The sequence below is a fragment of the Methylobacterium sp. 1973 genome (assembly GCF_040545035.1).
In the GTDB taxonomy this organism is placed as follows: Bacteria; Pseudomonadota; Alphaproteobacteria; order Rhizobiales; family Beijerinckiaceae; genus Methylobacterium; species Methylobacterium fujisawaense.
In genome coordinates this window covers 56793-112718 of the sequence record NZ_JBEPLA010000017.1, presented here as the reverse complement: position 1 = coordinate 112718, position 55926 = coordinate 56793, and the positions used below count along the sequence as shown (strand labels likewise).

Sequence of the window (55926 nt, the reverse complement as noted above, 5' to 3'; positions counted from 1 at the left end):
CGGCCCGCACCTGCCCCGACATCGTCATCCGCGCCTCCTCGGATGCGGATGTCGAGGCGATGGTGGCGATCTACGAGCACCACATCAGCAGGGGCGTGAGCGATGTCGGCGTCGCCGAGGAGGACCGTCTGCTTCCCGACGACCTGAAGCGGCGGCGCAAGACCATGCGCAAGAAGCGCCTGCCCCACCTCGTGGCCGACCGGGACGGCGCGGTGGCGGGCTACGCCTACGCGGTGCCGTTCCGGAAACGCCCGGCCTACCGCTACACGCTGAAGCACTCGATCTACGTGCATCCCGACCACCTGCATGCCGGGATCGGCCGCCGGCTGCTGCCGGCCCTGATCGAAGCCTGCGCGGCCGGCGGCTACCGCCAGATGATCGGCTACATCGACGCCGAGAACGCGGCGTCCCTGCGGCTCCACGAGGCCTGCGGGTTCGAGCGGGTCGGCTACCTGCGGGCGGTGGGCTTCAAGTACGGCCACTGGTCGGACAGCGTCATGGTCCAGCGGGCGCTGGGCACCGGGTCGGAGGACCGGCCGGGGTAGCGGGCCGGGACGGGGCGGCGTCCGACGCCCGGCCGCCGTCGTTGCGAGCGCAGCGAAGCAATCCAGGAGCGCCACACTTACGGAGGGCGCGCTACCCTGGGTCGCTTCGCTGCGCTCGCGATGACGGAGCGCGTGACACCCGCCGAAGGAGTCGACCGGGGCCGGGATCAGTGGCCGGAGGCCGGCTGCGCCGTTGCGACGATGTCGACCTCGACGCCGACATCGAGCGCCACCCATTGGCCCGAGGCCCAGGCCCCCTGGCCGACGCCGAACTCGGTGCGGACGAGGCCGACGCGCCCCACGGCATGCGCCGCGCCGCCGTCGAAGGTCAGGTGGAACGGCAGCGTCACCGGCCGGCTCGTGCCGCGGATCGTCAGCGTCCCCACCGCCGCGTAGTCGCCCTGCCCCTTGTCGACGAAGCGGGTCGCCTCGAAGCGCGCCTGGCTCGCCGCCTTGACGTCGAACCAGTCCTTCTGCGGCATGGCCTCGTCGCGCTGGACGTCCCCGGTTCGCGCGCTGGCGAGGTCGACCAGCACGAGCGCGTGCCCCGCCTCGGGCTTGGCGGGGTCGAAATCCACGCTGGCCGTGAACCGCTCGAACCGCCCGGTGAACGGGACGCCGACCTGCACGCCCGAGAACCGGATCGCGCTCCGGGCCGGATCCACCGCCCACTCGGCGGCGGCGGCCGGCAGGGCTTCGCCCAGGAACACGCACAAGAACGCGCCCTGCAGCGCCGCAAGCAGGCAGAGGTGACGCGCGTTCATCGGGTGGGCTCCACGATCGGGGCGGTCGACGGCCGGCGCCCCGGCAGCATGCGGCGCAGCACGTCGTCGCGCAGGAGGAAATGGTGGCGCAAGGCGGCCGCCACGTGGACGGCGAGGAGGGCCGCCGGGAACCACGCCCCCAGGGCATGGACTTGCTTGAGGAGGCCCTCGGCGGCGGCGGGGTCGGGGACGTGGGCCGCCAGCGGCAGGTGCGGCCAGGGGACGAGGCCGTAGAGCACCGTCGGGATGTTGAACGGCGACAGCGAGACCACGGCCCAGCCGGTCAGGGGCAGCCCGACGAGGAGCAGATAGAGCAGGTGATGCGCCGCCGCGGCCGCCCGCCGCTCCCGCGCCGGCATCCCGGCCGGGTGCGGTGGCGGCCGGTGGGTCAGGCGCCAGAGGAGGCGCAGGACCGTCAGCGCCAGCACCGTGACGCCGACCGACTTGTGCCACTGGTAGAGCTGGAACTGGCGCAGCGGCGCCAGGGCCGCGTGCGTCATGGTCAGCCCGAGGCCGATCAGGACGAGCACGGAGAGCGCGCTCGCCCAGTGCAGCAGGATCGCCACGGCGGAGTACCGCCGCGCGGAAACCCCGTTCGCCATGGCCGATCCCCCGGTGTCAGTCCTGCTTCTCGAAGGCGCCCGCGATGGTGAGGTGCAGCTCGTCGCCGATCAGCGGCACGTAGGTCTTCACCCCGAACTCCGAGCGCTTGAGCGTGCCGGTGGCCTCGAAGCCGACCGTATACTTCTTGCTCAGCGGGTTCACGCCGGCGCCGACCAGGGTGACGTCCAGCGTCACCGGCTTGGTCACGCCGTGGAGCGTCAGGTCGCCCGTCACCTTCGCGTGGTCCTTGCCGGCCGGCGTGACCTTGGTGGACACGAAGGTCATGTCGGGGAACTTGGCGGCGTCGAGCCACTGGTCGCCCTTGAGCTCGTCGGTGAGCTTGGCGCTGGTGGTCGTCACCGAGGCGACCGGGATCTTCACCGAGAGCTTGGCCGCCGCCGGGTTCTTCGGCTGCAGCTCCAGCGTGCCGGACACGTCCGAGAAGCCGCCGGCATAGTTCGAGAAGCCCATATGGGACACGCGCCAGCCGACCTGGGTGTGGCCGGGATCGACCGCGTAGGTGCCGGCCTGGATCTGCGCCGGATCGCGGGTCGGCGGGGTCTGGGCCAGCGCCGAGGTGGCGACCGAGGTGGCGACCGGGGTGGCGACCAGCAGGGCCAGCAGGCCGGAGGCGAGAATCGACTTCAAGGGTGTCTCCTGCAGAGCAGACGGTCGAGCGCGATTCGCTGCGCCGCAGCAGCCCTGTAGACCCGTTCACGGCACCGGTTGAGCCTGCTATCCGGAACCCCATGGTTGCGAGAACGGAAACCTTCCGGGGCGGACTCGAGGATGTTCGGGCGTTCTGCGCCGTCGTCGATCTCGGCACGGTGACGGCCGCGGCCGCGAGCCTGCAGGAGACCAAGGGCAGCGTCAGCCGACGGATCTCCCGCCTGGAACAGGCGCTGGGCGCCCGGCTGATGGCGCGCACCTCACGGGCGGTCTCGCCGACGGCCGAGGGGCTGGCCTTCTACGCCAAGGCGCAGGAGAGCCTGACCCTCCTCGACGAGGCGGCCGAGACCGCCCGCGACGCCCGCACGGTGCCGACTGGGCATCTGCGGATCACGACCTCGATCGATTTCGGGATCGAGGTGATGCCCGAGATCGTCGCGAGCTTCCGGACCGCCTACCCGCAGATCACCGTGGAGATGCTGAACACCGACGCGCGCCTCGACCTCGCGGCCAACCGGATCGACCTCGCCCTGCGGCTCGGCGGCGCGGAGGAGACCGGCTACCGCGCGATGGTCCTCGCGACCCTGGCTCTCGGCCTCTACGCCGCCCCCGCCTATCTGCTGCGCCGCCCGGCCCCGACGGACCTCGCGGGCCTGCGCGACCACGACCTGATCCTCGCCCGGGAGCGGATCGGCACGGCGGGACTGGTGCTGACCGACGGGCAGGGCCGTACCGAGCCGCTGGCCTTGAGCCCGGCCATCCGGGTCAGCGACTTCGCCACCGCGCACCGGCTGACCCTGGCGGGCGCCGGGATCGGCCATCTCCCGAGCCTCGTCGCCGCCCGCGCCGTGGAGGCGGGGGAGATCCTGCGGGTGCTCAGCCCCTGGGCGACCCGCGGCGCGCATCTGCGCGCCGTCACCCTCGCGGGGCGCGAATTGCCCGCCCGCGTCCAGGTCTTCCGCGAGCATGTCCGCAGCGCCCTGGCGGCGCGCGACTGCCCCGGCGCCACCCTGGACGGCGACAACCCAAACAGATGACGCCCTCTCTTGCGCCGGAGATGACAGGGGCTGCGATCGGAATGGGCATCGCCCGGGCGACCGCCTAAGCCGAGCGACCCGCCGCCACCCGGTTCGTTCTGCCGTCGGCGGGCCGGTCCATCACGACCGACTTATATCTGCGCCGTGGCGACAGCATCGCTCTGCGCACCGGCGATGCGCACCTACCCCCGGACCAGCCGAAGGATCTCGCCATCCCGTGCGCGACGCACCCTTCCGCCGCGTCGGAGTCGGGGCATCGCGGCGCGGCTCAGCCGTCGCGACCGAGGCCGAGACCGCGGATGATGTCGCCGATCGGATCGATCTTCGGGGACGGGGCGGCCACCGGGGCCGTCTGGGGGGCCGCGGCGACGACGGCGGGCCGATCGGATTGCGCGGTGCGCTCGAGTGCCGCGTGGCGAAGCCGGGCAGCCCGGCGCGACCCGCGCTCCGCCCCCTTCGGCCGATGCGTCGCCACGGCCTTCCGCAGCGGTTCGGCCGGACGTGCCATCTCGGCCGGAAGCGGCGCGGTCGGCATCGCCGTGGAGGGAACCGCGGCGGCGATCCGCGGCGTCGGGCCAGCTGCCAGCGCCCCGGTGGTCTCCGGTGCGGACGCGTGGGCCGGGGGATTCACCCAGGCGGCCGGCGCGACCGGTGCCGCAGCCGTCACGACCGGACGTGCAGGGCGTGTCTGCACCTCGTAATTGCCTGGATGCAGAATATGCGCGGCCGCCACCAGCCCGAATACGGCAACGGCAGTGGTACCGAGGGTGGAGCGGTAGTGTTCCATGGCGGAAAAACGTACCGCCAAGCTCTCGGTTCCGCGCCAACGAACCGTGCGTCGGCGCAAACAAAAAAGGCCACTCCCGAAGGAGCGGCCCGAAGTCTAGGGAGGAAACGCCCAAGAAGGGCAGCGGGATCGCGACGCCATCGCCATCCCGCAATGCAAAGATAGGATACCGCAGTGCGGCATGCAACGGATCGGACGCCGGGGAGATATGCATATGCTCCCCTGTCGGGCCGCTCAGCCATGCACCTGAAGCATGTCACCGCGCGGGATCGCGGACGGACCGCGCGACGCGCAGAGCGCCCTGCACGCGGATCTGGCGGTGGCGGGTGGACGAGAACGGGATCTAGGCCCCCCCGGACCGACCATCCTGGCCGATGAGCCGCTCGATCTCCGCCTCCGCGACGGCACGTGCCGCGTGCTCGGAGGTGTACGGGCGGAACGACCCCCGGACCAGCTTGCCGCGGTCGCGGATCGCCCAGGTGAAGCGGCCGGGATCATGCCGGCTCGGCCTGACCTCGACCGTGTAGAGATGCCCGCCCGTCGCACCCATGGTGGGAATGTGCGGAAGCGTCCCGCATCGGGACAGGGGGTGCGACCCTGGGCGTCAGTCCCGGTCGCGACAGCCGTTCTCCCCGCGTTGCTATGGCGTGCTCCGGACCAGGGCCGTCCGACCCGCCCCCCCTCCTCCGGAGGGGCCGGAGCGCGGACCCCTCGGGCGGAGAGGGGTGGATCGGAACGCCGCGGAGGCCGCATCGGCGGTCCCGTCACCCCGCGGTGGGGAATCACAGAACCCGGTTGCACCCCGTGCGGGAACGGCCCTAGCGCGCCGGCCGCCGCCGGCCCTGGGCCGGTCCGCGCGGTCCGGCGCCGCCCGCCGGCCGGCCCTCGCTCCGGCCCTCACCCCGAGCCTCGCCCCGAGTCTCGCCCCGAGTCTCGGCCTGCCCCTCGGTCCGGGTCCCGAGCCAGACCACGTGCTTCGGGCCGCTGCCCCGGCCGCTCGCGTGGACGCGCTGCTCGTCGACCGCGAAGCCGGAGCGCTGCAGGCGGCTCTTGAACTTCCGGTCCGGCGCGCCCGACCAGACGCCCAGGATGCCGCCCGGCCGCAGGGCCCAGCGGGCGCGCTTCAGGCCCCAATTGTCGTAGAGCCGGTCGTTCGCCTTGCGCATCAGCCCCTCCGGGCCGTTGTCGACGTCGAGCAGGATCGCGTCGTAGCGCGCCGGGCCGGCCTGGATCAGGCGGTTGACGTCGGCCTCCTGCAGGTCGACCCGCGGATCGTCCAGGCAGCCGGCGAAGACGTGGGCGAGCGGCCCCCGGGCCCAGGCGACCACGGCGGGCACCAGCTCGGCCACCACCACCTGCGCCTCCGGCCCGAGGCCTTCGAGCGCCGCCCGCAGGGTGAAGCCCATGCCGAGGCCGCCGATCAGGATCCGGGCCCGGGGCCGGTCCTGGAGCCGCGCGCAGGTCATCGCGGCGAGCGCCACCTCGGAACCGCTGCGCCGGTTGTTCATGAGCTCGATCGTGTCGGCCATGATGGCGAATTCGTCGCCGCGCCGCATCAGGCGCAAGTCGGTGCCGCCCCCGGGCACGGATCCGGTATCGAGATGAACCCAGGGTATCACGCACACGTCCTCGGCTTGCCGGCGCCCGTCCCGTACGGGCGGCGGAGGGATCGCGGCAGGAGCAAGGCGGCGCCCGGACCCGGCAGTGCGCGTCGCGCAACCCCCTGCCCGGCGACGCACCTTGCCGCGACCGATTCCGGCGGCGTATCAGCACCTATGGCCAAACGCATCAAGTCGAGACCCCAGGAGCGGGGCTCCGTTCTGTTCGATATCGTCTTCACGGACGGTTCACGGGCCTCGAACCGGCGTGTGCCGGCCGAGATCCTCGGCGGCCTGGACGGCGACGAGCCGGCCCGGCAGCTCATCGCCGAGCAGGAGGAAGAGATCGCCCGCAAGGCCGGACGGCCGGGCCGCGCGATCGAGAGCCTGACGCGCTCGCCCGTCGTCAAGCCGAAGCCGGTCGTCTGACCGGAGCGGTCAGGCGCTCTCGGCCAGCCGGCGCAGGACCTCGTCGCGCAGGGCCTCGTTCATCGCCGCGAACCGGGCCTGCAGGCGCGTCCGCAGCCACGGGACCAGAGCGGGGGCGAGCAGGCCTGCGACGGCCACCGCCTGGACGAGGCAGACCCCGTCGGCGGTCTCGAGGATCCGGACCTCGTGCTCGCCGACGAGCAGGGGCGGCATCGTGAGGCCGCCGCGCCAGGCGAGGCGCCGGCCGGGTTCCCAGCCGGTCACCGTCACCTGGCGCGTCCGGTAGGCGCGGCCGTTCAGGGTCCGCTCCAGGCGCCAGCGCGCGCCCTCGCGCAGGCGGCCCGCCGCCTTGCGGATATACGGGTTCCACGCCGGGTAGGAATCCAGATCCGTCAGCACGGACCAGACCAGTCCGGCCCGCGCGGGGATCGCGATCTCCGTGCTGCTGATCCGAACGCCCGTCATGCCTTCCCTCCCGCCGCCCTCCCGCCGGCGCCCGTTCGCCCCGGCCGCTCCCGCTCTCCGAGACCGCGCGCCGCCCACCCGGCGGTTCAGACCGCGCCCTCGACCACTTCCAGCGCCCGCAGGATGGCGAACCCGATCCGCTCGGCCTCGGTCTCCGCGTCGGCGGGGAGCAGCGCCACGGTCTCGACCCCCCGCTCGTCCTCCGGACCGACCACGACCCGGATCACGTCGCCCTCGACCGCCGACGGGTCCCGGATCAGGCCGACCCGATGGCCGGCCCCCGTGCCGAAGACGCGCAGGGGCGCCTGGGCGGGATCGGGCTCCGGTTCCGGCGCGGGGGTGCGGGGGACGCCGAAGGCGGGGCGGATGACGTTGTCGTCGGACATGCGGAACCCAGTCTCCGTTCGTACGCGGGTGCCGGTGCGGGCGGGGCTCAGGCCGGCCCGGTCCGGGGGGCGGCGAGACCCGCCGTCGCGAGCACCGCGTCGGCCAGCACCTCCAGGCCGGCCCCGGCCCAGGCCGGCGTGATGCTCTCGGCCTCGTTGTGGCTGATCCCGCCGTGGCAGGGGCAGAACACCAGGGCCGCCGGCACCGCACGGGCGCAGTAGACGGCGTCGTGGTAGATCGCGGTCGGCATCCGCGTCCAGGCATGGCCCCGCGCCTCCGCCGCCGCCTGGACGCGATCCACCAGAACCGGATCGAACGGGGTCGGGGGCGCCCGCCAGAACTCCGAGACCTGGATCGTGACGCCGCGCCCGGCCGCCAGCGCGTCGGCCCGGGCGCAGATCCGCGTCCCCATCGCCTCCAGCTGCGCGGTGTCGCCGTGGCGGGTGTCGAGGCTGAACCAGACCCGGCCGGGCGTGATGTTGCGGCTCGCCGGCTCCGCCTTCAGCACGCCGACGGTGGCGCGGCCGCGCTCGCCCCCCTCGCCGACCGCCGTCTCGGCGATGTCCTCCAGCGAGGCGATCAGCGCCGCCGCGGCCATCATCGCGTCCCGCCGGCCCGCCATGGGGCTGCCGGCATGGGCCTCCTCGCCCAGCACGGTGATCTCGTACCAGATCTGGGCGAGCGCCCGGTCGACCACCCCGATGGTGAGGCCGGCCTCCTCCAGGCGCTTGCCCTGCTCGATGTGGAGCTCGAAATAGGCGCCGATCTCCCGCAGGGCGGCCGGATCCGCCGTGCCCTGCCAGCCGATGCGCCGCAGCGCGTCGCCGAAGACGTGGCCCGCGAGGTCGCGGGTCGCCAGGATGTCGGCCTCCGGGACGATGCCCATGGCGACGCCGCTGCCGCTCATCGGCGGGGCGAAGCGCGCGCCCTCCTCGTTGCACCAGTTGATCAGCAGGAGCGGCGCCTCGGTCTCGATCCCGGCCTCGTGCAGGGCGCGCATGATCTCGAGCCCGGCCAGCACGCCGAGGGGTCCGTCGAACTTGCCCCCGGTGGGCTGGGTGTCGAGATGGCTGCCGATGGCCACGGGCTTGCGGCTCGGATCGCGCCCGGGGCGGCGGAAGATCATGGTGCCGACCCGGTCCACGGTGAGCGTCAGCCCCGCCGCCTCGCCCCAGCGTTGGAACAGGGCGCGGCCCTCGGCGTCGCGGTCAGTCAGGGCCTGCCGGTCGTTGCCGCCGTTGGGGAGCGCGCCGATCCGGGCGAGGTCCATCAGGCTGTCCCAGAGCCGGACCTGCGAGAGCGGGAGGTTGATGCGGTCCACCGTGCGCTCCATGGTGCCTCTGCCGAATGCCGACCGGACGGTGCAGGTTACGGCGCACCGGCAACCCGCACCAGGGTCGGGCGACGCGCGTTCCGGCGGCCGGGCAGCGGCCGTCCCGGAGCCCGGGGCGGAGTGCGGAATTCTCTCCGATCGCGCGGTCTACCCATCATTTGTGATCGAACTTTCTCTGCCGCAGCGATGTGGATCCGGTCTTTGTGCCGTGATGGGACGACCGAGACCTGTCGAGGAACGCCGAGATTCGCCCTGCGCCGCATCGATGTCTTCCTCGGCCGCAATGCGACCCGAAACTCGGCGGCCGCGACGCCGCGTATGAAGCTGTCGACCGGGACGATACTGGACATCCGGCTTGCCGCGCGCATGTGGCGCGGATCAATCTGTCCATCATCGTACAATTATCGATACTAGCCAGTTCGGAGAGGATTCCATGATGCTGGCTTCTACGGCAGCCTCTGCCCTGCAGGCCGCCGGACTGATCGGACTCTGGGATACGGACGTCCGGGCCGGCCGGTCGGTGCTCGACACGGGCGCGGCGTCTCTTCTGGCGGGGGACCCGCGGCTCGCCGGGACGCCGCTGCCGCTGGACGCCGCCCTCGGCCGCATCCACCCGGCGGACCGGGACTGGGTGTTCGGCCGGATCCACCATGTCCGTCGGACCGGGGGCCCGGTTTCGCTGGAGTTCCGCATCCTGACCGGGGCGGGCGAGACCCGCTGGATCCTCAACCGCGGCTGCCTGACGCCCGACGCGGACGGCGCGCTGCGGGGGCGCGGCGCCTATATCGACGTGACGGATCTCCATCCGCCGTCGGTGCGGGACGCGGAGGGCAGCGGCGCCGCGCAGGGGGCCGACCTGAACGTCGCGGCCGACCACGGCATCGCGGTCCACGCGGCGCTGGAGCGCCACGGGGACCCTTATCTGAAGACGGTCTCGGAGATGCTGCTCCTCGGGATCGGCCGTGCGCTGGCGCGGCGCGAGCCCTGAGGAATCCGCAGGCTCAGGTGCGCCAGGGATGGGCCGGCAGTTCGGTCTGGCCGATGGCCTTGGCGCCGGCTTCCGCGACGGTGTGGTCGTTCTCCACCGTCGAGCCGCTGACCCCGATGGCGCCCGACATCACGCCGTCGGCGTCGACGATCGGGATCCCGCCCGGGAAGGTGATCAGCCCGTCGTTGGAGTGCTCGATCCCGTAAAGCGGACCACCCGGCTGGGACAGCTGGCCGATCTGGCCGGTCATCATGCCGAAGAACACCGACGTCTTGGCCTTCTTCTGGGCGATGTCGATGGACCCGACCCAGGCATCGTCCATGCGGTGGAACGCCTTGAGGTTGCCGCCGGAATCCACCACGGCGATGCACATCTGGGTGCCGAGCTCGACGGCCTTCGCCCGCGCGGCCGCGATCGCCGTCTCGGCCTGCTCGATCGTCACGTGCATGGGACACTCCCGTTCGCGTTGTCTGCGCGACAGGCTGTGACGGTTTGAAGCGCCCGGCGCAAGATCGACCGCAGATCGGCGGCGCGCTCAGCCGGCGCGCTCCCGGGCGGCGCGGATGCGCTCCAGGAGGTCGGCCGCCAACGCCGCGCACCCGGCGGAATCCGGGCAGGGCCGCTTCCACACCACCCGTCCCTCGCGCAGGATGACGTCCGCCTCGGCGGCCATCGCGGGTAGCGGCCGGTCCGGCCGCAGATCGGCCGCGACGCCCTGCGGGCCGCCCCGGAGCCGGGCGACGCCCAGCGCGCAGCAGGATGCGCGCAGCCGCGCTAGGTCGAACAGGGCGAGCACCGGCGCGGGGGCCGCGCCGAACCGGTCCTCGACCTCGCCGGCCAACGCTTCGATCGCCTCGGGATCCTGCAAGCGCAGGAGGCGCGTGTAGAGGCTGAGGCGGATCTCGGGCTCGGGGACGTAATCCTCGGGAATGCGGCTCGGCAGACCGAGTTCGATCTCGGGGCTCCAATCCTCGGCGCGCTCGCCCTTGGCGGCGGTGAGCGCCAGCTGCAGCAGGTGCTGGTAGAGCCCGAGCCCGACGAGCTTGGCGTGACCCGCCTGATCCTCGCCGACGAGGTCGCCGGCGCCGCGCAGATCGAGGTCCCGGGCGCTGACCGCGAAGCCGGCGCCGAGGCGGTCCAGGGCCTCCAGGGCCCGCAGGCGCTGGAGCGCCGCCGCCGGGGGCGGCGCCGCCGGGTCGCTCAGCAGATGGACGGTTCCGCGCCGCTGGCCGCGGCCGACGCGGCCCCGGAGCTGGTGGAGCTGCGCCAGCCCGAACCGGGCGGCCTCCCAGACCAGCATGGTGTTGGCCCGGGGCACGTCGAGACCGCTCTCCACGATGGCGGTGGCGAGCAGGACGTCGCCGTCGCCATCCGCGAAGCGGACCATGACCTCGTCCATGGCGGAGGGCTTGAGATCCCCGTGCGCCACCAGGATGTCGAGGCCCGGCACAAGGGCGCGCAGCCGCTCGGCCATGGGGCCGATATCCTCGATCCGCGGGCAGACCACGAAGCTCTGGCCGCCCCGGCGGTGCTCGCGGATCAGTGCCTCGCGGACCGCCTCGGCGTCGAAGGGCGCCACCACGGTCCGGACCGGCTGGCGCAACGCCGGCGGCGTGGCCAGCACGCTGAGGCTCTGGAGGCCGACGAGCGCCGCCTGGAGCGTGCGCGGGATCGGGGTCGCGGTGAGCGTCAGGACGTGGCCGCCATCCGCGAGGCGGCGCAGGTCGGCCTTCATCTTCGCGCCGAAGCGCTGCTCCTCGTCGATCACGGTCAGGCCGAGATCCGCGAAGGACACCCCGCTGCCGGCGAGCGCGTGGGTGCCGACCACGAGCCGGATCGTGCCGTCGGCGAGCCCCGCCTTGACGCGCTTGGCCTCGGCCGGCGCCACGAGGCGCGAGAGCTGCGCCACCTCCACGCCGAACCGCCCGAAGCGGCGGCGCAGGGTCTCGGCATGCTGGCGGGCCAGCACGGTGGTCGGGGCGATCAGCGCCGCCTGCCGGCCGGAGAAGATCGCGGCCGCGAGCGCCCGGAGCGCCACCTCGGTCTTGCCGAAGCCGACATCGCCGCAGACCAGCCGGTCCATCGGCCGGCCAGAGGCGAGGTCGGCCATCAGCGCATCGACCGCAGCCGCCTGATCGGGCGTCGGCGCGAAGCCGAAGCCCGCGGCGAACCGCTCCATGTCCCGGGCCGGGGGCGACAGGACCGGCGCCTCCGTCTCCCGGCGGGCGCGGGCGGCCTCCAGCATCAGGCGGGCGGTCCGCGCCATGGTGGCCTCGGCCTCCAGGCGGCGCCGGGGCCACGTGCCGCCGTCGAGCTTGTCGAGGGTGACGGCGTCGGGCTCCGGACCGTAGCGCCAGATCCGGTCGGCCTGGGTCACCGGCACCATCAGGATCGCGTCGCCGGAAAAGCGCAGGCGCAGGGCCTCGGAGGGCTCCTCGCCCCGGGTCGTCACCGCCTCCAGCCCCTCGAACACGCACAGGCCGTGATCCCGGTCGACGGCCACGTCGCCGGGGCGCAGGTCGACCTCGCCCATGGGCAGGATCGCCCGGGCGCCGCCCGTGACGGCGGCCTCCGGGCCGAACAGGTCGGCGGCGGCGATCACGGTCGCGCCCTGCTCGGGCACCCGGAAGCCGGCCGCCAGCGGCGCCTCCAGGGCGAGGACGTCGCCGGGTGCCGCCTCGGCGACGTCGGCCCAGGCGTCGATCAGCCGGATCGGGCGCTCGGCGATCTTGCCCGCCTGGCGCACGAGGCGCCGGAGTGGACGGACCGAGCCGGCGAGCACGACGACGTCGCCGGCCTTCAGCCGCTCGCGCAGGACCTTGGCGAAGGCCGTTCCCGGCCGGCGCTCGCCGGCGAAGGTCGGCATGGCCCGGGGCTCCCCGGCCGCCTCGGTGACGGCAAGCCGGCCGTGCGCCGCCACGATGGCGCGCCACGCCTCCGGCGTCAGATAGAGGGCGGCGCCGGGCTGCCCCTGCGCGTCGCGGGCGGTCAGCCGGCCCCGCGCCTCGTCCATCTGCTCGAAGAAGGCGTCGACCCGGGCCTGCGTGCCGTCCTCGACCGCGAGGCGCGCGCCGGGCACGTAGTCCAAGAGGGTGACGAGGCGGGGGTAATAGCGGTCCAGGCGATGCTCCTGGCCGGTGAAGGGCTCGAAGCTCTGGCCGGATCCGGGCTCCAGGATGATCTCGGTGGCGGGATCGATGACGAGTTCGTCCGCCTCGGCCACCGAGCGCTGCGAGATCGGGTCGTAGGAGCGGATCGCCGTGACGCGCCCCTCCGCGTGCTCGATCCGGCAGGGCCGCGGCGCGGCGGCGGGGAACACCTCGACGGTGCGGCCGCGGACGGCGATCTCGCCGGGCTCGTCGACCCGTTCGTCGAGGATGTAGCCGAGGCGCTTCAGGTCGGCGGTCGCGGCGGCGACGTCGAGGGGGTCGCCGACCCGCAGGGTCACGCGGGCCGAGGCCCAGGTCTCCGGCGGCGGCACGCGCTGCACGAGGGCGGGGGCGGTCGTCAGCACGAAATCCGGCAGCGCCTCCCGGTCGGTCAGCCAGCGCAGCACCGCGGCCCGGGCGCCCATCATGGCCCGCGACGGCGAGGCGTGGTCGAAGGGCAGGCAGTCCCATTCGGGATAGATCGCGACCTGCGCGTCGGGATCCAGCGCCCGGAGGGTCGCGGCGAGGTCCTCGAGGCGGCGGGCATCCCGGGCGACATGCACCACCGGACCGGGGCCCTCGGCATAGGCCAGGAGCGCCACCGCCAGGGCGCCGGTGGGCATCAGCGGCGCGTCCTCCAAGCCCTGATGGGCGCCCGCCTTCGTCCTGCGCTTGGCCATGCCTGATCCGAACCCGTCCCTCTTGAGCCGGCAACGCCGCACCGCCCCCGCGGGCTCCCGGCCGCGGCGATCCGATCCACAGCCGTGACCGCGCGGCCTCCGGTGCGGTCCGCGCCGGCACAGATCACGAAGACACCGCAGCGGGCGCCCGGACGGGATCGTCGGCCCGGACAAGACTTGGCCGGCGCCTGTGAAACCATGTTGTCGCCGACGATCCGATGCGAATGTCGACTAATGGACTGTCGCGGAATGCTTGGGCTGGTCGCGCCGCCGGGCCCGTGAGGCAGAGTTTCATTAGGGAGGCGCGGGCGCTTACGCTATGACGGTCCCGTGTCGCAGACCGAGACAATATCCCGCCCGTCGGGTTTCGAGCCCGAGCATCCCCAGCGGCTCGCCGCCTTGCGCGCCTACGCCATCCTCGACACGCCGCCGGAGCGCGCGTTCGACGAGATCGCCGAGATGGCCGCCCAGGCCTGCGGCACGCCGATGGCCCACATCAATTTCGTCGATGCCGACCGGCAGTGGATCAAGGCCGCGTTCGGCCACCCCGCGCGGGCGATGCCGCTCGATTTCGGCTTCTGCACCGAGGCCATGCGCGAGGACGGCGTCCTCGTGCTGCCCGATCTGGCCGCGCTGCCGGACCGCGCCGCCAATCCGCTCGTGGCCGGCGAGCCGCACCTGCGCTTCTACGCCGGCGTGCCCCTGGTGACGCCGGACGGCTGGGCCATCGGGACGCTCTGCGTCCTCGACCGCGTCCCGCGCACCCTGACCGACCAGCAGATCTTCATCCTCAAGGCGCTCGCCCGGACGGTGATGACGCAGCTGGACACCCGGAATGCCGAGGCCGCCCTGCGCCGGAACGAGGAGCGCTACCGCTCGCTGTTCACCTTCATCGAAGCCGGCTTCTGCCTGGTCGAGCTGACGTTCGAAGACGGCCGGGCGGTCGATTACCGCTTCCTGGAGGCCAATCCCGCCTTCGAGCGGCAGACCGGCCTGACGGACGTGGTGGGGCGGTGGATGCGGGACATCGCCCCCGATCACGAGCAATGCTGGTTCGACCTCTACGGCCGCGTCGCCCTGACCGGCGAGCCGGTCCGCGTCGAGCAGGCCGCCAAGGCCCTCGACCGCTGGTACGACGTGCACGCCTACCGGGTCGACGGGCCGGGCCGGAACCGCGTCGCGATCCTGTTCAACGACATCACCGAGCGCCGCCGGAGCGAGATCGCGCTCCGCGCCCGGGAGGCGGAACTCCGGCTGGTCGCGGACGCGATGCCGGTCCTGATCGCCTTCATCGACCGCACCCTCACCTATCGGTTCGCCAACGCCGCCTACGAGTCCTGGACCGGCTGCAGGCCCTCCGAGGTCGTCGGGCAGACCGTGCGGATGCTCATCGGTCCCGAGGCCTTCGCGATGCGGCAGGCCGCCTTCGAGCGGGTGCTGGCCGGGCAGGAGATCCGCCGGGAATGGACCTGGACGCTCCCGAACGGCGAGACCCGCATCGCCGACACCCGCTACCTGCCGCGCCGGGGAGCGGACGGAGGGGTCGACGGGTTCTACGTCTTCGCCCACGACGTCTCGGAGCGGAAGCGGATCGAGGCGCTGCTCCAGTCCCGGGCGGAGCGCCTCGAAGCGCAGGTCGCCGCCCAGACCCGCGACCGCGACCGAGTCTGGACGCTGTCGCCGGTGCTGAAGCTCGTCGCGGACCGGGACGGGCGGGTCCAGTCGGCGAACCCGTCCTGGAGCCGGGCGCTCGGCTGGTCGGAGGCCGAGACCCTGGGCCGGGCCGCCCTCGACTTCGTGGCCACCCCGGAGCGGGCGGCCGCGCAGGCGGCGCTGCGGCCCCTCTGCGACGAGAGCCGGGTCGAGGATGTCGAACTCTCCTGTCTGACCCGCGCCGGCGACCGGCGCCGGGTGCTCTGGACCGTCGTGCCGGAGGACGGGCTGTTCTACGGCTTCGGGCGCGACATCACCGAGCAGCGGCAGGCCGAGGAGGCCCTGCGGCAATCGCAGAAGCTGGAGGCCATCGGCCAGCTCACCGGCGGGGTGGCCCACGACTTCAACAACCTCCTGACCATCATCCGGTCCTCCATGGAATTCCTGCGCCGGCCCGACCTCGCCGAGGAGCGCCGCCGCCGCTACGTCGACGCGGTCTCCGACACCGTGGACCGCGCGGCCAAGCTCACCGGCCAGCTCCTCGCCTTCGCCCGGCGCCAGGCGCTGAAGCCCCAGGTCTTCGACATCGGCGCGCGCCTGCGCAGCATCGCCGACATGCTCGACTCGGTCACCGGCGCGCGCATCCGCGTCATCATCGAGCTGCCGGAGACGCCCCGCTTCGTGCGCGCCGACGAGAGCCAGTTCGAGACCGCGCTGATCAACATGGCGGTCAACGCCCGCGACGCCATGCGTGGGGAAGGCAGCCTGACCTTGCGCCTGGAGGGCGAGTGCCCGATGCCGCCGATCCGCGGGCATGCCGGCGCGCCGGGGCCGTTCGTGGCCGTGCGGGTTTCCGATACCGGCGGCGGCATCCCGGACGCCGATCTGGGGCGGATCTTCGAGCCGTTCTTCACCACCAAGGAGATCGGCAAGGGCACCGGCCTCGGCCTCAGCCAGGTCATCGGCTTCGCCAAGCAGTCGGGCGGCGACATCGACGTGGCGAGCGCGCTCGGGCGCGGCACGACCTTCTCGCTCTACCTGCCCCAGGTCGAGGCGCCCGCACAGGTCGCCGAGGCCGACCGCGACCGCCGCCGGGCGGCGGAACCGCGGCGGGGCCTGTGCATCCTCGTCGTGGAGGACAATCTCGGGGTCGGCCGGTTCTGCACCCAGATCCTGGAGGATCTGGGCCATGCCCCGGTCTGGGCGAAATCCGCCGAGGAGGCGCTGGGCGAACTCGGGCGGACGCCCGACCGCTTCGACGTGGTCTTCTCCGACGTGGTCATGCCGGGGATGGGCGGCTTCGCCCTCGCCCGGCAGCTCCAGGCCGACCGTCCCGACCTGCCGGTGGTGCTGACCTCGGGCTACAGCCACATCCTGGCCACGGACGACGCCCACGGCTTCACCCTCGTGCGCAAGCCCTACTCCGCCGAGCAGCTCGCCCAGGTCCTCTACGAGACGGCGAAGCGCGGCGGGCAGCCGGCCGCCCCGGCGCCGCAGCCGGGCGGCGCTGACGGGGCGCGCGATCCTTAACCGCCTTCGCCCGAATTCGTCCGCGTTCTAACCTAAGCATTTTGGGCCACACCGGACTGGATGTATTGTATTCGCCTCGACAATCGGGGCGCGAGACCGCCATGCCGCTGACCGGACGCTTCTGGTTCCGCCGGACCTGGACCGGCAAGCTGATCCTGCTCGTCGAGGAGGAGCGCGGGCGCTGGTTCCGTCGCCACCTCGGCCGCAAGCTGCGCTGGCGCGATGCGCGGCTCCTCGACCTCGCCGAAGCGCCCCTGCGGAACCTGATGACGCTGGAGCGGACCTACCGCGCCGAGTTTGGCCCCGGAGACCTGCGCCGGCCGGTCGGAATCGCTCCGGTGACGGGCGCATTGCCGTTGCGACGCGGCGTTCCGGATCCAGGAACAAGACCACCTGTGTCGAGTTGATGCCGGGCCAGACGGTGCCGACCGCATTGTCCGGCCGCCCCGCTCGGGCGTTTCCTCCCTAGACTTTCGGACCGTTCTCTTGAGGGCGGTCTTTTTTTATTGTCGGTCCCCTTCCCCAGCCTGACCCGGAGCGAAGAGTTCTCAAGTTTCTCTTAGAATATCATCCGGGTCGCCGTCCGGCCCCGCCTCCAGGGCCAGGACCGCGAAGGTCGCGAGCCAGTGCTCGCCCATGTAGTCGCCGGTGACGTGCGGGAGCCCCGCCGCGAGGTGATCCTCCGCGGCCGCGCCCAGGAGCGGCCGGCGGGGATCGTCCGCATCGAGGGCCGCGGCCAGCGCGCGGAAGCACCATGCGCGGCTGAGATTCAGCCCGTCGAGATGCGCGATCTTGCCGTCCGAGCGGTCGGTCACGCGGGCCGGGCGGAACAGGGTCGCGGGCCGGGACGTCGCGAGATTGGGCAGGAACCGGTCGAACCAGGGCGTGAAACGCGTGGGGGGCAGCAGCCGGCGCATGCATTCGGCCTCGATCAGCGCGGAGGACAGGAAGTCGTCGCCGCCGGGCTCGCCCCAGGCCGGGCAGTCCGTGTCCGCCCCGTACCAGCGCTCGGCGGTGTCGCGCAGCAGGGCGGTCAGCCCGGCATTCCCCGCGCCCTCCGCGTAATCGGCCGCCAGGCGCAGCGCGAAGGCGGTGTTGAAATGGGTCCCGACCCGTACCGGATAGACGGCGACCGGCAGGAAGTCCCGGAACCGCTGCGCGATCATCCCGGCCAGCGGCGCCAGGGCCTCGGACCAGCGGCGCTCGGGGAGCGCGGAGAGTTCGTCGGTGAGCTTCAGGAGCCAGCCCCAGCCGTAGGGCCGCTCGAAGCCCCGGGCGGTCGGGGCGGCGAAGTAGGCGCATTCCCCCGCCACCGTCTCGGGGGTCAGCTGCGCGTCGAGCCGGGCGCGGATCGCCGGGGCCTGGGGGCCGTCCGGGTACAGGCGCAGCACGCGCGCCAGGAGCCAGGTGCCGTGGACGCAGGAATGCCAGTCGTAGCTGCCGTGGAAGGCCGGGTGCAGGGCCGCGGGGGTGCGGGCATCCGCCGGACCGGCCAGGACGTGCCCGGGCTTGTTCGGATATTCGCGGGCGACGTGGCCCAGGGCGACCGCGGCGAAGCGCGCGGCGATGTCGGGGGTGAGCGCGGTCGTCATCGCGGGCATGGCGTCATCGCGGGCCTCCGGGGCGGCGGAGCGGCCGGCATAGCGGGTTTTCCGGTGCGGCGTCAGCGTCTCCGGATCCTTTGCCGGCAGGACCCCGGATCGGCTATTGCGGGACGGCCAAGCCGACGCGCCGCGCCGGCTCGATCGGGGAGCCCTCATGCGCCGCGCGCCGTTCGCCGCCCTCCTCGTGGCGCTCTCCGCGATGGCCGCGGTCCCGGCCGCGGCCGCCCCCGATCCGAGCCGCGACGTCCTGTGGGCGGCGCTGAAGACCTGCGTGCTCGCCAAGCGGCTCGCCAACCGGACCTTCCCGTGCCTCTCGGTCGACCTGGGCGACGCGGATCGTCCGGGCTCGGCGGTGCTGCGCGCCCCCGGCGAGCCGACCCACAGCGTCGTCATGCCCACCGACACCGTGGCGGGCCTGGAGGCACCGGTCCTGCGCGGGCCGCGGGGCGCCGCCTACTGGCGGGCGGCCCTGGCGGCGCGGCCGCTCGTGTCGGACGTGCTGAAAGGGAAGCTGTCCCCCGCGGAGGTCGGGCTCGCGGTCAACTCGGCCCGGGGCCGCAGCCAGGACCAGCTGCACATCCATCTCGACTGCCTGAAGCCGAGCGTGCTCAAGGCGGTCCGGGCGCACGGCCGGCAGGTGCGCCACACCTGGAGCCGCTTCCCGGTGCCACTGGCCGGCGACCGCTACTACGCCCTGCGCGTGCCGGAGGCGGAGGCCGCGCAGTTCAACCCGTTCGCGGCCCTGCACACCCTGCCGGGCGCCCGGCCGGACCTGCACCGGACGAGCTTCGCGGCGCTCGCCACGCCCCCGGGCGATCCCGAGCCGGGCTACATCCTGCTGGCCTACCGGGCGCCGAGTGCCAGCGCCGAGGACGTCATGGACCACAGCTGTCGGCTCGCGGCTGACCGGAGCGGCGCCTGAGCGGTCGCGGGCCGAGCGCGCCGAGGGTCACGGCGATCGCGGCGGCGGCAGCGCGTCGAGCAGCTGGCGCAGGAATGCCCGCACCGCCTTCGGCAGCCGCCGGTCGCGCATCGCCTGGATCTTCACGCCCCGGGCGAGGCTCGTCCGGGACTGGATCGGCAGGCTGACAAGCTCGTTGAGCCGCAGGGGCGTCTGCACCGACAGCGCCGACATCAGGGCGATGCCGCGGGAGCGCCGCACGAAGGGCAGCAGCGCCGAGAGATTGTTGGAGGTCAGCACCGGCTCCACCGCGATGCCCTCGTGCGCGCAGGCGGCGTCGAAGACCTGCCGCAGGGTCGTGTCCCGGGTCGGCAGGGCGACGGGATAGTCCAGCAGGTCGGCGAGGCGCAGGGCGGGCGCCCGCGCGAGGGGATGGTCGGGCGCGGCCAGCGCCAGCATGTCGACCTGCCCGTCGTAGAGCACCTCGACCTGCGCGGTGGGTGTCAGCGCGAAGGTGATCCCGAGATCGGCATCCCCCACTGCCACCGTCTGGGTGACCTGGGCCGGGGGCTGGACCGTGACCTCGAAGCGGATGCCGGGATGGGCCGCGTGGAAGGCCGCGATCGCGTTCGGCACGATGTCGAGGGAGAAGCCCTCGGAGCAGGCGACCCGGATCAGCCCGCGGGCGAGCCCTTCCAGCTCCCGGATCTCGGTGACCACCTGCTCGGAGCGGATCAGCACCTGATGAGCGTGCTGCGCCAGCAGCTCCCCGGCCGGGCTCGGCACCATGCCGCGCGGGCGCCGCTCGAACAGCACGCAGTCGAGCTCGGCTTCGAGGTTGGCGATCTGCCGGCTGATCGCCGAGGCCGCCACGTTGAGCTGGGCCGAGGCCGCAGCAATCGAGCCGGTGCGGGCCACGGCCAGGAAGTAGCGCAGGCCCGTCGTCTGCATTATCGTGCTCGATACGCTGTATGCTGCCATGCACATTGCCAATACGGCAACGCAGCACTCGCCAAATTCTACTTGTTGCGATCCCAGATGCACAACACCATGGCAGGGTGAAAAACGCGGCAGCCGCGGATCGATCCGCCGGACCTGTCCGCCGCGCCGTCGGAGACCGCATGCCGCTACGGATTCTCACCCGGGCCGCGACCCTCGCCGCCTCGTTCGCGACCCTGATCGCCGCGCATCCGGCACTGGCCGGGAAGGCCGACGACACCCTGGTCTACGCCTCGGACAGCGAGCCGGAGAACGTCAGCCCGTATCACAACAGCGCCCGCGAGGGCGTGATCCTGGCCCGGAACTGCTGGGACACCCTGCTGTACCGCGACCAGAAGGACGGCACCTACAAACCGATGCTGGCGACCGCCTGGACCTGGGCGGACGACACGACCCTCGATCTCACGATCCGCGAGGGCGTGGTCTTCCACAACGGCGACCCGCTCGGGCCGGAGGACGTGGCCTTCACGTTCAACTACGTGCTGACGCCCGAGGCGCGCACGGTCACCCGCCAGAACGTCGACTGGATGAAGTCGGTGGAGGTCACGGGCCCGCATACGGTCCGCATCCACCTCAAGGCGCCGTTCCCGGCGGCGCTGGAATACCTCGCCGGCCCGACCCCGATCTTCCCGGCCAATTACTTCAAGAAGGTCGGGCTCGACGGCTTCGCCAAGGCGCCGATCGGCAGCGGACCCTACCGGATCACCAAGGTCGATAGCGGCCGCGGCGTCTCCATGGAGCGGTTCGACAAGTACTGGGCCGGCAGTCCGCTGGGTAAGCCGAAGATCGGCAAGCTGCAGTTCCGCGTCATCCCGGACGGCGAGAGCCGGATGGCCGAGCTGATGACCGGCGGCGTCGACTGGATCTGGCGGGTGCCGAGCGACCAGGCCGAGCAGCTGCGCGCCGCGCCCAACATCACGGTCCTCAACTCCGAGACGATGCGGGTCGGCTTCCTGCAATTCGACACGCTGGGCCGCGCCAAGGAGAACTCGCCGCTCAAGGACGTGCGCGTCCGGCAGGCGATCTCCTACGCCATCGACCGCAAGGCGATGGTCGACAACCTCGTGCGCGGCGCCTCGCGGGTGATGAACGCGCTGTGCTTCGTCGACCAGTTCGGCTGCACCGACCAGGGCGTGCCGCGCTACGCCTACGACCCCGCCAAGGCCAAGGCGCTGCTCAAGGACGCCGGCTACCCGAACGGGTTCGAGATCGATCTCGGCGCCTATCGCGAGCGCGACTACGCCGAGGCGGTGATCGGCTATCTCGGCGCCGTCGGCATCAAGGCGCGGCTCAACTACCTGCGCTACGCCGCCTTCCGCGACGCGCTGCGGGCCGGAAAGACCTCGATCGGCTACCAGACCTGGGGGTCGTTCTCGGTCAACGACGTCTCGGCCTTCGACGGGGTGTATTTCCGCGGCGGCGAGGAGGATCTGACCAAGGATCCGCAGGTGATCGCCGATCTCCAGAAGGGCGACGGCTCCACCGATCCGGAGACCCGCAAGGCCGCCTACGCCAAGGCGCTGCAGCGGATCGCCGGAGAGGCCTATGCCCTGCCGATGTTCTCCTACTCGACCAACTACGCCTTCACGTCGGACCTGAACTTCACCGCCCAGCCCGACGAGGTGCCGCGCTTCTACGCGGCGTCGTGGAAGTGAGGATGGTGGTCGTGGCGCGACCGGCTCCCTCTCCCGTGCGGGAGAGGGTTGGGGTGAGGGATCAGGTCTTCCCGGAGAGGTCGCACCCCTCACCCTGTCCCTCTCCCGCACGGGAGAGGGGACCCGCGATCCGCCCCGGTTCCGACGGCGGGAGCCGATCCGGTCCGCATCGCCGAAAGGGAGCCTGAGCCCATGCTGGCCTTCACGTTCCGGCGCGTGCTGGTCGCCCTGGCGGTGGCCTTCACGGTCTCGGTGGCGAGCTTCCTGCTCCTCCACCTCTCGGGCGACCTCGCGACCGCCATCGCCGGCCCGGAGGCCACCGGGCCGCAGATCGCCCAGATCCGCCAGGATTACGGACTGGACCAGCCGCTGCTGACCCAGTTCCTCACCTGGGGCTGGCGGGCTTTGCACCTCGACTTCGGCAACTCCTTCTATTTCCGCGAGAGCGTGATCGACCTGCTGGCCGCCCGCCTGCCGATCACCCTCTATCTCGGCATCATCGCGCTCGGCGTGGCCCTGTTCGTGGCGATCCCGCTGGGCGTCGTCGCCGCCGTGAAGCGGGATACCTGGATCGACCGGACGGCGCTCGCCGTCTCGGTGCTCGGCCAGGCGATGCCGAGCTTCTGGTTCGGCCTGACGCTGATCCTGATCTTCTCCGTCAACCTCCGCTGGCTGCCGGTCTCGGGCAACGCCACGTGGAAGAACTTCGTCCTGCCGGCAATCGCGCTCGGCTACTACGCGATGCCCGCCGTGATGCGCCTCACCCGCAACGGCATGCTGGAGGTGCTGGCCTCCGACTACGTCCGCACCGCCCGCGCCAAGGGGCTGCCGCCCAGAAAAATCCTGGTGCGGCACGCGCTGCGCAACGCCGTGATCCCGGTGATCGCCCTGGCGGCGGTGCAGTTCGGTTTCATGCTCGGCGGCTCGATCGTGATCGAGGCGGTGTTCTCGCTCCAGGGCCTCGGCCAGCTCGCCTGGGAATCCATCGCCCGCAACGACTTCCCGGTCGTCCAGGCGATCGTGCTGGTTCTGGCCATGATCTACATCGGCCTGACGCTGGCCGCCGACCTCCTGAACGCCTTCCTCGATCCGCGCCTGCGCCAGGCCTGAGGACGGAGATCGCCATGAGCCTCCCCCCCGACGCGGCGGCGCTCGCCGCTCCCGCCCTGCCCCCGGACGCGCCGGTCGCGCTGGCGGCGGTGCCCTCCCCCACCCGCCTGATCCTGCGGCGGGGCCTGCGCCACACCGGCTTCCTGATCGGGGCCGGAATCCTCGGGCTGATCGTGCTGGCGGCGCTCGCCGCCCCGCTCATCGCGCCGCACGACCCCTACGCGCAGGACGTGTCCCGCCGCCTGATCCCGCCGGTCTGGCAGGCCAAGGGCTCCTGGGAGCACGTGCTCGGCACCGACAAGCTCGGCCGCGACTACCTGAGCCGCCTGCTCTACGGCGGCCAGATCTCCCTTCTGATCGGGATCTCGGCGGCGCTGATCTCGGGGCTGATCGGCACGGTGCTCGGCTTGTGCGCCGGCTATTTCGGCGGCTGGGTCGACTCCGTGGTCAGCTACGTGGTGACCACGCGGCTCGCCATGCCGGTGGTGCTGGTGGCGCTCGCCATGGCGGCCCTGGTCGGCGGCTCCCTGAAGGTGGTGGTGCTGGTGCTGGGCTTCCTGCTCTGGGACCGCTTCGCCGTTGTGACCCGGGCCGCGACACAGCAGATCCGCAACCAGGATTTCGTCTCGGCCGCCCGCGCCGCGGGGCTGACCGACCTGCGGATCCTCCGCCAGGAGATCCTGCCCAACATCATGAACGCCCTGATCGTCGTGGCGACCCTGGAGATGGCCCACGCGATCCTGCTGGAGGCCGCGCTGTCGTTCCTCGGCCTCGGCGTCCAGCCGCCCCTGCCCTCCTGGGGCCTGATGATCGCCGAGGGCAAGCAGTACATGTTCTTCCAGCCCTGGGTGATCACCATCCCGGGCGTGGCGCTCCTCCTCCTCGTGCTGGCGATCAACCTCCTGGGCGACGGCCTGCGCGACATCACCGCCCCCGAGGCGCGCAACTGACGGCTTCGCCGGGCCAGGGCCCGTCGACAGGTTACCAAAATGTTTCACGGGAAACACACCATGACGCGAGACGCCGCCATCGCGCGCGCCACGGAGGCTTTCGATTCGGGCGCGTTCCTCGCCCTGTTGCGGGAGGCGGTGGCGATGCCCACCGAGAGCCAAGCCCCCGGCCAGGAGGCGGCGCTCCGCGCCTATCTCGACGCCTTCATCGTGCCGCTCGTCGCCCGGCTCGGCTTCGAGACGCCAAAAATCTTCCCGAACCCCGACGGGGTGCACGGCCCGTTCCTGATCGCCGAGCGGCGCGAGGGCGCGGACCTGCCGACCGTGCTGATCTACGGCCACGGCGACACGGTGCGGGGCTATCCCGAGCAGTGGCGCGCGGGCCTCGGCCCCTGGGAGATCGTGGTCGAGGGTGACCGCTGGTACGGGCGCGGCACCGCCGACAACAAGGGCCAGCACGTCCTCAACCTCGCCGCCCTGGAGCAGGTGATCGCGGCCCGCGAGGGCCATCTCGGCTTCAACGTGAAGCTCCTGATCGAGATGGGCGAGGAATCGGGCTCCCCGGGCCTGCGGCCGTTCTGCCGGGAACAGGCCGATTCCCTCCGCTCGGACGTGCTGATCGCCTCGGACGGACCCCGCCTCAACGGCGAGCGCCCGACCCTCTTCCTGGGCTCCCGCGGCGCCTACAATTTCGAGCTGAGCCTCAACCTGCGCGAGGGCCCGCACCATTCCGGCAACTGGGGCGGCCTGCTGCGCAACCCCGGCACGGTGCTGGCCTCGGCGATCGCCTCGATGGTCGACGCGCGGGGCAGCATCCTGGTGGACGCCCTGCGGCCGCCGCCGATTCCCGAGGGCGTGCGCGCGGCGCTCGCCGACATCCGCGTCGGCGAGGACCCGACCGCGCCCACGATCGATGCCGACTGGGGCGAACCGGGCCTGAGTCCGGCCGAGCGGGTCTTCGCCTGGAACACCCTGGAGGTGCTGGCCTTCAAGACCGGCGATCCGGACGGCCCGCTCAACGCTGTCCCGCCCCACGCCAAGGCGACCCTGCAACTGCGCTTCGTGGTCGGCACCGACTGGCAGAACCTGATCCCGAACGTCCGCGCCCATCTCGACGCGCACGGCTTCCCGATGATCGAGGTCCGTCCGGCCCGCGCCGCGGAGGTGTTCCAGGCGACACGTCTCCCCGTCGAGGATCCCTGGGTCGAGTGGGCGCTCCAGTCGATCGAGGCGAGTTCGGGCCAAAAACCGGCGCTGCTGCCCAATCTCGGCGGCTCGTTGCCGAACGACGCCTTCTCGGAGATTTTGGGCCTGCCGACCCTCTGGGTGCCGCATTCCTATCCGGCCTGCCGCCAGCACGGGCCCGACGAGCACATGCTCGCCTCCGGCACCCGCGAGGGCCTGGCGATCATGGCCGGCCTGTTCTGGGATCTGGGCGAGGCCGGACCCGACATCCTCCGGCGCCGCAAAGCGAGGGCCTGAACCATGAGCGCGCCGGTCGTCCGCATCCGCGATCTGACGATCGCGCTCCCCAAGGGCGCCGACCGCCCGCACGCGGTCGAGGGCCTGAACCTCGACCTCGAGGCCGGGAAGATCCTGTGCGTGGTCGGGGAATCGGGCTCGGGCAAGTCGATGAGCGCCTACGCGCTCACCGGCCTCCTGCCCCGGGCCCTGAAGCCGACGGCCGGCACGATCCTGTTCGAGGGCCGGGACCTCCTGACCCTCGACGAGCCCGCGTGGCGCGGTTTGCGCGGCCGGCGCATCGCCATGGTGTTCCAGGAGCCGATGACGGCGCTGAACCCGGTGATGCGGGTCGGCGACCAGATCGCCGAGATGTTCGAGGCGCACAACCTGCTCAGCCGGAGCGAGCGCTGGGCCCGGGCGGTGGCGCTCGCCACCGAGGTCGGCCTGCCGAACCCCGAGGAGGCGGTGCGGGCCTACCCGCACCAGCTCTCCGGGGGCCAGCGGCAGCGGGCGATGATCGCCATGGCGCTGGCGCTGGAGCCCTCGGTGCTGGTGGCCGACGAGCCGACCACGGCCCTCGACGTCACCACCCAGGCCCAGATCCTCCGGCTGATCCGCGACCTGCAGCGGAAGCGCGGGATGAGCGTGCTGTTCATCACCCACGATTTCGGCGTGGTCGCGGAGATCGCCGACCACGTGGCGGTGCTCCAGCGCGGGCGGCTCGTGGAATCCGGCACGGCCGAGGCGGTGCTGCGCAATCCGCAGGCGCCCTACACCCGGGCGTTGCTCGCCGCCGTCCCGAGCCTCACGCCGCCGCCGCGCGCGCCCCTCGCGGCGGCCCCGGTCGCCCTCTCGGTGACCGGGCTGTCCAAGACCTATTCCGGGCGCTCCGGCCTGTTCGGCAAGCCGCGGGTCGTGGCCGCCGTGAAGGAGGTCTCGTTCGACGTTCGCCGCGGCGAGACCCTTGGGATCGTGGGCGAGTCGGGCTCGGGCAAGTCGACCACGGCGCGGCTCGCAATCCGGCTGATCGAGCCCGACGGCGGCACGGTCCGGCTGGGGGACCTCGACTACACGGCCCTCGGCAAGACGGCCCTGCGCGACAAGCGCAGCCGCATCCAGATGATCTTCCAGGACCCGTTCGCGTCGCTGAACCCGCGGCGCACCGTGGAGCAGATCATCACGGCGGGGCCGATCGCCCATGGGGTCCCGGCCGCCGAGGCCCGGGAGCGGGCCCGAAACCTCCTCGACCTCGTCGGCCTCGATCCGAAGGCCGCCGCCCGCTACCCGAACGCCTTCTCGGGCGGGCAGCGCCAGCGCATCGGCATCGCCCGGGCGCTCGCCATGGAGCCGGACGTGCTGGTGGCCGACGAGGCGGTCTCGGCGCTCGACGTCTCCGTCCAGCGGCAGGTGCTGGACCTGCTGGAGGATCTGAAGCAGCGCCTGTCCCTGGCGATGCTGTTCATCACCCACGATCTGCGGGTGGCCGCCACGATCTGCGACCGGATCGCCGTGATGCACCGCGGCGCCATCGTGGAGATGCGGGGCACCGCGGAGCTGTTCGCCGCGCCGGAGCACGCCTACACCCGCAGCCTCCTCGCGGCGGTGCCGGGCGCGCACGCCTCCTGAGCCCGCCGGGGCCGGGACCGGGCCAATCTGGGACGCAGAGACAAGTTTTTTGGACGGGACCGCCCTGTCCGGCCCCTGCAAGTTCAGTAGGATAGCGCCGTTGTCGCGGGTGGAGCACCCCGACGGATCCACGGCTGCACCCGCTATCCGTCCTCGCTCCCGCCCCGACTGCGGACGGGGTGATTCAGCGTGTCGATCTCAGACAGGACCGACGACAGGCAAGCGATCCGCCGGCGCAGCGCGCCGGATGGACCGCCGGCGCTGCGCCGCGGGCGCGAGCACCGGATCGTGCGCTGGATCAGCGCCGGCAACCGCAAGGCACCGCCCCCCGCGGAGGAGACCACGTCCGCGGCTCCGGATTGCCATGTGATCAAGCTGAGCTGGGCCGACACGTTCGGGCGTCCGGACCGCGCCGCGCTCGGCAGGTCCGTCCCGGGCCCCGCGCAGGTGCTTCCGTTCCAGAGCCGCAAGGCCGAGAGCGCGCCGCCACCGGGCTCCCGCCGCGCCGCCGATCAGCCGCCGGTGCCGGTCCTGCGCTGATCGCTGCGCCCGCCGGGCACGCCGAGGCCGATCGCCTTGGCGAGCGCGGAGCGCTGCGCGGCGTAGCCGGGCGCGGTCATCGGGTAATCCTCCGGCAGGCCGTAGCGCTCGCGATACCGCTCCGGCGTGAGGCCGTGGGCGGTGAGATGGCGCTTCAGGGTCTTGTAGGTCCGGCCGTCGATGAAGCTGACGATGCCGTCCTCCTGGACCGACTTCCGGATCTGTGCCGGCGTCGGCCGCTCCACGGCCGGTTCCGCCGGGGCAGCCGGTTGCCCGTCGAGGGCCGCCAGCGCTCCGTGCACGCTCGCCATCAGCTCCGGCAGCGCCGTCGGCGGAACGGAATTGTTCGAGACGTAGGCGGCGACGATCTCGCCGACCAACGTGACCAACCGGAGGCGGCTCTCGGGATTCTGTTCAGGCACTGCGCGAGTCCATCCGAAGCTTTCGACGACGATGGACGTGGTTCCAGAGCAAAAATCGCGGATGTGTCAAGACGGTCTTGAAAGACAGTCGATCACCGAAAGGGCTTTTCGATCCGAACGGGCGCGATCGCCCGCGAAAAGGATCCGTCACCTGCACAAAGATGCCGATCCTGCCCCGGTTACAGGCGCCGGACGCGCACAGGCCGGGAAATACCGCGCCACATCCGGCGGGAGCGCAGGACGGCGCGGCGTCAGCCGATCCCGAGGACGCGGATCAGCGTGAGGCTGAGGACGATCAGGACGGCGAGGGAGGCGATGACCGCGAGGGTGACCCGGCCGCCGACCCGGGCGAGAACCCGCACGTCGACCCCGAGCCCCAGGGCGGCCATGGACAGGACCGTGAGCACGCCGGCGAGCTGGGTCAGCGGCTTCACCGCGGCATCCGGGACGAGGCCCAGGGAGCGCAGGGTGGCCAGGGCCAGGAAGCCGACAATGAACCAGGGCACGAGCTTGGTGAGGCCGGGACGGGCCGGCGCGCCCGGCGCCCCCGCCGCCTGCGGCAGCCGGGGCGCGATCAGCGAGAACGCCACCACGACCGGGCCGAGCATCAGCACGCGGACGAGCTTCACCAGTGTTCCGACCTGGGTCGACAGCAGGCTCACCGGCACGGTCGCGGCCAGCACCTGCGGCACCGCGTAGACGGTGAGCCCCGCCAGCACGCCGTACTGGTTGTCGGTCATGCCGGCGAGCGGCACGAACAGCGGCAGGCCGAGCACCATCAGCACCCCGAGCACCGCCGTGAAGGCGATGGCGGCGGCGATGTCCTTCGGCTCCGCTCCGATCACCGGCGCCACCGCGGCGATGGCCGAGTTGCCGCAGATGGCGTTGCCGCAGGCGACGAGGATCGCCATCCGGGCCGGCAGGCCCAGCACCCGGCAGATCGCCACGCTGGCGGCGATGCCGAGGACCACGGTGCCGACGATGCCGGCCAGCAGCGCCGGGCCGGAGGCGAGGATCGCCCCGAGGCTCAGGGAGGCGCCGAGCAGCACGACGGCGACTTCGAGGAGCTGCTTGGCCGAGAAGGCGATGCCGGTTCGGAACCGGGCCGGGGGCGTCCAGGCGGTGCGCACCGCGATGCCGACCAGGATCGCCAGGACCAGGGCCTCGATATAGGGATGGCCGGCGACCCGCTCCTCCAGCGCCTGCGCGGCCATCGCCACCGCGGTGATCGCCGCGCACAGGCCGATGCCGGGCAGGACCGAGGCGGCCGTATCCGACCGGCCGCCCCGCTCGGGAAGCGCCGGCGTCGGGGCTGCCTGGGAAGAGGATTCGAGGCTCACAGGATCGGACTCCGCGGTCGTCGACGGAGCTTATAGGAAGAAAACGTTCGTCGCACCCACGCAAAAGAGAAGTTACTTCTCTATTCAGGCAGCGTTTAAGAAGATGCATCTAAGGACACGGTGGACCCGACCGCGCGCCGGGACGCTCCCGGTCGTCGGGCGCCGCGGCGCCTCAGGCCTGCATGCCCCAGCGCTGGACGGTGCGCCGCTCGATCGTCTGGAAGATCAGGTTCTCGACCACGAGGCCGATCAGGATGACGGTGAGCAGACCGGCGAACACGTTCGGGATGTCGAGCATGTTCTTGTTCTCGAAGATGAACCAGCCGAGCCCGCCCGCCCCGGACGACACGCCGAAGACCAGCTCGGCGGCGATCAGGGTGCGCCACGCGAAGGCCCAGCCGACCTTCAGCCCGGTGAGGATCGCGGGAAAGGCCGCCGGGATCAGGATCTTGCCGATCAGCCGCGGCCCCGACAGCCCGTAATTGCGCCCGACCATCTTCAGCGTCCGGCTCACCGACAGGAAGCCGGAATGGGTGTTCAGCGCGATCGCCCAGGTCACCGAGTGGACCAGCACGAAGATCAGGCTGCCGTTGCCCAGGCCGAACCAGATCAGCGCCAGGGGCAGCAGCGCGATGGCCGGCAGCGGGTTGAACATCGACGTCAGGGTCTCGAGCAGATCGGTCCCGATCCGCGACGCGATGGCGAGGCCCGTGAGCACGGTCGCCAGGGCGATGCCGGCGGCGTAGCCCATGAGCAGCACCTTGAGCGACGACCAGGCGCGGGCCGGCAGCGTGCCGTCCGCGATACCCCGAAAGAAGGCCTCCACGGTGGCCGAGAAGGTCGGGAACAGCAGGTCGTTGTCGAGGTAGCGCCCGTAGGCCTCCCAGATCCCGGCCAGGAGGACGAGGATCACGATCTTGCGCAGCCAGGCCTGGTTGTAGAGCCGCTCGGCGAGCGACAGGGGCTTCTCCACCACCGTGGCGCCATGGGCGTGGCCAGTCTCGCGCACGATCTCGGGGCGGCCGGATTCCACGGGCGTCAGGCGCGGCGCGACGCCGGTCAGCGGGGCGCCGGTCAGGGCTTGCGCGCTAGACATTCTCGGCCTCCTCGATCTCTTCCGAGAACAGCATGTGCTGGATCCGGCTCTCCAGCTGCAGCGCCGCCTCCGGGGATTCGGCGCTGTTGAGTTCGGCCTTCACCTCGCCGGGATGGGGCGAGAGCAGCAGGATGCGGGAGCCGACCTTGATCGCCTCCGGGATCGAGTGGGTGACGAACAGCACGGTGAAGCGCGTGCCCTCCCACAGCATCAGCAGCTCGTCCTGCATGCGCCGCCGGGTGAGCGCGTCGAGCGCCGCGAAGGGCTCGTCCATCAGCAGGATGTCGGGCTCCATGGCCATGCCGCGGGCGATGGCGACGCGCTGCTTCATCCCGCCCGACAGGGTGTGGGGATAGCTGTCGGCGAACTTCGTGAGGTTGACCTTGTCGATGTAGAGGTTGGCCCGGTCCAGGGCCTCCCGGCCCTTGAGCCGGCCCGAGGCTTCCAGCGCGAAGACCACGTTCTGCCGCACGGTCTTCCAGGGCAGGAGCTGGTCGAATTCCTGGAACACCATCATCCGGTCGGGGCCGGGCTCGGTGACCGGGCGGCCCTTCAGGCGGATCTCGCCCTCGGTGGGGGCCATGTAGCCGCCCACCGCCTTGAGCAGGGTCGACTTCCCGCAACCGGAGGGCCCGAGCAGGACGAACCGGTCCCCGGGCCAGACCCGGAAGCTCACCCGGTAGGTGGCGGTGACGAGGTGCTCGGGCGTCTTGTAGCGGAGTGTGACGCCGTCGACCTCCAGCAGAGGCTGACCCGTGTCCATCCATCCTCCCTGGCGCCGCAGCTTCGACCGCGTGTCGCAGAGGGCCGGCGATGGCCCGCCCCTCACGGGAAAGTGTATCGGGCCGCCGAAGAGGCTGTAAAGGTCGATATTCTGTATGCGATCGGACCGAGGACCTTCAGGTCCGGCCCCGGCGCGGTCAGGCCGGATGCCACCACCGGCCCTTCAGCACCACGCCCTCGGCGGTGATCCGCTGGGCGCCGGTCATGGTCTCCCCCCGCGTGTCGACATAGTCGAAGGCCCCGTCCCGCACCGCCAGCACGGTGGCGTCGCCCAGCGCCCCGACCTTCAGGGTCCCGTATTCCATGCGCTTCAGCGCCACGGCGGCGTTCACCGTGGAGGCGGCGATGACGTCGGTGAGGCTCATGCCGAGGCAGAGCATCTTCGACATGGTGGTGACCTGGTCGAAGGCCGGCCCCTCGATGCAGAGCTGGTGCACGTCCGACGAGATCGTGTCCGGCAGGAAGCCCCCCGCCAGCATGGCCCGCGCCGTCCGGAAGGCGAAGGAGCCCTTGCCGTGGCCGATGTCGAACAGCACCCCCCGCGCCCGGGCCTCGCGCAGCGCCGGCTTCACGGCCCCCTGCGCGGTCACGGGCGAGTTCGGGAAGGGCCGGAAGGCGTGGGTCAGCACGTCGCCGGGGCGGAGCATGGCGAGCACGGCCTCGTAGCTCGGCGGCGGCTCGTCGATATGGGCCATCAGCGGCAGGCCGGTCTCCTCGGCGACCTGCAGGGCGAGGTCCAGCGGCGCGGTCCCCTGGTCGCCCGAGGCGTGGCGCCCGACCCGGACCTTGATGCCCACGATCACGTCCCGGTTGGCTTCGGCGACCTCCACGGCCTCCCGGGGCGCCATCAGCCGCGGATCCTCGCTCTCGCCGACCATGATGGTCTTCGAGAACCCGAAGATGCCCGCGAAGGAGACGTGCAGGTAGGCGAGGATCCGCGCCTGCGACCGCTCGATCACGTGGCTGCGGAAGCCCGCGAAGTTGCCGGGTCCCGCGCTGCCGGTATCCACCGAGGTGGTCACGCCGGAGGTGCGGCAGAATTCGTCGGCGTCGATGCCCAGCGACGTGCCGCCCCAATAGACATGGGTGTGCAGGTCGATCAGGCCCGGCGTGACGATGGCGCCTTCCATGTCGCGGACCTGCGTGCCCGGGCCGGCCGGCAAGTCGCGGCCGAAGCCCGAGACCCGTCCGTCCGCGAAGGCGACGTCGCAGATCCCGTCGTGGTTCTGCGACGGGTCGATGACCCGCGCGCCCTTCAGGATGAGGTCGTGCTGCACGGTTGTCTCCAAAAGCCGTCTGCAGGGATCCGATCCGTCATCGCGCGCGCAGCGAAGCGACCCAGGATCCGCCACGCTCGGGGATCGCGCGCCGCACCGGGTTGCTTCGCTGCGCTCGCAAAGACGGCTCCGTCAGGCCGCCCGGGCCGGCGCGGCCGCGTCGTTGAGGTGGCAGGCGGCGAAATGGCCGGTGCCCACCGCGTCGAGGCCGGGCACCTCGGTCCGGCAGCGGTCGAAGGCGTGCGGGCAGCGGGTGTGGAAGCGGCAGCCGGAGGGCGGGTTGATCGGGCTCGGCACGTCGCCCTTGAGCACGATGCGGGTGCGCCCGGCCCCGGGCTCGGGGATCGGCACCGCCGAGAGCAGGGCCTGCGTGTAGGGGTGCTTCGGGGCCAGGAACAGATCGCGGCGGGGCCCGATCTCGACGATCTTGCCGAGATACATCACCGCCACCCGGTGGGTCATGTGCTCGACGATGGCGAGGTCGTGGGAGATGAACAGCATGGCGAGGTCGAGCTCGCGCTGAAGATCCCGCAGCAGGTTGACGATCTGCGCCTTCACGGAGACGTCGAGCGCCGAGACCGCCTCGTCGCAGATGATCAGGTCCGGCTCGGCGGCGAGCGCCCGGGCGATGCCGATGCGCTGGCGCTGCCCCCCCGAGAACTCGTGTGGGAACCGGCCCAGCGCCTCGCGGGGCAGGCCGACCCGCTCCATCAGGCTGGCGAGCTTCGCCTCGAGGTCGGCGGCATTGCGGGCGAGGCCGAAATTGCGGATCGGCTCGGCCAGGATCGCCCGCACCCGCATCCGCGGGTTGAGGGACGAGAACGGGTCCTGGAACACCATCTGGATGTGGCGCCGCAGGGGCCGGAGCGCTCCGGCCGAGAGGTCGTCGATGCGCCGCCCGTCGAGCACCACCTGTCCGGCGGTGGGCGCGTAGAGGCGCATCAGCGCCTTGGCGACGGTGGATTTGCCGCAGCCGGATTCGCCGACGAGGGAGAGGGTCTCGCCCCGGGCCACCGTGAAGGACAGGCCGTCCACGGCCTTCAGCACGCGGGTCGACCGGCCGAACAGGCCGCCGCCAAGGGAAAAGTGCTTCTTGAGGTCGTTGACCTCCAGCAGGGTGCGGGCGGAGGGTGCGGGCGTGGCGCTCATGCCGCGAGGGCGTCCTTCGGCGCGTAGTGGCAGGCGGCGAGGTGGCCCGGCGCCTTCGGCTCCAGGGCCGGCGCGTAGGCGCGGCACAGGTCGGTCACGTCCGGGCAGCGCCCGGCGAAGACGCAGCCCTCGATCCGGCCCTTCAGGCTCGGCACCATGCCGGGGATCTCGGCGAGCCGCGCGTCGGCCCCGTGCTCGACGGCGCCGAGCTTCGGCACCGCCCCCATCAGGCCCCGCGTGTAGGGATGGCGGGGCGCCCGGAACAGGTCGCGGACCGGCGCCTCCTCGACCTTGCGGCCGGCATACATCACCACCACCCGGTCGGCGACCTCGGCCACCACCCCGAGATCGTGCGTGATCAGCATGATCGCGGCCCCGACCCGGGCCTTCAGGTCGCGCATCAGGTCGAGGATCTGGGCCTGGATGGTCACGTCGAGCGCCGTGGTCGGCTCGTCGGCGATCAGGAGCTTGGGCGAGCAGGCGAGCGCGATGGCGATCATCACCCGCTGGCGCATGCCGCCGGAGAGCTGGTGCGGGTATTCCCGCACCCGGCGCCGGGGCTCGGGGATACCGACCAGCGTCAGCATCTCGATTGCCCGCTCCTCGGCCTCCCGGCGGCCGAGGCCCTGGTGCAGGCGCAGGGTCTCGCCGATCTGGCGGCCGACCGTCAGGACCGGGTTCAGCGAGGTCATCGGCTCCTGGAAGATCACGCTGATGTCGTTGCCGCGGATCTTGCGCATGGCACTGTTGGGCAGGTCGAGGAGGTTGGTCCCCTCGAACTTGATGGCGCCGGCGATGCGGGCCGGCGGCTCGGGCAGGAGCCGCAGGATCGACATGGACGTCACGGACTTGCCGCAGCCGGATTCGCCGACGATCGCCAGGGTCTCCCCCGACTGGATCGCGAACGAGACCCCGTCCACCGCCCGGTTCACCCCGTCGGGGGTGCGGAAATGGACCTGCAGGTTCTCGATCGACAGGAGGGGTGCGCCGCTCATGCTGCCGGTCCTCATCAGACGTCTTTCGCCATGCGGGGATCGAGGGCGTCGCGCAGGCCGTCGCCGACGAGGTTCACGGCGAGCACCGTCATCGAGAGGAAGATGGCCGGGAACAGGATGATGTAGAACTTCACCTGCCAGAGGGCCCGGCCCTCGGCCATGATGTTGCCCCAGGACGGCGTCGAGGGCGGCACGCCCGCGCCGATGAACGACAGGATCGCCTCGGTGATCATCGCGGAGGCGCAGATGTAGGTCGCCTGCACGGTCATGGGCGCCAGCGTGTTGGGCAGGATGTGGCGCCAGATGATCGCCGGCATCCGCGTGCCCGTGGTCACCGCCGCCTCGACATAGGGCTGCTCGCGCAGGGACAGGACCACGCCGCGCACGAGGCGGGCGACCCGCGGGATCTCCGCGATGGTGATCGCGATGATCACGTTCTGGACCGAGCCGCGGGTGAGCGCCATCAGCGCCACCGCGAGCAGGATCGGCGGGATCGACATCATGCCGTCGACGACCCGCATGACGATCCCGTCGAGCCAGCGCACCATGCCGGAGACGAGGCCGACCGCGAGGCCGGCGATCGAGGCGAGGAACGCCACCGAGAAGCCGACCAGCAGCGAGACCCGGGCTCCGTAGACCACCCGCGAGTAGACGTCGCGGCCGAGCATGTCGGTGCCGAACCAGTATTGCGCGGACGGAGCCCGGGTGCGCTTGGCGGGCGCCAGGGCGGTCGGGTCGACGGTGCCGAGATACGGCGCCAGCAAAGCCATCAGGAAGACGACGAGGAGCAGCACGCCCCCGACCACGATGGTCGGGTTGCGGCGGATATAGGTCCAGACCGGGCCCCGGCGCTTGCGGGCCGGGAACACGTCGGGCAGCGGCGCCGCGATGGCGAGGCCCGGCGGCGGGGGCGCCTTGGGGGCGGTCGCCTCGGACGGGGTCCCCGCCTGCGGGGCGCTGCTGGGGAAGGGCGCGACGGTCGCGGTCAATAGCGGATCCTCGGGTCGAGCACGGTGTAGAAGAGGTCGATGGCGAGGTTCACCAGCACGTAGACGAAGCTGAACAGCAGGACGACGCCCTGGATGACCGGGTAGTCGCGCCGCAGGATCGCATCGACGGTGAGGCGCCCTAGTCCGGGAATCGCGAAGACCGTCTCGGTCACCACCGCGCCGCCGATCAGCAGGGCGATGCCGATGCCGATCACGGTGACGATCGGCACCGCGGCGTTCTTGAGGGCGTGGACGAACAGGACCGGCCCCTGCCCCAGCCCCTTCGCCCGGGCGGTGCGGACGTAATCCTGCTGGAGCACGTCGAGCATGGTCGCCCGGGTCACCCGGGCGATAAGCGCGATGTAGACGAGGCCGAGCGTCACCGCCGGCAGGATCAGGTTGGACAGCCAGGGCCACAGGCCCTGCTCGATCGGCGTGTAGCCCTGGACGGGCAGCCAGCCGAGTTCGAGGGCGAAGACGTAGGCGAGCACGTAGCCGACCACGAAGACCGGGACCGAGAAGCCCGTCACGGCGAGGCCCATCACGAGGCGGTCGATCAGGCTGCCGGCCTTCCAGGCGGCGACGACGCCGAGCGGCACCGCCACCACGATGGCGAAGACCAGGGTGACCAGCATCAGCGAGACGGTGGGCTGCACCCGCTGGCCGATCATGGTGGTGACCGGCAGGTTGGTGAAGATCGAGGTGCCGAGATCCCCGTGGAGGATCTGCCAGGACCATTCCCAGAACCGCACCAGGAAGGGCCGGTCGAGGCCCAGCGTGGCGCGGATCCGGGCGACGTCGTCGGGCGTCGCCTGGTCGCCCGCGATGATCGCCGCCGGATCGCCGGGGGCGAAGTAGAGGAGGCTGAAGACGAACAGCCCGACCACCGCCATGACCGGGATGGTGGCGAGGATGCGCCTGCCGATATAGCCGAGCATGGGTCCTCGCTAGGCCGTGGGACGAAGGGCGCGGCGGGCGCCGCCGCACCCCCTCCCCCCTCTGCGGGGGAGGGTGGCCGCCGAAGGGGGTCGGGAGAGGGGAACCCGGCTTCCGGAAGGGGCGCGGCCTGCATGAAGGGCGAAGCCCGATCCTGCATCGTCGCTCCCCTGTCCCGACCCTCGCTGACGCGAGGGCCACCCTCCCCCGCAGAGGGGGGAGGGAGAACGCGTCGCGTTCGCCGGCATGATCACCACCCGCCCCATCACGCCTTCGACACGCCCCAGGTGAACGGGATCGGCCCCTTCACGATGCCCGAGACGTTCTTCCGCCACGCCTGGTAGCCGAGGAAGAACCCGGTCGGGACGTAGACCACGCCCTCGCAGGCGGCGGCGTTGACCTTGTCGATGGCGGCCTTCTCGGCGGCCGGGTCGGCGGCGTCGAACCATTCGGCGATGGCGGTCTCCACCGGCGGGATGTTCGGCCAGCCGAACCACGCCTTGTCGCCGCTCGCCCGCACCGCCGGGTAGCCCGCCGGGTTGATGCAGTCGGCGCCCGCATGCCACGTGTGGAACATGTTCCAGCCGCCCTGGGACGGAGGTGCCTTGGAGGCCCGGCGGGTGCCGGTGGTGCCCCAGTCGGTGGCGACGAAGTCGACGTTGAAGCCCATCTGCTTCAAGAGGTCGGCGGTGATGTCGCCCTGCGCCTTGGTGATTCCCTGGTCCTGCGCCACGATGCAGACCACCGGCTCGCCCTTGTAGCCGGCTTCCTTGAGCAGCTTCTGGCCGAGCTTGATGTCGCCCTTGCCGACGTTGCCGCCGCCCGCCTCGCTGTAGAGGGGCGTCCCCGGCGTGAAGAAACCCGGCAGCTTCTTCCACAGGCTGTCGTCGTCGCCGACGATCGCCCGCATGTAATCCTCCTGGCTCATCGCGGTCATGACCGCCTGCCGGATCTTCGGATTGTCGAAGGGCGGGTGCAGGTGGTTCATCCGGAACGAGCCGACATTGCCCAGCGGGTCGGCGATATCGACGTTGAGGTTGCTGTTCTTGCGCAGCAGCGGGACGAGGTCGGAGATCGGGTTCTCCCACCAGTCGACCTCGCCGTTCTGCAGGGCCGCCGAGGCGGTGGCGGCATCCGGCATGATCACCCACTCGACCCGGTCGACCAGCATGCGCTTGCCGCCCGCGAGCCAGGAATTCGGCTCGTCGCGGGGCTTGTAGTCGGTGAAGGTCTCGAACACCGCCCGGGCGCCTGGCACCCACTCGTTGCGGACGAACTTCATCGGGCCCGAGCCGACATATTCGGAGATCTGCGTGAACGGGTCGGTCTTGGCGATCCGCTCCGGCATCATCAGGGCCATCGGCGCGTTGGTCTTGCCGAGCGCGTAGAGCAGCTTCGGGAACGGCTTCTTCAGGCGCCAGTGGAAGGTCTTGTCGTCGGTCGCCGCGAGGTCGTCCTGGATTCCCCGGATCATCAGGCCGATCGGGTCCCGGGCCATCCAGCGGGTGAGGCTCGCCACCACGTCCTTGGCGAGAACCGGCTCGCCGTCATGCCACTTGAGGCCGGGGCGCAGCCGGAAGGTCCAGGTCAGCTTGTCGCCCGAGACCTCCTCGGACTCGACCATCTGGCGCTGCGGCTTCAGCTGCGCGTCGACGCCGTAGAGCATGTCCCAGACGAGGGTGCCGGCGTTGCGCACCACGTACTGGGTCCCCCAGATCGGGTCGAAATTGGCGAGGTTCGCCTGCGGCACGAAGCGCAGCACCTTCGCGCCCTGCGCCAGGGCCGGCCGCGCGATCTGCGGTGCCGCCAGCCCGAGCGCGGCCGAGCCCTTCAGGAACGTCCTGCGGTCCATCGTCTTCTCCCTGGCGGTGCGGGTCTCAGGCCCGAAGCGCCGGCCCACACCTTGCGGGCGAGTTTGAACAATTCTTAAGCAGGGGCGCAATGGCCCGGCGTGACAATGGAGCTCGGGCAAGCGCCCGCGCGACCACCGGTCTGGGGACGGAGTCGGGCTGGGCGCAGGCGGTGCTTGCGCGGGCGGTGCTTGCGCGGATCCAGGTCACGGGGCGCATCTCGCAAGCCCCGCGCCAGTCCGGCCATCACTGCGTTATGTATTCAGGATCGGCGGGGGATTTTTTCGCGCGCGGGCGCAGGGCGAGACTTCGCCGGAGCCGGTGCGGCCTCACTGCGCGGCGCGCAGCGGTCGGAGCCGTGTGAGCATCGTCGTCCGCAGGGGACGGGGCCCGTCGCGCCTGTCCCGGGCGCGGCGGGCGGAGGCTGGACGTAACGCCTCAGCCCACCTGCCGCAGGTGGCTGCCCCGCGTGCCGGGCACCGCCTGCATGGCGCGGATGAAGGCGGCGATGCGGGGGGCGATCACCGCCCGGTAGCGGGAGCCGTTGAACACGCCGTAATGGCCGACGCCGGCCTGGAGATGGTAGGCCTTGCGGGCGTCGGGCAGGTTCGGCGTGAGGTCCAGGGCCGCCTTGGTCTGGCCGACGCCGGAGATGTCGTCGTTCTCGCCCTCGACCGCGAGGATCGCGCAGCGGCGGATGGCTCCGAGATCGACCGGCGTGTCCCGGTGGCGCATCCGGCCCGTGGGCAGGGCGTGGTCGACGAACACGGTCTGCACGGTCTGGAGGTAGTACTCGGCCGTCAGGTCCATCACGGCGAGGTACTCGTCGTAGAATTCGCGGTGCTTCTCGGCCGAATCGCCGTCGCCCTTCACCAGGTGGTCGAACATGTCCGAATGGGCGGTGACGTGCCGGTCGAGGTTCATCGCCATGAAGCCCGACAGCTGCAGGAAGCCCGGATAGACCCGGCGCCACGCCCCCGGGTAGATCGGCGGCACGAGGCTGATCGTGTTCTGCTCGAACCACGCCTGGCCGCGCTCCTGCGCGAGGCAGTTCACCGCGGTGGGCGAGCGGCGGGTGTCGATCGGGCCACCCATCAGCGTCATGGAGGTCGGCACCGCCGGCTCGTCGGCCGCCTCCATCAGCGCCACCGCGGCGAAGACCGGCACCGCCGGCTGGCACACCGCCATGACGTGCAGGTCCGGCCCGAGGACGGCGAACATCTCCTGCAGGTAGTCGATGTAATCGTCGAGGTCGAACTGGCCCGCGAACAGCGGCACCATCCGGGCATCGGTCCAGTCGGTGACGAACACCCGGTGGTTCGGCAGCATCGCCTCGACGGTGCCGCGCAGGAGCGTGGCGTAATGGCCCGACATCGGCGCGACGATCAGCAGCTTGGGCTGCGCCTCGGCGGGGGGCGTCGGGAAGGCGCGGTCGAAGGCGATCAGGCGGCAGAACGGCCGCTCCCAGACCACCCGCTCGGTGACCGGGACCGGCGCGCCGTCGACGACCGTCTCGGTGAAGCCGAAGGCGGGCTTGCCGTACTGGCGGGTGACGCGCTCGAACATCTCGCAGCCGGCGCTCACCGCGCGGGCATAGGGGCCGTAGGCCAGGGGATTGCCCGGCAGCTGCAGCCCGTAGCGCGTCAGATCGGCGGCAACGCGGGCGGGCGCCATCAGGGCGCGGGCGCCCTCGTACATCGAATAGGCCAGCAGCATCGTCACCTCGCGGTCTCGGTCCGGCCGCCGGCATTGCGCCGCACGGCCCGTCCCCTGCAACCCGAATCGGTAGGATAATGCTCCACCCTGAACGCCGGTGGAACATCCCGGAGCCGCGGCGACTTGCCTGTGACCACGTTCACCAGCGACGACTTGTCCGGGTCGGCTTGCCGGGATCCCCGCCACCGCGTCATGCGGTGGGGATCCGCGAGAAGCCGGGCCGGTCGGGTCCGTCCGGCGACGCATCGAAACACAGCATGCCCGATACCGATCTCAGCGGCCTCGGCCGCGACGCCCGACACCTGCGGCTCGACACCTTCGTCCGCCTCCGCTGGCTCGCCGTCACGGGCCAGAGCGCTGCGGTGGTCGGGGCGCAGTTCGGCCTCGGCCTGCCGCTCCCCTTCGGCTGGTGCTTCCTGGTGATCGCCACCTCGTCCTGGCTGAACCTCGCCCTGCGGATCCGATTCCCCGCGAGCTACCGTCTCAGCGACGATTCGGCCGCGCTGCTGCTCGCCTTCGACATCGTGCAGCTCGCGGCTCTGCTGTTCCTCACCGGCGGCCTCCAGAATCCGTTCTCGCTGCTGTTCCTCGCCCCCGTGCTGATCTCCGCGACCGCCCTCCCGCCCGAGCGGACGCTGGCGCTGGGGCTCTTGGCGGTGGGGCTCGCGACCCTGCTCGCCCTGGTGCACCGGCCCCTGCCCTGGTTCGCCGACGGGCGGATCGAGCTGCCGTTCCTGTACGTCTCCGGCGTCTGGACCGCGATCCTGCTCGGCACCGCCTTCACGGGCGTCTACGCGTGGCGGGTGGCGGAGGAGACGCGGCTCCTCGCCCAGGCGCTCGCCGCCACCGAACTCGTGCTCGCCCGCGAGCAGCACCTGTCGCAGCTCGACGGGCTGGCGGCCGCCGCTGCCCATGAATTGGGCACGCCGCTGGGCACCATCATGGTGGTGACCAAGGAGCTGATCCGCCAGCTCGGCCCCACCGCCTCGCCGGCGGTGGCGGAGGATCTCAACCTTCTGCGCGAGCAGGTCGACCGCTGCCGCGGCATCCTCGGCAAGCTGACCTCCCTCGACGGGGACGGGGTCGGCTTCCTGGAGACGGTCACGTTCAGCCACCTCGTGGAGGAGCTGGTGGCGCCCCAGCGGGCGCTGGGCGCCGCCCTCGACGTCACCAGCGCCGGCGACGGCCCGGAGCCGGCCTGCCGCCGCAACCCGGGCGTCATGTTCGGCCTCGCCAACATCCTCGACAACGCCGTGGACTTCGCCGAGGCCCGCGTCTCCGTCGAGGGGCGCTGGACGCCGGACCGGGTCTGGATCGAGATCCGCGACGACGGGCCGGGCTTCTCCAGCGAGGTGCTGCTGCGGGCCGGCGAGCCCTACGTCACGACCCGCAGCCACGACCGGCCGCAATCCGGCGAGACCGTGGGGGCCGGGCTCGGCCTGGGCCTGTTCATCGCCAAGACCCTGATCGAGCGCTCGGGGGCGCAGCTCGCCCTGATGAACGTCGCCGCGCCGGACGCCCATGGGGCGATCGTGCGGGTCTCCTGGGCCCGCCACATCTTCGAGCGGGGGGCGGCGCCGCGACATTCTCCGGAACTCAGTATCCGCGCCCCCCTGCCACCGCGCGATGCCGTACCTATATGAGGCACAGACCAAGAACCCGACGACGAAAACCCAAAAGGAGTGTCGGATGCTCACGCAGCCCGGGACTGTGGCGGCGACCAACCCCGCCGTGATCGACGATGCCGATCCGCTGGCCGCCTTCTCCGACCGCAGCCTGTTGATCGTTGACGACGACAAGCCCTTCCAGACCCGCCTCGCCCGCGCCATGGAGAGCCGCGGCTACCACGTGCAGGTGGCCGACAGCGTCGCGGACGGCGTCTCGGCCGTCGAGGCGCGCGCCCCCGCCTTCGCGGTGATCGACATGCGCCTGGGCGACGGCAACGGCCTGGACGTGATCGCCCGCCTCAAGGAGCGCCGTCCCGAGGCCCGGGGCGTGATCCTGACCGGCTACGGCAACATCGCCACGGCGGTGACCGCGGTAAAGCTCGGCGCCTTCGACTACCTCGCCAAGCCCGCCGATGCCGACGAGATCCACGGCACGCTGATGGCGCAGCCGGGCGAGCGGGCCGACCCGCCGGAGAACCCGATGTCGGCGGACCGGGTCCGCTGGGAGCACATCCAGCGCGTCTACGAGCTGTGCAGCCGCAACGTGAGCGAGACCGCCCGGCGCCTCAACATGCACCGGCGGACCCTGCAGCGGATCCTGGCCAAGCGCGCGCCGCGCTGACGCGGGATCCGTCCCGTCGGTTGCATCACGCGGCCGCTCCGGGCTAGCTGCGCGCGTCCCGGACGGCGCGTCCGGGACGCGAAATCGATTCGAGGGCGGATCTCGTGAACGGGCGCAACGCCATCACCATCATCAGCATGATGGTCCTCGTCGGCACCGAGGTGTTCGCCGTGGCCATCGCGGCGGGCTGGGCCATCGCGGGCATCTTCGATCTCGGCGAGCGGGTGGGACACGTCCTGATGGGCGTGTTCAGCCTGTTCGCGGCCTGGGTCATGCTCCAGCTCTGGCGCCGGGCCACCAGCATCGAGCCGCTGCGGAGCCCGGCCACGCATCGCTGAGCGAGTGCGCCTGCTCTAGAAATATTCGTCAAGTTGCACCGAATACCGGAATTATCCCCATGCGTGCGGGGTGTTCGACAGTTCGGCGGCCTTCCTGCTAGAAGCGGTCCGCGGCGGTCTGTGTGACGATGTCGCAGGTCACACTCCCGTCCCGGACACGCGTGAGACCCGAAGATCCATGAAAGCCCGTATCATCGTCACCCTGAAGACCGGTGTGCTGGACCCGCAGGGTAAGGCGATCGAGGCCGCACTCAGATCCCTCGGCATCGAGGGCGTCGACGGCGTCCGGCAGGGCAAGGTCTTCGACATCGAGGTCTCGGCGGTCGACAGCGCCGCCGCAGAGGCGACGTTGCGCACGGCCTGCGAGAAGCTCCTGGCCAACACCGTCGTCGAGAATTACGCGATCGAGATCCTCTGATGCACGCCGCGGTCGTCGTCTTCCCGGGTTCCAACCGCGAATCGGACGTCGTCCGGGCCCTGCGGCGATCCGGCGCGCAGGTGAGCCTCGTCTGGCACGCGGACCACGAACTGCCCGCCGGCACCGACCTCGCCGTCCTGCCCGGCGGCTTCTCGTACGGCGACTACCTGCGCTGCGGCGCCATCGCCGGCCGGGCCGCCGCCATGGATGCGGTGCGGGCCCACGCGGCGCGCGGCGGGCTCGTGCTCGGCATCTGCAACGGCTTCCAGATCCTGTGCGAATCCGGCCTTCTGCCCGGCGTGCTGATGCGCAACGTCGACCGGCGTTTCATCTGCCACCGCCAGACGCTCCGGGTCGAGCGCACCGACACCCGCTTCACCAGCGCCTACGCCCCGGGTCAGGTCATCGACGTCTGCGTCGCCCACGGGGAAGGCAATTACTTCGCCGATCCTGAGACCCTGGCGCGGATCGAAGGCGAGGGCCGGGTCGCCTTCCGGTACTGCGACGCCACCGGCGCCATCACCGTGGAGGCCAACCGCAACGGCTCCCTCAACGCCATCGCGGGCGTCCTGTCGGAGACCGGGAACGTGCTCGGGATGATGCCGCACCCGGAGAACTTCGTCGAAGACCTGATCGGCGGAACCGACGGGCGCGGCCTGTTCGACAGTCTGGCGGCCTGAGGTCACCGGCCGAAGATTTGTCTTAACTACCGATTAAGGTTTCCGGGGCATAAAGAGGCATCCAGTGATCTGGATGTCGAGTTGGACATGTTCGTCCGCTCTGTTTTGATGCCTCCCTGATGACTCTTCGAGCCGCTCCATCCGGGGCGGCTTTTTTCTGCGCGGATGCCGGTGCGCGGATCGCGCGAGCCACGTCTTCCGGACCGCGCAGGGCCGCTGCCGCGCCCCGGAACGACGGCACGGACCCTGAATCGTCCAGGGCAGGCACCCTGATCCCACGCGGGAGGGGGACAGGATGAGGCCGGATCCGTGACCCTCGTCGAGGCCATACCGCGGCTTCAGAACGCCGCTCCGGCGTCGGCGCTGCGCCCGCTCGGGATCCGCAACAGAAAGCCCAGGCCGGGCGGACCCGACCAGGGCAGACTCGACTCGGGCAGACCCAACTTGAGCGGAGCGCGAGCCGGGACCGGTCGCCTCAGTACAATCCGCCGGCCTGCGCGGCCCGGTCGGGATCGGCCGGGACCGCCGCGGGGGCGGCCGCCTGGCCGCCGCCCGAGGACGACGGCGCCACGTAGGAATCCGCCGGTGCTGTACCGGGCTTGAACGCCTCCAGGATGGTCCCGGCGCCCTCGCCGGACCCCGCACGGGTGCCGCTGGCGAGATTGATGCGGATCAGCTTGATCCCCGGGGGCACGCGGAACGGCGTCGGCGGCTTGTCCTTGAGGGCGGTCTTGAGGAACTCCAGGGCGATCGGCGCCGCCAGCCCGCCGCCGGTGGCGCGGTCGCCGAGCGAGCGCGGCTTGTCGAAGCCGATATAGATGCCGACCGCCAGATCCGGCGAGAAGCCCACGAACCACGCGTCCTTGGCGTCGTTGGTGGTGCCGGTCTTGCCGGCGAGCGGCTTGCCGATCTGCTTCAGGATCGTCGCGGTCCCGCGCTGGACCACGCCCTCCATGATCGAGACCATCTGGTAGGCGGTCAGCGGGTCGAGCACCTGCTCGGAATCGTCCACCAGCTTCGGCTCGTCCTGGCCGGACCACTTCTCGGCGTCGCAGCCGATGCATTTGCGGTTGTCGTGACGATAGATGGTCTCGCCGATACGGTCCTGGATCCGGTCGATCAGGGTCGGCCGGATGCGCCGGCCGCCATTGGCCAGCATCGAGTAGGCGGTGACCATGCGCATCACCGTCGTCTCGCCCGCGCCCAGCGACATCGGAAGAACCGGCAGCATGTCGTCGTAGACGCCGAAGCGGCGGGCGTACTCGGCGATGAGCGGCATGCCGACATCCTTGGCGAGCCGCACCGTCATCAGGTTCTTCGAGTGCTCGATGCCGTAGCGCAGGGTGTGGGGGCCGCCGGACTTGCCGTCGTAGTTCGAGGGCGTCCAGGCCTCCTGGCCGGGGCCGGCCTCGATGGTGATCGGGGTGTCCTGGATGATCGAGGCGGGCGTGTAGCCGTTATCCAGCGCCGCCGAGTAGACGATCGGCTTGAACGAGGAGCCGGGCTGGCGCATCGCCTGGGTGGCGCGGTTGAACTCGGATTCGTCGTACGAGAAGCCGCCGACCATCGCGTGCACCCGGCCCGTATTCGGGTCCATGGCCACGATGGCGCCGGAGACCTCGGGCTTCTGGCGCAGGCGGAACTGGCCGCGGCCGCCATCCATCGCCTCGACATAGACCATGTCGCCGGGCTGGAGATTGGCGCGGCCGGCCCAGCGCATGCCCTCGGGCGTGATCACGCCGGTCTCGCGGTCCTTGACCACCTGGCCGGAGGCCTCGCGCTTGGGCTGCAGGCCGATCTGCACGCCGCCGCCGCCATTGCCCAGCACCACGGCGAGGCGCCACGGTGCCACGTCGCCCAGCGCCGGAACCTCGGCCGCCGCCATGCCCCAGTCGCGCCCGGTCAGGTCGACCTTGGTGACCGGCCCGCGCCAGCCATGGGCCTGGTCGTAGCGCACGAGGCCGTCGACCAGCGCCTTGCGGGCCCAGCCCTGCATCTTCGGATCGAGGGTCGTGCGCACCGAGAGGCCGCCCTCGTAGAGCTTCTTCTCGCCGTAGCGCTCGGAGATCTCGCGGCGGACCTCCTCGGTGAAGTAGTTGGCGTTGGCGGCGTTCGGGAAGGCGACGCGCGGGTTGACGCCGAGCGGCATCTTCTTGGCGGAATCCGCCTCCTCCTTGGTGATGTAGCCGTTCTCCGCCATCAGGCGGATGATCTCGTTGCGGCGGTCCAGCGCCGCCTGGGTCTTGCGGTAGGGGTGATAGTTGTTCGGCCCCTTCGGCAGGGCGGCGAGGTAGGCCGCCTCGTTGATGGTCAGCTCGTGGACCGATTTTCCGAAGTAATCCAACGCCGCTGCCGCCACGCCGTGGAGGTTGCGGCCCGGCACGATCGTGCCGAGGAAGATCTCGTTGAGGTACAGCTCGAGGATCTTGTCCTTCGAGTAGGCCGCCTCGATCCGGAGGGCCAGCAGCGCCTCCTTGATCTTGCGGTCGTAGGTCTGCTCGGAGGAGAGCAGGAAGTTCTTGGCGACCTGCTGGGTGATGGTCGAGGCGCCCTGCCGCTTGCCCGACTTGGCGTTGGTCAGGAAGGCGCGCACGATCCCCTCGGGGTCGATGCCGCCGTGCTTGTAGAAATTCTTGTCCTCGGCCGACAGGAAGGCCGCGACGACGATCTTGGGCATCGCCTGGATCGGCAGGTACAGCCGGCGCTCGCGGGCATATTCGGCGAGCAGCGAACCGTCCGCCGCGTGGACGCGGGTCATCACCGGCGGCTCGTAATTGGCGAGCGCCGCGTGGTCGGGCAGGTCCTGGCTGTACTTCCAGTAGAAGTACCCGCCCACCGCCGCGCCGACCACGAACAGCACCGCGCCAGCGCTGAACAGGATCCCGAAGAAACGAAGGATCAGACGCATCCGGTGTTCCGCTCGTCGCTGGCCCGGCCGAATGCCGGAATCGGCTCATCCGGCGCGTGCGTCCGCTCTCGATGCGGTCAGCCCCCGGATGCTCCCGTCAGGCCCCTTCGGAATGCCGGTTTCGACGGCGGTGCGACGGGGCGTTCGGACGTCCCGTATCGACACGCATTCTATGGTGAAACTGGGGCGACAGCGGCCGAGCGGCGCATGACCGTCGGACGTCCCAGGGTGGCGCGGTTGGTGAAGAACAGATCGATCGCCTTGGCCATGGAGCCGGTGACGCCCGCCCGCCACTCCGGCGATTGCAGCATCTCCAGGTCGCGCTTGCTGGAGAGATAGCCCAGCTCCACCAGCACGCTCGGCACGTCGGGGGAGCGCAGCACCACGAAGCGCGCCTCGCGGTGGGGCTTGGCGCTCATCTCGATCACGGGGGCGAGCTGGCCCATCAGCGTGCGGGCGAAGCCCGACGAGAAGCCGCGGGTCTCGCGCAGGGTCAGCTCCTGCAGGATGTCGGCGATGTCCGGCGGCGCCTCGGCGGCGTCGGCGCCCGCGGCGGCGTCGGCCCGGTTCTCGCGCTCCGCGAGCTTGGCGGATTCGGCGTCCGTGGCCTTCTCGGCATTGGTGTAGATCGTCGCGCCCCGCACCTGGGGGGCCGCCGAGATCGAATCCGCGTGGATCGACACGAACAGGTCGGCCTTGGCCTCGCGGGCGAGGCGCACCCGGTCGGCGAGGGGCACGAACACGTCCCGGTCGCGGGTCATCCGGACCCGGTAGCGCCCGGCCGCCTCCAGCTTCTCCACCAGCGCCTGGGCGAAGCCGAACACGATATCCTTCTCGAACACGCCGCCCACCGCGATGGCGCCGGGATCGGTGCCGCCGTGGCCGGCATCGACCATGATCAGCGGGCGCTGGTCGGTCGGTTCCGGCGGGGCGCTGCGGGCCTGGGCGGGGGCGGGATCCGCGGCGGCCGCCGCCTTGCGGAAGGCGTCGCGGTCGGCGCGCTGGAGCGGGATCGTGAGCAGCACCGCGCCGTCGCGGGCCCGCGTCACCGACTCGATCCTGCCGACGGTGGCGGGGGCGGTGAGGTCGATCACGATGCGGGAGCGGCCTGGGGCGAACAGGCCGTAGCGGAAGGATTGGACGAGCCCGTCGCGGCGGCTGCCGGTCCCGGATTCCAGCTGGAAGTTGACCTCGGGCAGGTCGATCACCGCCCGGTCCGGCCGCTCCATCACGAAGCCGCGGGCCTCGACGGCCCGGGACAGGGTCAGGGTCAGGCGCGTGCCGCCGGCCTGGCTCGCGAGGTCGGCCCCGATGGCGACGGCGGGCTTCTCGCCGTTCTGCGCGGCAACCGGCGCTCCCGCCAGGGCCGGCAGAAGCGCCACGGCCAGGCGAAGCCATGCGGTACGGATCAGGCGCGCGCAGTTCGGCATCGGTCCGGTGTCGTTTCCCGTGCCCTCCGTTACGGCATGGGACCGACTTGGTTAACGGACGGTTGCCGCCGCCGGTTCGATCCGGGCGCCCGTGTTGCCGGGATGCGACAAGTCCCGCGCCGCTTCAGCGGTACGCGACCACGCGGCTCGTCTGACCGATGACCGTGACCCAGCAGGTCAGGGACGCGTCGGCGGCCCGCTGGACCTCGCCGACCTGCAGGCGAATCACCTCGGCCGGCGACCGGGCGCCCGAGAGCGCCCTCAGATGCGCCAGGGCCGCCTCGCCCTCGCCGCGCACGTAGCGGGCGATGGTCGAGCCGATCTCGACGACATCGAAGCGGTCGGGGGTGAAGACGATCCGGTCTGGGACGTCGACGGCGTCCGGCATCGGCGGGACGGCGATATCCGCCGCGGCACCGGCTTCGGGGACCGCCTGCGCGGCCGTCTCGGTCGGCCCATCGGCCGGCACCTCAGAGGCGGTCTCGGGCAGGACCGGGGTGGTCGCCGCGGGCGCCGCCTGGGCCGGCTCGGCCTGCGGCTCGTGGGTCTCGACGGAAACGTCGCTCGCCGGCGCGGGTGCGTCCTCGGCGATCGGCGCAGGGCGGGTCTCGGCCGGGGCCGGCGCCTTCCGGAGCGGTTGGGGTGATCCGGCGGGGCGGCCTCCCCTCGGTCGACGCGGCTTTCCCATCGCGCGATCTCCTCCTGTCGGCGTCAGGCCGTCCTGACGGAGCGGCGGCCGGAGGGTCATGCGCAGCCGGCTCGCCCGCGGTGTCGGCCTCGGACCCGTGACGCCCGGGTGTCAGAGCCTCGGATCCGGTCGGCGCCGCGCGCCCTCCGGATCCCGTATCGTGTCCCCGATCGAGGATCGGGGACGGCGCGCCGGCCTCAGCGGGCGGCGGCGTTCTGGGCGAGGGCGCCGTAATCCTTGGCCTGGGCCTGGAGCGCGGCGAACTGGCTGCGGACGAACTCGGACTGGAGCTCGAACGCCTCGCGGAGATCCTTCGTGCGCACCAGCTTCTGAGCGAAGTCGAAGGTCGCGTTGGCGTTGGCCTGCGCGTGATCAAACCCCTTCGCGACCGCGGCGGTCAGGGTCGACTGGAAGGTCTGACCCGAGGTCTGGACCTGCTCGGCGACCTTCACGGCGTTCGTCATCATGGTGCCGACAGCGGTCCGAGCCTGATCGACGCTCTTCTCGGCGAAGTCGCGCATCTCGGTCGGGATCTCGAAGTTCGGGGTCTGCATCGATGTCTCCAGCAACATTCATGGAGCGGGACGCCGGATGCGTCCGCGTTGACGCGCTTCTATATGTTGCACCGCAACAAGAAGTCAAGTGCATGCTTCGGGGGCCATGCAGGACCCGGAAGCCCGATAAAATGCAGATCCGATGATCTCGCACAGTCATCGCATCGCGGCTGCAGCCCCGATAGCAGATTGCGTGCAAGCTGCGCCATTTATCCGATCGGCCAAGATTGCCGATCCCGGCAAGAGGCCGCTTCGCAAAAAACGATCTGCCTGTCCAGAGGGGCACGAACGGATCGTGAATGCTTGTGGTATACCAGACGGGCCGGGCCGCCTCGGATCATCGCGGCTGGGCCAGCGAATCCGGATGCTGCATCGCACCAGCCGCGGCTCCGGACAGACGGGCGTAGAGCCCCCGGAGCGCCGCCGCATGGGCGTCCAGGCCCATCGGCGCGGTGCGGAAGAGCCTGCGGGCCTCCGCCCCGAGCGACGCCGCCAGGGCGTCGTCCCGGAGCGCCGTGAAGGCCTCGGCGAGGGGCCCGACCTCCGGTGCGAGCACGAATCCGGTCCGGCCGTGCCGGACCTTCTCGGCGGCGCCGGAGCGGTCGGAGGCCACGACCGGGATGCCGGCCGCCAGCGCCTCGTAGACGGTGAGCGGGCCGGTCTCGTACCAGCGCGACGGCGCCGCCAGCGCCCGGGCGCGGGTCCGGAGCGTAGCCCAGACCGCCTCGGGCCTCTGCCATCCGATCACCTCCACGCCGTCCCGGGCACGCAGCTCCGCCTCCAGGGGGCCGGCGCCGATGAACAGGGCCGGAAGTCCGGCCCTCCGCGCGGCGTCGGCCACGAGGTCGGCGCCCTTCTCGCGGGTCAGGCGCCCCACATAGGCGATCGCGTCGCCGCGGGCGGGCGCGGCCGCGGGCCCCTCCGGAAGCCGGACGGGGTTGTCGATCCGATGATGCGTGAGGGCGTAGCCGCCGAGCAGAGCGCCCAGCCGCTGCCGGCTGGCGTCGCAGACATGGACGACGTGCAGCGGATGGCGCCGGCTGGCCCGACCGACGACCTGCCGCAGCGCCGCCGCACGGGCGACCCGCACGAGCTTGTGCCCCCGGCTGCGGGGATCGCAGGGCGCCGCGAGGCAGGCGGCCGACAGGGGGGCGAGCCCGCAGGGCTCGGCCCGGTCGAAGCGGTAATAGACGCCGTTCGGGCAGGCCAGGGCGTAGTCGTGCAGCGTGACGACCAGCGGCACCCCGGTCTTCGACAGGACCGGAACGATCGCCGGCGACAGGGTCCGGGTCCATTGGTGCAGGTGGATACAGTCCGGCGGCGCGGCGAGGCCCGCGAGGGCCGCGGCGAGGCGGCGGGCGGCGGAGGCGTGCCAGATCCCGGCGGCGGCCGCCCGCGCGGCACCGAGCGACCAGATGTCGGGCAGGCCGAGATCGATCCGCTGGATCCCGGCATGGTCGAGGAGCGGATCGACGGCCCCCGAGATCGCCTGGATGTAGGTGACGGCGAGACCGGCCTCGGCGAGCCCGCGGGCCGATTCCAGCGCCACCTTCTCGGCCCCGCCGCTGGCGGCCGCGAACTCGGCCAGGATCACGACATGCACGGTGTCCCTCCCGGGGATCGCGTCGGTCTCGGGAGCCGGGAGGATGAAGGAGAGCGGTTTACGGGGGATCAACCGCGACCGGATACAGATCTCTGCCCGGGATCAGAGCGGCGGAATTCCTGACGTGCACGTCGTCCTCGTCGCAGACCACGCCGCGATCAACGGCGGCCAGGCCAAGGTCGCGATCGAATCCGCCCTGGGGCTCGCCGCCCGGGGGATCCGCGTCAGCCTGTTCGCCGCGGTCGGCCCGGTGGACCCCCGGCTGGAGCCCGCCGGCATCCGGGTGGTCTGCCTGGAGCAGGACGACGTCACCACGGCGCGCAGCAAACTGGCCTTCGCCGCCCAGGCGATCTGGAACGGCGCGGCGCGCCGCGCCCTCGCGCGGGAACTCGCCGCCTGCGACCCCCGGGACACCCTCGTCCACGTCCACGCCTTCGCCAAGGCGCTGTCGCCGTCGATCGGCCCGGCGATCCGGGCCTCCGGGCTGCCGTGCCTCTACACGATGCACGAGTTCTTCCTCGTCTGCCCCACCGGCGGCTTCTACGCCTATCCGGAGCAGCGGATCTGCCATCGGACCCCGATGTCGGCCGCCTGCATCGCGGCGCATTGCGACGCACGCAGCTACCCGCGTAAGGTGGCCCGGATGGTCCGCCATGCCGGCCTCGCCCACGTGGCCCGGCTGCCGGATCTGTTCGCCCACGTCGTCACGATCAGCGATCTGCAGGAAAGCGTCGTCCGGCCGCTGATGCCCCCCGGCACCATGTTCCACCGGGTCGACAACCCGATCGCGGTGGTGCAGGCGCCCCTGCGGGAGGGCGCGCCGGGCGACTTCCTGTTCGTCGGGCGGATCTCCACCGAGAAGGGCGCGCCGATCTTCGCGGACGCGGCCAAGCGCGCGGGGGTGCGGGCGGTCTTCGTCGGCGACGGCCCCCAGCGGGCCGATCTCGCGGCGCGCCATCCCGAGGCCGTCATGCTCGGCTGGCGCGACGCCGCCGGCGTACAGGCGCTGATGCGCCAAGCCCGGGCGCTGGTCTTCCCGAGCGTCTGGTACGAGGGCCAGCCGCTCACCGTCTACGAGGCCCTGGCCTGCGGGGCGCCGGTGATCGTCAGCGATGCCTGCGCGGGGCGGGAGGCGGTGATCGATGGCGAGACCGGGTTCTGGTTCCGCTCCGGCGATCCGGAGGCGCTCGCCGCCCATCTGCGCCGCCTGACCGACGACGGCCTCGCCGCCCGGATGGGCCGGGCCGCCCACGACCGCTACTGGACGGCGCCCCTGAGCCTCGACGCCCATATCGACCGCCTCGAGGGCGTCTACGAGACGGTGATGCGCGGGGCCACCGCCCGCAGGAGGGGCCTGAGCCCGGTCGATCGGCCGCTCGCGACCGCCTGACCCTGCCGCCGGTTCGGCCGTCCGTGCGCGGGACGCGGAGCCAGCCCGTCGGCGCCGCGCCGCCCGTCGCGCTGCCCGTCGCGCTGCCGCGGATCCCGACGCCGCGCGGGTGACGCCGGCGAGGCCATGGACCGGACGCTTCGACCGGAAAGCCCATGCGGCCGCCGGAAAGATCGGAAACACCCGCCGTCCCTCGCGTTGATGCCCACCAGCACCCTTGCGTGCCTCCGTCACGGACGAGCGAGCGACATGGCCGAGACCCACAACAAGCCGAACGAAGCCAAGCCGGGCTTCCAGCAGGGCAGCGCCAAGCCGGGCGACGCCAAGAACCCCGACAACAAGCAGGAGAAGCTGAACGAGCGCCTGGACGAGGCCCTGGAGGAGACCTTCCCGTCGAGCGATCCGGTGTCGGTGAAGATCACCAAATAGGCCCCGGGCCTGCACCGGCCGGGCGGCCGTCAGGCCGCCCGGTCGTCCGGGACCGGCTCCCGCCCGCGGTCGATCAGGCGGCGGGCCTCGGGCCCCGGGACCGCACGGCTGAACAGGAAGCCCTGGACCTCGTCGTAGCCCTCCGCACGGAGCATCGCGAGCTGCTCGACGGTCTCCACCCCTTCGGCGGTGGTGGCGATGCCGAGGCTGGCGCCCAGGCTCGCCACCGCCCGCACGATCGCCGTGCAATGGGTGTTCTCGCCGACCTGGCTCACGAAGGAGCGGTCGAGCTTGATCTTGTCGAAGGGGAAGCTGCGCAGGTAGCCGAGGCTCGAATAGCCGGTGCCGAAATCGTCCATCGCGATCCGGATGCCCAGGGCCCGCAGCTCATGCAGGGTCGCGAGGTTGGCGGCGCTGTCGGCGAGCAGGACCGATTCGGTGATCTCCAGCTCGAGGCGCCGCGGGTCGAGGCCCGAGGTCGCGAGGGCGCCACGCACGGTCTCGACCAGGCTGCGGTTGCGGAACTGGATCGGGGAGAGGTTCACGGCGAGGCGGATCGCCTCCGGCCAGGTCGCCGCCTCCGCGAAGGCGGTCTGCATCACCCAGGCGCCGATCGGGACGATCAGGCCGGTCTCCTCGGCCAGCGGCACGAACTCGGCCGGCGAAACCGGGCCGTGGTCCGGATGGGACCAGCGCAGCAGCGCCTCGAAGGCCAGGATCCGGTCGGAACGGGCATCCATCAGCGGCTGGTAGACCAGCGAGAACTGGCCGCGGGCGAAGGCCTCGCGCAGCTCGTTCTCGCGCCGCCGCCGTGCCTGCACCCAGGCATCCATCTCCGGCTCGAAGCACCGGAAGGTGCCGCCGCCCTCGGCCTTCGCCCGGTACAGGGCGAGGTCGGCATTCTTCATCAGGGTTTCGGGATCGGTGCCGTCCCGCGGCAGGCAGGCGACCCCGATGCTGGTGCCGATATGGCAATCCTGGCCGTCCAGGCGGAAGGGCCGGCCGAGTTCGGCGATCACCCGGGCGATCAGCCCGTCGGCCAGGGCCGGGAGATCCATCCCCCCTACCAGGATGGCGAACTCGTCGCCGCCGAGCCGGGCCACGAGGTCGTCCTTGCGCAGGCAGCCGGCGATCCGCTCGGCCGCCTCGCGCAGGAGCGCGTCGCCGACCGGATGGCCCAGCGTGTCGTTGACGATCTTGAACTTGTCGAGGTCGAGGCAGAGCAGCACCGCCGCCTCCCCGTCCCGGGCGTGGCGGGAGATCGCCTCGGCGAGGCGGTCCCGGAACAGCACGCGGTTCGGCAGCCCGGTGAGCGCGTCGTGGTGCGCCATGTGGGCGATGCGGGCCTCGGCCCTCCGGCGTTCCGTCATGTCGATGGCGGCTTCGAGCACGGCCTGCCGCCCCTCGAACGGCATCGCCCGCTGGAACAGGGAGACCTCGATCGCCGAGCCGTCGGCGCGCCGGTGGAGGGCGCCGGTGGGCGGCAGGCCGAGCCCCGGCGCCGCGTCGGGGGGCATGGCGAGATCGGCCGGCGCCCGGCTCAGGAACTGCTCGCGGCTGTAGCCGTAATGGGCGACGGCCGCGTCGTTGACCGCCAGGAAGCGGTCGCGCGCGTCGGCCACGACCCACATCGGGACCGGGTTGTTCTCGAACAGGAGCCGGAACGAGGCCTCCCGGGCCTTGATGTCGCCGACATCCGTCATGGTGACCGAGAGGAGATCGCCGACGCAGCCCGCCTCGACCTTGAGGTAGAGCGTGCCGCCGTCGGACCGGGGACGGCTCAGCTCGAAGGCGGAGCGCCCGCCCCGCTCGACCATGGCGGCGAGGGTCGCGATCGTCCGCGCGGTGATCGCCCCCGGGAAGAGCTGGCCGATGCGCTGCCATTGCAGGACCGCGGCGGGACGCTCCAGGAGGCGCTCGGCGCCGCGGTTGAGGGCCACGATCTTGAAATCGACCGGGTGGCCCGCCGCGTCACGGATCGTGCTGAGGGCCAGGATCCCCTGGTCGGTGGCGGTGAACATCGCCTGGACGAGTTCGGTCCGGACGCTCGCCCCGTCGAACCCGATCAGCACGAACGGCTCGCCCCAGCGGTTGTCGAGGGGCACACCGACGAGGCGGGTCGAGGTCACGACGCCGGCATCCAGGCGATCGCACCGGCTGTAGGCGGGCTGGCCGGATCCGAGGGCGGCCGCGACCATCTCGCCGACGGGCTCGCGCAGCTCGATCGGGAGCGCGTCGACCGGGACGGTCTCGCTGGGACAGGGTTCCGCCGACGGGCCTTCCGACCCTTGCGCGAGCCAGGCGCCGAACTCCTGGCCCGCCCAGAGGATCCGGGCGGCCTGGCCGTTCCGGGTGGTCACCAGGGCGGCCCGGTCGGCGAGGCGGCCGAGGCTCCCGAGCACGACGGCCTCGTAGGACGGGATCGGTGCCCCCGGCGTCCGGCAATCCTGCCAGCGCCGAAGGATGTTGCGGCCCGTCTGTCCGTCGTCGTCGTGCGCGGTCACCGAGCCGCCCCAGTTGTTCACCGGGGGCCAGGAAGCTGGGACTTCGTTTAAGCCGGGTTCATGAGCCGACTTATAATCCCATGATACGTACTATTCCCCAGTTTGATCTCGATTTTCAGGCCGCCTCGAGCAACCGGCGGGCGATCACCTGGGCCTGGATCTCCGCGGCGCCCTCGAAGATCGAGAGGATGCGGGCGTCGCACAGGATCCGGCTCACCGGGTATTCCAGCGCGAAGCCGTTGCCGCCGTGGATCTGCAGGGCGTTGTCGGCCGCCGCCCAGGCGACGCGGGCGCCCAGCAGCTTCGCCATGCCGGCCTCCAGGTCGCAGCGCTTGCCGGCATCCTTCTCGCGGGCCGAGAAATAGGTGAGCTGGCGGGCGATGTTGATCTCCACCGCCATCATGGCGAGCTTGTCGGCGACCCGCGGGAAGTTGACCAGCGCCTTGCCGAACTGGACCCGCTCCTCGGCGTAGCGCAGGCCGACGTCGAGGGCCGACTGGGCGACGCCGATGGCCCGGGCCGCGGTCTGGATGCGGGCCGATTCGAAGGTCTGCATCAGCTGGGCGAAGCCCTTGCCCTCGACCTCGCCCAGCAGGTTGCCGGCGGGCACCTCGAATCCCTCGAAGGCGAGCTCGTACTCCTTCATGCCCCGGTAGCCGAGCACCTCGATCTCGCC

Annotated in this window: 51 protein-coding genes (2 of these 51 running past the window's edge); 20 read left to right on the top strand and 31 right to left on the bottom strand. The window is 71.7% G+C overall.

Going from position 1 to position 55926, the window contains the following annotated elements; translation table 11 throughout:
* Positions 1 to 545 carry the 3' portion of a GNAT family N-acetyltransferase gene (locus ABIC70_RS25215; RefSeq protein ID WP_043348725.1) on the top strand. The gene continues 34 nt to the left of window position 1, outside the view, so 545 of the gene's 579 nt are visible here — the last part of the coding sequence; the start codon falls outside the window, past its left edge; the stop codon is at positions 543 to 545.
* 167 nt (positions 546 to 712) lie between these two features.
* Here the strand turns inward: ABIC70_RS25215 and ABIC70_RS25210 are convergent, their stop codons facing one another.
* From ABIC70_RS25210 to ABIC70_RS25200, 3 genes are read right to left on the bottom strand one after another with little or no spacing between them, the layout of a single operon-like run.
* The gene (locus ABIC70_RS25210) at positions 713 to 1309 is read right to left on the bottom strand and encodes a YceI family protein (protein ID WP_354441741.1); all 597 of its coding nucleotides are present in this window, start codon (positions 1307 to 1309) and stop codon (positions 713 to 715) included.
* Positions 1306 to 1911, bottom strand: coding sequence for a cytochrome b (locus tag ABIC70_RS25205; protein ID WP_354441739.1), 606 nt, complete (start codon positions 1909 to 1911; stop codon positions 1306 to 1308). Before ABIC70_RS25205 ends, ABIC70_RS25210 begins: the two co-directional genes overlap by 4 nt.
* Before the next feature lie 16 nt (positions 1912 to 1927).
* Complete coding sequence (locus ABIC70_RS25200; protein ID WP_354441737.1) at positions 1928 to 2560, bottom strand: YceI family protein; 633 nt, start codon at positions 2558 to 2560, stop codon at positions 1928 to 1930.
* Positions 2561 to 2661: 101 nt separating this feature from the next.
* On the opposite strand from ABIC70_RS25200, the gene ABIC70_RS25195 reads away from it, so the two are divergent.
* Positions 2662 to 3618 (top strand): LysR family transcriptional regulator, encoded by a 957-nt coding sequence (locus tag ABIC70_RS25195; RefSeq protein ID WP_354441735.1) that lies wholly within the window; start codon positions 2662 to 2664, stop codon positions 3616 to 3618.
* A gap of 268 nt (positions 3619 to 3886) precedes the next feature.
* On the opposite strand, the gene ABIC70_RS25190 is transcribed toward ABIC70_RS25195, so the two are convergent.
* From ABIC70_RS25190 to ABIC70_RS25180, 3 genes are all read right to left on the bottom strand, one after another.
* Positions 3887 to 4426, bottom strand: coding sequence for a hypothetical protein (locus ABIC70_RS25190; protein WP_236961915.1), 540 nt, complete (start codon positions 4424 to 4426; stop codon positions 3887 to 3889).
* Between the two features lie 322 nt (positions 4427 to 4748).
* Entirely contained in the window at positions 4749 to 4955 is a 207-nt protein-coding gene (locus ABIC70_RS25185) for a hypothetical protein (protein WP_043348747.1), read from the bottom strand.
* Between the two features lie 268 nt (positions 4956 to 5223).
* Positions 5224 to 6024, bottom strand: a complete 801-nt coding sequence (locus ABIC70_RS25180; protein WP_354441732.1) for a spermidine synthase — start codon at positions 6022 to 6024, stop codon at positions 5224 to 5226.
* A gap of 156 nt (positions 6025 to 6180) precedes the next feature.
* Between ABIC70_RS25180 and ABIC70_RS25175 the strand changes: the two genes are divergently transcribed.
* Complete coding sequence (locus ABIC70_RS25175) at positions 6181 to 6432, top strand: hypothetical protein (protein ID WP_043348754.1); 252 nt, start codon at positions 6181 to 6183, stop codon at positions 6430 to 6432.
* Between the two features lie 9 nt (positions 6433 to 6441).
* On the opposite strand, the gene ABIC70_RS25170 is transcribed toward ABIC70_RS25175, so the two are convergent.
* The 3 genes from ABIC70_RS25170 to ABIC70_RS25160 form a co-directional block, all read right to left on the bottom strand.
* Positions 6442 to 6897 carry an SRPBCC family protein gene (locus tag ABIC70_RS25170; RefSeq protein ID WP_354441730.1) on the bottom strand — a complete coding sequence of 152 codons (456 nt, stop codon included), beginning with the start codon at positions 6895 to 6897 and terminating at the stop codon, positions 6442 to 6444.
* 86 nt (positions 6898 to 6983) lie between these two features.
* Entirely contained in the window at positions 6984 to 7283 is a 300-nt protein-coding gene (locus ABIC70_RS25165) for a hypothetical protein (protein WP_043348759.1), read from the bottom strand.
* A 47-nt stretch (positions 7284 to 7330) separates the two neighbouring features.
* On the bottom strand, positions 7331 to 8617 hold the full coding sequence (locus ABIC70_RS25160; protein ID WP_354441728.1) for a Zn-dependent hydrolase: 1287 nt from the start codon (positions 8615 to 8617) through the stop codon (positions 7331 to 7333).
* 433 nt (positions 8618 to 9050) lie between these two features.
* Between ABIC70_RS25160 and ABIC70_RS25155 the strand changes: the two genes are divergently transcribed.
* Positions 9051 to 9605 (top strand): PAS domain-containing protein, encoded by a 555-nt coding sequence (locus tag ABIC70_RS25155; RefSeq protein ID WP_043387077.1) that lies wholly within the window; start codon positions 9051 to 9053, stop codon positions 9603 to 9605.
* Between the two features lie 13 nt (positions 9606 to 9618).
* On the opposite strand, the gene ABIC70_RS25150 is transcribed toward ABIC70_RS25155, so the two are convergent.
* Complete coding sequence (locus tag ABIC70_RS25150) at positions 9619 to 10053, bottom strand: GlcG/HbpS family heme-binding protein (protein ID WP_043355601.1); 435 nt, start codon at positions 10051 to 10053, stop codon at positions 9619 to 9621.
* Between the two features lie 87 nt (positions 10054 to 10140).
* Positions 10141 to 13434, bottom strand: coding sequence for a DEAD/DEAH box helicase (locus ABIC70_RS25145; RefSeq protein ID WP_170867494.1), 3294 nt, complete (start codon positions 13432 to 13434; stop codon positions 10141 to 10143).
* A 330-nt stretch (positions 13435 to 13764) separates the two neighbouring features.
* Between ABIC70_RS25145 and ABIC70_RS25140 the strand changes: the two genes are divergently transcribed.
* Both ABIC70_RS25140 and ABIC70_RS25135 read left to right on the top strand, forming a co-directional pair.
* On the top strand, positions 13765 to 16617 hold the full coding sequence (locus ABIC70_RS25140) for a PAS domain-containing protein (protein ID WP_354441725.1): 2853 nt from the start codon (positions 13765 to 13767) through the stop codon (positions 16615 to 16617).
* 101 nt (positions 16618 to 16718) lie between these two features.
* Entirely contained in the window at positions 16719 to 17024 is a 306-nt protein-coding gene (locus tag ABIC70_RS25135) for a hypothetical protein (RefSeq protein WP_043387073.1), read from the top strand.
* 141 nt (positions 17025 to 17165) lie between these two features.
* Here the strand turns inward: ABIC70_RS25135 and ABIC70_RS25130 are convergent, their stop codons facing one another.
* On the bottom strand, positions 17166 to 18209 hold the full coding sequence (locus tag ABIC70_RS25130) for a DUF2891 domain-containing protein (RefSeq protein WP_354441757.1): 1044 nt from the start codon (positions 18207 to 18209) through the stop codon (positions 17166 to 17168).
* Between the two features lie 166 nt (positions 18210 to 18375).
* Here ABIC70_RS25130 and ABIC70_RS25125 point away from each other — a divergent pair, with 166 nt between their 5' ends.
* Positions 18376 to 19143, top strand: a complete 768-nt coding sequence (locus ABIC70_RS25125; protein WP_075382026.1) for a CDP-diacylglycerol diphosphatase — start codon at positions 18376 to 18378, stop codon at positions 19141 to 19143.
* 27 nt (positions 19144 to 19170) lie between these two features.
* On the opposite strand, the gene ABIC70_RS25120 is transcribed toward ABIC70_RS25125, so the two are convergent.
* On the bottom strand, positions 19171 to 20073 hold the full coding sequence (locus ABIC70_RS25120) for a LysR family transcriptional regulator (RefSeq protein ID WP_043351634.1): 903 nt from the start codon (positions 20071 to 20073) through the stop codon (positions 19171 to 19173).
* A 170-nt stretch (positions 20074 to 20243) separates the two neighbouring features.
* Between ABIC70_RS25120 and ABIC70_RS25115 the strand changes: the two genes are divergently transcribed.
* From ABIC70_RS25115 to ABIC70_RS25090, 6 genes are all read left to right on the top strand, one after another.
* Positions 20244 to 21776, top strand: a complete 1533-nt coding sequence (locus ABIC70_RS25115; RefSeq protein WP_043387069.1) for an ABC transporter substrate-binding protein — start codon at positions 20244 to 20246, stop codon at positions 21774 to 21776.
* Between the two features lie 192 nt (positions 21777 to 21968).
* Entirely contained in the window at positions 21969 to 22886 is a 918-nt protein-coding gene (locus tag ABIC70_RS25110; RefSeq protein ID WP_354441722.1) for an ABC transporter permease, read from the top strand.
* Between the two features lie 14 nt (positions 22887 to 22900).
* On the top strand, positions 22901 to 23836 hold the full coding sequence (locus ABIC70_RS25105; RefSeq protein ID WP_354441720.1) for an ABC transporter permease: 936 nt from the start codon (positions 22901 to 22903) through the stop codon (positions 23834 to 23836).
* A 60-nt stretch (positions 23837 to 23896) separates the two neighbouring features.
* Positions 23897 to 25318: a M20 family metallopeptidase gene (locus tag ABIC70_RS25100; RefSeq protein ID WP_354441718.1), complete on the top strand. Its 1422-nt coding sequence runs from the start codon at positions 23897 to 23899 to the stop codon at positions 25316 to 25318.
* 3 nt (positions 25319 to 25321) lie between these two features.
* The gene (locus tag ABIC70_RS25095) at positions 25322 to 26926 is read left to right on the top strand and encodes an ABC transporter ATP-binding protein (protein ID WP_075381042.1); all 1605 of its coding nucleotides are present in this window, start codon (positions 25322 to 25324) and stop codon (positions 26924 to 26926) included.
* Between the two features lie 189 nt (positions 26927 to 27115).
* Entirely contained in the window at positions 27116 to 27466 is a 351-nt protein-coding gene (locus ABIC70_RS25090) for a hypothetical protein (protein WP_043351624.1), read from the top strand.
* On the opposite strand, the gene ABIC70_RS25085 is transcribed toward ABIC70_RS25090, so the two are convergent.
* The 11 genes from ABIC70_RS25085 to ABIC70_RS25035 form a co-directional block, all read right to left on the bottom strand.
* Positions 27439 to 27888 (bottom strand): Ros/MucR family transcriptional regulator, encoded by a 450-nt coding sequence (locus ABIC70_RS25085; protein WP_043384757.1) that lies wholly within the window; start codon positions 27886 to 27888, stop codon positions 27439 to 27441. The two genes, ABIC70_RS25090 and ABIC70_RS25085, sit on opposite strands and share 28 nt — an antisense overlap.
* A 251-nt stretch (positions 27889 to 28139) precedes the next feature.
* Positions 28140 to 29228, bottom strand: a complete 1089-nt coding sequence (locus ABIC70_RS25080; protein WP_043384759.1) for a YeiH family protein — start codon at positions 29226 to 29228, stop codon at positions 28140 to 28142.
* 172 nt (positions 29229 to 29400) lie between these two features.
* Entirely contained in the window at positions 29401 to 30324 is a 924-nt protein-coding gene (locus tag ABIC70_RS25075) for an ABC transporter permease (RefSeq protein WP_051976149.1), read from the bottom strand.
* Positions 30317 to 31087, bottom strand: coding sequence for an ABC transporter ATP-binding protein (locus ABIC70_RS25070; RefSeq protein ID WP_043350049.1), 771 nt, complete (start codon positions 31085 to 31087; stop codon positions 30317 to 30319). Before ABIC70_RS25070 ends, ABIC70_RS25075 begins: the two co-directional genes overlap by 8 nt.
* A 157-nt stretch (positions 31088 to 31244) precedes the next feature.
* Positions 31245 to 32384 (bottom strand): amidohydrolase/deacetylase family metallohydrolase, encoded by a 1140-nt coding sequence (locus ABIC70_RS25065; RefSeq protein WP_053611349.1) that lies wholly within the window; start codon positions 32382 to 32384, stop codon positions 31245 to 31247.
* 132 nt (positions 32385 to 32516) lie between these two features.
* On the bottom strand, positions 32517 to 33533 hold the full coding sequence (locus ABIC70_RS25060) for an ABC transporter ATP-binding protein (protein ID WP_053611304.1): 1017 nt from the start codon (positions 33531 to 33533) through the stop codon (positions 32517 to 32519).
* A complete protein-coding gene (locus ABIC70_RS25055; protein ID WP_043350053.1) occupies positions 33530 to 34543 on the bottom strand; it encodes an ABC transporter ATP-binding protein in 1014 nt (337 codons plus the stop codon). Before ABIC70_RS25055 ends, ABIC70_RS25060 begins: the two co-directional genes overlap by 4 nt.
* On the bottom strand, positions 34543 to 35517 hold the full coding sequence (locus ABIC70_RS25050; protein WP_043759643.1) for an ABC transporter permease: 975 nt from the start codon (positions 35515 to 35517) through the stop codon (positions 34543 to 34545). Before ABIC70_RS25050 ends, ABIC70_RS25055 begins: the two co-directional genes overlap by 1 nt.
* The gene (locus ABIC70_RS25045) at positions 35514 to 36455 is read right to left on the bottom strand and encodes an ABC transporter permease (RefSeq protein WP_043350057.1); all 942 of its coding nucleotides are present in this window, start codon (positions 36453 to 36455) and stop codon (positions 35514 to 35516) included. Before ABIC70_RS25045 ends, ABIC70_RS25050 begins: the two co-directional genes overlap by 4 nt.
* Positions 36456 to 36718: 263 nt before the next feature.
* On the bottom strand, positions 36719 to 38305 hold the full coding sequence (locus tag ABIC70_RS25040) for an ABC transporter substrate-binding protein (RefSeq protein WP_354441713.1): 1587 nt from the start codon (positions 38303 to 38305) through the stop codon (positions 36719 to 36721).
* Between the two features lie 436 nt (positions 38306 to 38741).
* Positions 38742 to 40019 carry a polyhydroxyalkanoate depolymerase gene (locus ABIC70_RS25035; protein WP_043350062.1) on the bottom strand — a complete coding sequence of 426 codons (1278 nt, stop codon included), beginning with the start codon at positions 40017 to 40019 and terminating at the stop codon, positions 38742 to 38744.
* A 257-nt stretch (positions 40020 to 40276) separates the two neighbouring features.
* Between ABIC70_RS25035 and ABIC70_RS25030 the strand changes: the two genes are divergently transcribed.
* From ABIC70_RS25030 to purQ, 5 genes are all read left to right on the top strand, one after another.
* Positions 40277 to 41662, top strand: a complete 1386-nt coding sequence (locus ABIC70_RS25030) for an ActS/PrrB/RegB family redox-sensitive histidine kinase (protein WP_043350081.1) — start codon at positions 40277 to 40279, stop codon at positions 41660 to 41662.
* 46 nt (positions 41663 to 41708) lie between these two features.
* Positions 41709 to 42308: an ActR/PrrA/RegA family redox response regulator transcription factor gene (locus ABIC70_RS25025; RefSeq protein WP_043350065.1), complete on the top strand. Its 600-nt coding sequence runs from the start codon at positions 41709 to 41711 to the stop codon at positions 42306 to 42308.
* 104 nt (positions 42309 to 42412) lie between these two features.
* Positions 42413 to 42646 (top strand): hypothetical protein, encoded by a 234-nt coding sequence (locus tag ABIC70_RS25020; RefSeq protein ID WP_043350069.1) that lies wholly within the window; start codon positions 42413 to 42415, stop codon positions 42644 to 42646.
* A gap of 178 nt (positions 42647 to 42824) precedes the next feature.
* The gene (gene purS, locus ABIC70_RS25015; RefSeq protein WP_043350071.1) at positions 42825 to 43064 is read left to right on the top strand and encodes a phosphoribosylformylglycinamidine synthase subunit PurS; all 240 of its coding nucleotides are present in this window, start codon (positions 42825 to 42827) and stop codon (positions 43062 to 43064) included.
* Positions 43064 to 43744 (top strand): phosphoribosylformylglycinamidine synthase subunit PurQ, encoded by a 681-nt coding sequence (gene purQ, locus ABIC70_RS25010; RefSeq protein ID WP_043350073.1) that lies wholly within the window; start codon positions 43064 to 43066, stop codon positions 43742 to 43744. Before purS ends, purQ begins: the two co-directional genes overlap by 1 nt.
* 475 nt (positions 43745 to 44219) lie before the next feature.
* Here the strand turns inward: purQ and ABIC70_RS25005 are convergent, their stop codons facing one another.
* The 5 genes from ABIC70_RS25005 to ABIC70_RS24985 form a co-directional block, all read right to left on the bottom strand.
* Entirely contained in the window at positions 44220 to 46652 is a 2433-nt protein-coding gene (locus ABIC70_RS25005) for a penicillin-binding protein 1A (protein WP_043350075.1), read from the bottom strand.
* Positions 46653 to 46822: 170 nt separating this feature from the next.
* Positions 46823 to 48082, bottom strand: a complete 1260-nt coding sequence (locus tag ABIC70_RS25000) for an N-acetylmuramoyl-L-alanine amidase (protein WP_043759637.1) — start codon at positions 48080 to 48082, stop codon at positions 46823 to 46825.
* Between the two features lie 124 nt (positions 48083 to 48206).
* On the bottom strand, positions 48207 to 48770 hold the full coding sequence (locus ABIC70_RS24995) for a phasin family protein (RefSeq protein ID WP_043384776.1): 564 nt from the start codon (positions 48768 to 48770) through the stop codon (positions 48207 to 48209).
* Between the two features lie 197 nt (positions 48771 to 48967).
* Positions 48968 to 49324, bottom strand: coding sequence for a phasin (locus ABIC70_RS24990; RefSeq protein WP_043357179.1), 357 nt, complete (start codon positions 49322 to 49324; stop codon positions 48968 to 48970).
* A gap of 337 nt (positions 49325 to 49661) precedes the next feature.
* Positions 49662 to 50927 carry a glycosyltransferase gene (locus ABIC70_RS24985; RefSeq protein WP_354441709.1) on the bottom strand — a complete coding sequence of 422 codons (1266 nt, stop codon included), beginning with the start codon at positions 50925 to 50927 and terminating at the stop codon, positions 49662 to 49664.
* 124 nt (positions 50928 to 51051) lie between these two features.
* Between ABIC70_RS24985 and ABIC70_RS24980 the strand changes: the two genes are divergently transcribed.
* Both ABIC70_RS24980 and ABIC70_RS24975 read left to right on the top strand, forming a co-directional pair.
* Positions 51052 to 52317, top strand: a complete 1266-nt coding sequence (locus ABIC70_RS24980; protein ID WP_354441707.1) for a glycosyltransferase family 4 protein — start codon at positions 51052 to 51054, stop codon at positions 52315 to 52317.
* A gap of 249 nt (positions 52318 to 52566) precedes the next feature.
* Positions 52567 to 52746, top strand: coding sequence for a hypothetical protein (locus ABIC70_RS24975; protein ID WP_043384781.1), 180 nt, complete (start codon positions 52567 to 52569; stop codon positions 52744 to 52746).
* A gap of 29 nt (positions 52747 to 52775) precedes the next feature.
* On the opposite strand, the gene ABIC70_RS24970 is transcribed toward ABIC70_RS24975, so the two are convergent.
* Both ABIC70_RS24970 and ABIC70_RS24965 read right to left on the bottom strand, forming a co-directional pair.
* Positions 52776 to 55271 (bottom strand): putative bifunctional diguanylate cyclase/phosphodiesterase, encoded by a 2496-nt coding sequence (locus ABIC70_RS24970; protein WP_179697446.1) that lies wholly within the window; start codon positions 55269 to 55271, stop codon positions 52776 to 52778.
* Between the two features lie 94 nt (positions 55272 to 55365).
* Positions 55366 to 55926, bottom strand: partial view of an acyl-CoA dehydrogenase family protein gene (locus tag ABIC70_RS24965; protein WP_274926550.1) — the final stretch only. 1122 nt of this gene lie beyond the right edge of the window; the window shows 561 of its 1683 coding nt (coding positions 1123-1683); its start codon lies beyond the right edge, outside the window; its stop codon occupies positions 55366 to 55368.

What these genes read in the sequence shown, in the direction of transcription:
- ABIC70_RS25045 (WP_043350057.1), bottom strand. Translation starts at nt 36,455, where the DNA reads ATGCTCGGCTATATCGGCAGGCGCATCCTCGCCACCATCCCGGTCATG.
- ABIC70_RS25055 (WP_043350053.1), bottom strand. Translation starts at nt 34,543, where the DNA reads ATGAGGACCGGCAGCATGAGCGGCGCACCCCTCCTGTCGATCGAGAAC.
- ABIC70_RS25075 (WP_051976149.1), bottom strand. Translation starts at nt 30,324, where the DNA reads ATGTCTAGCGCGCAAGCCCTGACCGGCGCCCCGCTGACCGGCGTCGCG.
- ABIC70_RS25115 (WP_043387069.1), top strand. Translation starts at nt 20,244, where the DNA reads ATGCCGCTACGGATTCTCACCCGGGCCGCGACCCTCGCCGCCTCGTTC.
- purS (WP_043350071.1), top strand. Translation starts at nt 42,825, where the DNA reads ATGAAAGCCCGTATCATCGTCACCCTGAAGACCGGTGTGCTGGACCCG.
- ABIC70_RS24975 (WP_043384781.1), top strand. Translation starts at nt 52,567, where the DNA reads ATGGCCGAGACCCACAACAAGCCGAACGAAGCCAAGCCGGGCTTCCAG.
- ABIC70_RS25100 (WP_354441718.1), top strand. Translation starts at nt 23,897, where the DNA reads ATGACGCGAGACGCCGCCATCGCGCGCGCCACGGAGGCTTTCGATTCG.
- ABIC70_RS25210 (WP_354441741.1), bottom strand. Translation starts at nt 1,309, where the DNA reads ATGAACGCGCGTCACCTCTGCCTGCTTGCGGCGCTGCAGGGCGCGTTC.
- ABIC70_RS25135 (WP_043387073.1), top strand. Translation starts at nt 16,719, where the DNA reads ATGCCGCTGACCGGACGCTTCTGGTTCCGCCGGACCTGGACCGGCAAG.
- ABIC70_RS25025 (WP_043350065.1), top strand. Translation starts at nt 41,709, where the DNA reads ATGCTCACGCAGCCCGGGACTGTGGCGGCGACCAACCCCGCCGTGATC.
- ABIC70_RS25155 (WP_043387077.1), top strand. Translation starts at nt 9,051, where the DNA reads ATGATGCTGGCTTCTACGGCAGCCTCTGCCCTGCAGGCCGCCGGACTG.
- ABIC70_RS25110 (WP_354441722.1), top strand. Translation starts at nt 21,969, where the DNA reads ATGCTGGCCTTCACGTTCCGGCGCGTGCTGGTCGCCCTGGCGGTGGCC.
- ABIC70_RS25095 (WP_075381042.1), top strand. Translation starts at nt 25,322, where the DNA reads ATGAGCGCGCCGGTCGTCCGCATCCGCGATCTGACGATCGCGCTCCCC.
- ABIC70_RS25195 (WP_354441735.1), top strand. Translation starts at nt 2,662, where the DNA reads ATGGTTGCGAGAACGGAAACCTTCCGGGGCGGACTCGAGGATGTTCGG.
- ABIC70_RS25105 (WP_354441720.1), top strand. Translation starts at nt 22,901, where the DNA reads ATGAGCCTCCCCCCCGACGCGGCGGCGCTCGCCGCTCCCGCCCTGCCC.
- ABIC70_RS25060 (WP_053611304.1), bottom strand. Translation starts at nt 33,533, where the DNA reads ATGAGCGCCACGCCCGCACCCTCCGCCCGCACCCTGCTGGAGGTCAAC.
- ABIC70_RS25160 (WP_354441728.1), bottom strand. Translation starts at nt 8,617, where the DNA reads ATGGAGCGCACGGTGGACCGCATCAACCTCCCGCTCTCGCAGGTCCGG.
- ABIC70_RS24990 (WP_043357179.1), bottom strand. Translation starts at nt 49,324, where the DNA reads ATGCAGACCCCGAACTTCGAGATCCCGACCGAGATGCGCGACTTCGCC.
- ABIC70_RS25070 (WP_043350049.1), bottom strand. Translation starts at nt 31,087, where the DNA reads ATGGACACGGGTCAGCCTCTGCTGGAGGTCGACGGCGTCACACTCCGC.
- ABIC70_RS25165 (WP_043348759.1), bottom strand. Translation starts at nt 7,283, where the DNA reads ATGTCCGACGACAACGTCATCCGCCCCGCCTTCGGCGTCCCCCGCACC.
- ABIC70_RS25125 (WP_075382026.1), top strand. Translation starts at nt 18,376, where the DNA reads ATGCGCCGCGCGCCGTTCGCCGCCCTCCTCGTGGCGCTCTCCGCGATG.
- ABIC70_RS25205 (WP_354441739.1), bottom strand. Translation starts at nt 1,911, where the DNA reads ATGGCGAACGGGGTTTCCGCGCGGCGGTACTCCGCCGTGGCGATCCTG.
- purQ (WP_043350073.1), top strand. Translation starts at nt 43,064, where the DNA reads ATGCACGCCGCGGTCGTCGTCTTCCCGGGTTCCAACCGCGAATCGGAC.
- ABIC70_RS25040 (WP_354441713.1), bottom strand. Translation starts at nt 38,305, where the DNA reads ATGGACCGCAGGACGTTCCTGAAGGGCTCGGCCGCGCTCGGGCTGGCG.
- ABIC70_RS25030 (WP_043350081.1), top strand. Translation starts at nt 40,277, where the DNA reads ATGCCCGATACCGATCTCAGCGGCCTCGGCCGCGACGCCCGACACCTG.
- ABIC70_RS25000 (WP_043759637.1), bottom strand. Translation starts at nt 48,082, where the DNA reads ATGCCGAACTGCGCGCGCCTGATCCGTACCGCATGGCTTCGCCTGGCC.
- ABIC70_RS25145 (WP_170867494.1), bottom strand. Translation starts at nt 13,434, where the DNA reads ATGGCCAAGCGCAGGACGAAGGCGGGCGCCCATCAGGGCTTGGAGGAC.
- ABIC70_RS25035 (WP_043350062.1), bottom strand. Translation starts at nt 40,019, where the DNA reads ATGCTGCTGGCCTATTCGATGTACGAGGGCGCCCGCGCCCTGATGGCG.
- ABIC70_RS24995 (WP_043384776.1), bottom strand. Translation starts at nt 48,770, where the DNA reads ATGGGAAAGCCGCGTCGACCGAGGGGAGGCCGCCCCGCCGGATCACCC.
- ABIC70_RS25005 (WP_043350075.1), bottom strand. Translation starts at nt 46,652, where the DNA reads ATGCGTCTGATCCTTCGTTTCTTCGGGATCCTGTTCAGCGCTGGCGCG.
- ABIC70_RS25120 (WP_043351634.1), bottom strand. Translation starts at nt 20,073, where the DNA reads ATGCAGACGACGGGCCTGCGCTACTTCCTGGCCGTGGCCCGCACCGGC.
- ABIC70_RS25170 (WP_354441730.1), bottom strand. Translation starts at nt 6,897, where the DNA reads ATGACGGGCGTTCGGATCAGCAGCACGGAGATCGCGATCCCCGCGCGG.
- ABIC70_RS25185 (WP_043348747.1), bottom strand. Translation starts at nt 4,955, where the DNA reads ATGGGTGCGACGGGCGGGCATCTCTACACGGTCGAGGTCAGGCCGAGC.
- ABIC70_RS25150 (WP_043355601.1), bottom strand. Translation starts at nt 10,053, where the DNA reads ATGCACGTGACGATCGAGCAGGCCGAGACGGCGATCGCGGCCGCGCGG.
- ABIC70_RS25130 (WP_354441757.1), bottom strand. Translation starts at nt 18,209, where the DNA reads ATGACGACCGCGCTCACCCCCGACATCGCCGCGCGCTTCGCCGCGGTC.
- ABIC70_RS25175 (WP_043348754.1), top strand. Translation starts at nt 6,181, where the DNA reads ATGGCCAAACGCATCAAGTCGAGACCCCAGGAGCGGGGCTCCGTTCTG.